The following is a 53,118-nucleotide window of genomic DNA, read 5'->3' on the forward strand; positions in this document are numbered from 1 at the left end:
CGAGGAGGCGTTCTACACCTGCTCCGACGTCGACTTCGGCGGCTCCAACACCCCGACGCCCACTCCCACTCCCACCCCGACGCCCACGCCGACCGAGACGCCGACCCCCACCCCCACGCCGACCGAGCAGCCGGGCGGCGCCTGGCAGGCAGGGACGTCCTACGCCGTCGGCGACCGGGTGACCTACGGCGGCGCGACCTACGAGTGCCGCCAGGCGCACACGGCGATCGCCGGCTGGGAACCGCCCAGCACGCCCGCGCTGTGGCTCCGGGTCTGAGCACGGCACCGTGAGGCGCAGCGTGTCGGCGTACGGAGCGCTGGCGCTGCTCGCCGCGTGCGGTCTGCTGCTGATCGCGCAGTGCGGGGCCGCCGGCCGGTCATCGTCCGGCGGCCCCGCCCCGGCGGCGCGCGGCGGGCCGGGGTTCAACGCCACCGACGTGATGTTCCTGCAGATGATGCTCCCGCATCAGGAGCAGGGCGTGAAGCTGGTCCGGCTCGCGAGGCGGCACCCCGTCCGCCCCGAGGTGCGGACGCTGGCCGCGGCGATCGAGACCACGGAGGCCGCCGAGGCGCGGCGGATGCGGGACCGGCTGCGCGGCTGGCGGCGGCCCCTGCGGGCGCATCCAGGCGAGCACGCGGCGCACGGCGGGATGCCGCGGACCACCGACGCCGAACTGGCGGCCCTCGCCGGGTCACCGCCGGGCCGGTTCGAGCGCGCGTTCCTCAATCTGCTGATCGCCCATCAGGACGACGCCGTCCAGATGGCGCGGCTGGAGGCCGGCAAGGGCGAGGACGCGTGGACGAGGCGCCTGGCGCAGCGCGTCGAGAAGTCCCGCTCCGCCGAGATCGACCAGATGCTGGCGCTCCTCGGCTCTCCCTGCCGGAACGCATCACCGTGAGGGGACGCCCCCGCAGACACCGGTTCACGTCGCGACGGCCTGAGCTGAGTCCCCCGGTCCCCCGATCCCGCCCCCGATCCCGGGGCCGGCGTCGTCGCCCCCGCTCGCGGCGCCGGCCCCGCTCCATTGTGAAAGAGCCCGCGCACCCTCGGCGCGCGGGCTCTGGCGCAGCTCCGTCACCAGCGGTCGAGATGCAGCACCTCGTCCAGCGGGACGCGCGGGGCGGGCCGGAACGCGTCGCCGGTGTAGTAGGCGGTCGGCAGCAGGGCGCCCTGCCGGACGTCCCCGGGCAGGCCGAGCAGCTCCGCGACCTCCCGCTCGTACACCAGGTGCAGGGACGTCCAGGCGGTGCCGAGCCCGCGGGCGCGCGCCGCGAGCGCGTAACTCCAGGCGGCCGGCAGCAGCGACCCCCACAGGCCGGCCTGGTTGCCGGCGGGCAGCTCGCCGCCCTCGACCCGCAGGCACGGGATCACCAGGACGGGCACCTCGCCCATGTGCTCGCCCAGGTAGGCGGCGCTCTCCCCGACGCGGCGCTGCACCTCGGCGCGGTCCGGGTCGTCCTTGTAGAGGTCGCCGGCCGACTGCTTCGAGGCGGCGTAGGCCGCGAACGCGCGCCGGTAGTACTCGCCGATCGCCGCCCGCTGGTCGGGGTCGGTCACGACGATCCACTGCCAGCCCTGCCGGTTGCTGCCGCTCGGCGCCTGCAGCGCGATCTCCAGGCACTCGCGGACGAGCCCGATGGGCACGGGGCGGCCGAGGTCGAGGCGCTTGCGCACCGCGCGGGTCGTGGTCAGCAGTTCGTCCGGGCTCAGCGGCAGTGTCGTCATGCGCCCATCGTGCACCGCGATCAGTCCACGTCGACCACCGGGTTCAGGAACACCTCCTTGGCCTCGGCGGGGGTGATGCCGGTGCGGCCGGTGAGGTCGTTGCGCGGGTCGGCGAACCGGAACCGGTAGCCGCGCGGCGGCAGGTGGCCGATCTCCCACCAGTTGCCGTCGAGGTCCTTGAGGTAGAACGAGTAGACGCCGTGCTGGCGGAGGGGCTTGTTCAGCTCCTTCACGCCGTACTCGTCGGCCACCTCCGCGATCCGGCGGTACGCCTCGTCGACCTCCTCGTCGCTGCCGACGTCGAGGCCGTTGTGGTAGAGGAGCGGCATGTCGGGGCGGTCCGGCTTGGACTCCACGCACACGTACGTGTGGTCGCCGCCGAGCCGGACGTAGAGCGCCGCCATCATCGGCTGGACGACTTCGAGCCCTAAGACCTCCTCGTAGAAACGGCGGGTCGCGGTCACATCGGTGATCTTGAGCGTGCCATGGGAAAGGAAGCGGGACTTGACAGCGGGTTCCTTCGTCGAGCGGTGCGTGATCGCGGGCATGGACCCTCCAATTCGACGTCCTCGCAAGGCGCCGCAACGGCAGCCGTTCCCATCTATTTCACGGCAATTAGCCGCTTTAGGGAACCCTTGGGGTCTTACGTTGCGCTTGAGCGGCGAGCGACTAGTCTGTCGGAATGGTTGCCACTTCCGGCGTTTCCTCCGCTCCGTCCAGGCTTGGCTGGCTTGACGCGCTGCGCGGCGGGGCGGCCCTGGCGGTGGCGCTGCACCACGCGAGCTACGTCTACCTCCCCTCACTACGGGTCTGGCTGAAGGAGTGGTTCGATCCCGGCCTGGCCGGCGTCCTCGTCTTCTTCCTCGTCAGCGGATACATCATCCCCGCGTCGCTGGAGCGCCGCGGCAGCGTGCGCGGCTTCTGGATCGGCCGGTTCTTCCGCATCTACCCGCTGTTCGCGGTGACCTGCCTGCTCGCGATCCTGCCGTTCCTGCTGGGCGTGCTCGGGCTGCGCGCCGGGCTGGAGCAGTACTCCCCGGCGACCGCCGTCCTGGCGCACCTGACGATGCTGCAGGACCTGCTGAACGTCCCGAACGCGATGAACGTGCTGTGGACGCTCTCCTACGAGATGGCCTTCTACCTGATGGTCGTCGCGCTGTTCGTGGTGGGCGGGCACCGCAGGTCCGCGCCCGCCGCCGTCGCCCTCACGGCCGCCGCGCTGGTCGCGGTCGCGCTGACGGCGACCGGCCTGCTGACCGGCGCCCGCGTCCCGGCCGCGCTGCTGTCCCGGGCGGCCGGGACGGGCCCGGTCGTCGCGGTGACGGCCGCCGCCCTGCTGCTGGCGATCGGGGCCGCGGTGTCCCGGCACGCCGCGGCCCGCGTCGCGGGCGGGCTCCTCGGCGGCCTCGTCGCCCTCGTCCTGGTCGCGGTGAACGGCCGCGTCGGCGCATGGGAGGGCCTGATCATGCTCGCGGTCATGTTCGCGGGCACCGCCGTCCACCGCGCCGAGCGCGGCCAGATCACACGGCGGGCCGGCGCCGCCGCGGGCGGCGTCGTCCTCGCCGGCGCCCTCGCCGCCGGCCTGTGGCACGCCGCCCCCTACGGCCTCAACGCCCAGGTGGTCTGGGCCGGTGCCGTCCTCTCCGCCGCCCTGGCCTTCACCGTCGGGTGGCGCCTGCGGCACCGCCGCTTCCCCGCCTGGGCCACCGGCCTCGGCACCATCAGCTTCTCCCTCTACCTGCTGCACCCGCTGCTGCTGATGGTCGCGGCCCAGTTCCTCGGCTCGTCCGGCCGCGACGACGCCGTGGGCCTGACCCTCTTCCTGCTGGTCCTGCTGGCGGCCGGCTGGGCGTCCCAACGCTGGATCGAGGCCCCCGCCCAACGCCTCGGCCGCCGCCTGACCCGCCCGCCCGCAGCGGATCCACGGCTGAAACCGCGCCCGGTCACAGCTTCTTCGCACAGATGACGTCACTGCTCAGCCATCCGCCCGGCCGATCGCCGACATATCGCGGTCAGGGATAGGACAATCCACCGCTTTCGGATTCGGCCGCTCGAATGGCGAGCGAGCCATATATCGTTCACGTCCGGTCGGTCTTCTGCCACTTTCGCCTTCCGCACCGTCACATGGCGGGCGGACCGGTTTCCCGGGGGTGGTCGTTTGGCTGTGATCGGCGTGTGATCCGGTGTGCCTACGGTTGACGGGTGACCCGGGACCACTACGCCGTCCTCGGTGTCGCGCGGGACGCGTCGCAGGACGACATCAGAGCCGCCCGCCGGGCCCGGCTGCGCGAGGCCCACCCGGACGCGAACCCGGACGACCCGACGGCGGCCGAGCGTTTCGCCCTCATCTACGAGGCCGCGGAGGTCCTCGGGGACCCCGAACGCCGCAGGGCCTACGACGCCTCGCTCCGCGCGGGCCCCGGCCGTCCCCGGACCTGCTACGACGTTCTGGAAGTCGCGCCGGACGCGTCCGCCGCGGAGATCACCGAGGCGTACCGGAACATCGTCCGCGCGGCGGGCAGGCCGATCCCGGAGAGGGCGGTGACGGCCTACCGGCGGATCGGCGACCCGCGCCGCCGCGCCGGATACGACCGCGAACTCGGCATCCCGACAAGGGGGCAGGCGGGCGACATCGTCGTCCAGGTGCCGCGGGACGCCGCCCGGGCGGGCGCCGCCTCGGTCGCCGTCCCCGACCGGGAACTGTGCCCGCACTGCGACGGCTTCGGCCGCATCCCGCTGCCCTGCGACGTCTGCGAAGGCCGCGGGTACTGGCGATGGGCCGGCTCGGGCACGCGGTGCGGGGCCTGCGGCGGCCGCGGCACCGACGAGCGCGCCTGCTACCGGTGCGTCCTGTCCGGCTGGGTCGGGACCACCCGGACCGTGGCCGTGCGGATTCCGGACGGCTTCCACGCGGGCACGCGCGTCACCGTCCGCGACGACCTTCTCGGGCTGGTCGCCTTCCGGCTCGTCCCCGCCGACGAGCATCCGATGGCGGACGAGGTCCAGTGACCCCGGAGCGGCGGTCGTGAGCGGCGGGCGCGGAGCGGGCAACCCGTGGGGGGCCGAAGTCATGGCCACCGGCATCGTCTCGGTGGGGCTGCACCTCGCGGGGTTCCTGTGGGCGGCGCGGGTGCTGCTGGGCCTCGCCGCGGCGCTGTGGGTCGCCCTCGCCGTGACGTTCTGCGCGCTGTTCGGCGGCGCGGGGCGGTGGCGGGAGGAGACGTCGGCCCCCGCCGCGCTGACGACCGTCGCCGGGACGGGGGTGCTCGGCGACGGCGTCGCGATGATCTCGCGGCCGGTGGCGGCCGCCGTGCTGCTCGCGCTCACCGCGGCGCTGTGGCTCGCCCTGCTGCCCCGCGTGCTCGGCAACCTGCGGTGGCCCGTCCCGGGCGCCGCGTACATGGTGACGGTCGCGACGCAGGCGGTCGCGGTGCTGGCGGCGACGCTGGCGGTGGAGCTGCCGGCGCGGTGGCTGCTGTGGCCGTCCGGGGCGATGCTCGTCCTCGGCCTCCTGCTGTACGTGCTGGTGCTGGCGCGTTTCGACTTCGGGGAGCTGGTCGGCGGGGCGGGCGACCACTGGGTGGTGGGCGGCAGCCTGTCGATATCGGCGCTGGCGTTCGCGAAGGTGACGCTCGCGACGGACGGTCCCGCGCCGCTCGCCTGGGGGACGCTGGCCGTCCTCGCGGTGGCGCTGACCTGGTACGCGGTGCTGGTGGTCTGCGAGGTGCTGCGCCCCCGGACGGCCTACGACGCCCGCCGCTGGTCGACGGTGTTCCCGCTCGGCATGACGGCCGTCGCGGCGATGACGGCGGGCCGGGCCTGCGGCGTCCCGTGGCTCGGGACGCTCGGCGAGGCCCTGCTGTGGCCCGCCGCCGTCGCCTGGGTCGTCGTCGCGGCCGGGGCGGTGCGTCACGCCGTCGCGTCCGCCTCGTCCTGACGGCGGGGGCGGGGCAGGAACGCGACGATGACCGTCCCGGCGGCGGTGATCGCGGCGGCGACGAGGAACGCGGCCGCGTAGCCGTCCGCGAGGTCGGAGCGCGCGGCGGCGGCCGTGCCGAGGACGGTGAGGCCGATGGCCCCGCCGATCATGCGGGACGTGTTGACGATGCCCGCCACCGCGCCGGCCGCGGACTCGTCCACGCCGCTCGTGGACGCCTCGACCAGCGGCGTCATCAGCAGGCCGAAGCCGAGGGCCATGGTCGCGCCCGGCCCGAGGATGGAGCCGAGGAAGGTCCCGCCGGCGTCCAGCACGGCGCTCTGCCAGGCGAACCCGGCCGCGGCCATGAGGCCCCCGGCGCCGGCGAGGAGGCGCGCGTCCATGCGGGCCATCATGGCGGGGGCGATCCGGGAGCCGATGATGATGCCGGCGGTGTGCGGGAGGAACGACAGCCCGGTCCGGACGGCGCTGTAGTGCAGGACGTTCTGCATGTACAGCGACAGGAAGTACCAGAGCGCGAAACCGGCCGTCATCAGGACCAGCGTGGCGATGTTGCCCACCGCCACGGTGCGCAGGCGGAACAGCCCGAGCCGGACGAGCGGGTGCGGGGTCCGCGCCTCGACGCCGACGAACACGGCCAGCAGCGCGAGCCCGGCGGTGAGCGGGATCAGGGACGTCCAGCCGTGGTCCTCGGTCTGCCCGATGCCGAAGGCGAGCAGCCCCACGCCGGCGGTGACGAGGACGGCGCCGGGCACGTCGAGCCGGACGCGCCCCGCGCCCCGGCCGTCGTCGCGGAGCCACCGGGCGGCGACCGCGGCGACCGCGACGCCGACCGGGACGTTGATCAGCAGCACCCAGCGCCAGCTCAGGTAGTCGGTCAGCAGCCCGCCGACGAGCCCGCCGGTCGCGCCGCCCGCGGTGCCGACGGCCGTCCACATGGCGATCGCCTTCGTCCGCGCGGGCCCGGCCGGGAACGTCGCGGTGACCAGCGACAGCGTGACGGGCGCGAGGATCGCGGCGCCGACCCCCTGCACCGCGCGGGCGCCGATCAGCATGGCGCCGTCCTGCGCGAAGCCGCCCGCGAGGCTGGCGGTGACGACCAGGCCGAGGCCCGCCAGGAAGACGCGCTTGCGCCCGTAGAGGTCGGCGGCGCGCCCGCCCAGCAGCAGGAACCCGGCGAACGCCACCGAGTAGGCGTTGACGACCCATTGCAGGCCGGTGGCGCCGAGCCCGACGCCTTCGCGGATGTGGGGCAGCGCGACGTTGACGACGGAGACGTCCAGGACGACGAGGAACTGGCCGATGGACGCGGCGAGCAGCGCGGCCCAGCCCGGCGTCCTCGCGGCCGTCCGCGCGGCTTCCTCGTCGGTGAGGTCGGTTGCGGTCATAGGGGACATGCTGCCTTTCACCCCGGCCTGCCCGCGTCGGGCAACGGGACCAGAGGACTACGTCCCATCGGCCTAGGTCCCCGCCCGCGTTTCGGCCGGCCCATGGACGGCATCAGTGTGCCGGGGGTATGGATGCGGACGAAACGGAAAGAACGGTCGCACGGCGGCGATGGCACGGAGGTTTCATGCGCGGCCCGGATGAGGACGACGATGACGGGCTCAGGTGGCCGGCGGGCGACGCCCGGACGGTCCGGCAGGTGTTCGACGCGGCCCCCGCCGCGATCGTCGGCCTGGACGGGCCGAACCACACCGTGGTCGCCGCGAACGCCGCCGGCCGCGGCCTGCTGGGCGCCGACCCCATCGGGCGGGAGATCCGCGACCTCGTCCCCGAGGCGGTCGGGCAGCAGCTCATCGGCGCGCTGGACCGCCCCTTCGCCACCGGCGTGCCCGAGCTGATCACCGAGTGGCGCGTCCAGCTCGGCGCGGGCGAGGGCCTCGCCCCCGATGACGTCTACATCGACGGCGCCGTGGTGCCCCGCCGCGCCCCGGACGGGACGGTGACGGGCCTCGTCGCGGTCGTCCGGGACGTCACCTCGCGGGTCCGGGACCGGCGGGCGCGGCGCCGCTCGCCCCGGCCGAGCACGGACGCCCGCGACGCCGTCGGCGTCCTGCAACGGCAGCTGCTGCCGCCCGGCCTGCCCGTCCTGCCGGGCCTCGCCATCGGCGGGAGCTACCTGCTCGGCCGCGCCGAGTCGTCCGCCGGCGGCGACTGGTTCGACGCCGTCCCGCTGCCGGACGGCCGCGCCGCCCTCGTCGTCGGCGACGTCGCCGGGCACGGCGTGGCCGCGTCCGCGGCGATGGGCCAGCTCCGCGCCGTGCTGCACGACCGCCTCGACCACACCGGCGACATCGCCGGGGCGCTCGCCGCCGCCGGACGGCTCGCCGGCCGGCTCCCCGCCGCCCGCGCCGCGACGGTCTGCGTCGCCGCCGTCGACCGGCTGACCGCGCAGACGCTCGAACTGCTCGTCCGCGCGACCGGCCACACCGACGACATCGCACTGCTCGCCGCCCAGCTCACCGACCCGCCGTCCCCCCTCCTGCTGGACATGCGCGCGGACCCGGCCGCGATCCCCGCCGCCCGCAAGGCCCTCGACGAGTGGCTGTACGACCTGGGCGCCCGCACGGAGGACGTCGCCTTCCTGCGGCACGGCGTCGGCGAGCTCGTCACCAACGCCGTCGAGCACGCCTACGGCTCGCCCCCCGGCAACGTCCGGCTGCGCGCCGCCCCCACGAGCCGCGGCACGGTCGAGGTCGAGGTGTCCGACCGGGGCCGCTGGCTGGAGCACCGCCACGACACCGACCGCGGCCGCGGCCTCGCCATGGCCAGCGACTTCGTCGACGAACTCGGCGTCGAGACGGCGCCGTCCGGGACGACGGCGACCGTCCGGCACCGCCTGCTCCGCCCCGCCCGGCTGCTGACCTCGCCCGACTTCACCCCGCCCGAGGCCCCGCCCGACTCCCCCGGACTCCTGCTGATCCTGGACCAGCCCTCCCCCGGCGCCCCGCGCATCCGGGTGGACGGCCCCGTCGACTCCGCCACCGCCGCCCAGCTGCGCGAGGAACTCCAGCTCCGCACCCGCGGCGGCACCCGCCCCCTCACCGTCGACCTGACCGGCGTCACCCACCTGGCCAGCGCCGGCGTGGCCGTCCTCCACGAGGCCGACACCCGCACCGCCGCCCTCGGCCACCCGCTCACCCTCTACGCCCCGGCCGGCAGCCCGGCCCACCACGTCCTCACCACGGCCGCCCTCCCCCACACCACCACCGACCCCGGCTGACCCGCCGGCACACCGACCGGACTCGGTCAGACGTGCCTCACCAGCCGTCCACGGGCCGGCGGCACCACGAGAATCAACGCATGGCAACACAACCGCCGACTCCCAAAGAAGGCGACATCCGGATCAACGACGATGACAAGGTGGAGTACTACGACGGAACCGGATGGGTTCTCCACGAGGAACTGCCGGACGACCTGGGGGAGGCGGACGTGATCATGCGTGCCGACCACCGCGGTGACGATCTGCAGATCTCGTGACCTCTCCGGCCGAAGCCGCCGCGCCCGATCCGGCCGTCCAGGCTCTGCACGCGTCGGTCGCGGACATGCGCGGCACCGCCCGGTGGATCACCGGGGCCGCCGCGGGGGTCGGCGGACTCGTCCTGGCCGGCGGGCCCCTGGCGGTGGTGAGCAAACTCGACGACTGCGGCGACGTGGTCGCGGCGGTCGGCGGGCTCCTGCTGGCACTCGCCGGAGCGGCCTGGACGGTCTGGCGGACCAGTGACGTCCTCGCGCCCAGGGTCAGCACCCTCGATGACCTCCAGAAACCGGAACTCTCCGGGCTCAGGGGACTGATCGCACGCGACCCCGCCGCCTTCTACGGGCCCTTCACACCCGATCCGGCCGCGCTGCAGCGGGAATGGAGACTGCGGAGCCGCATCAGCATCAACCTCGAGGCGCGGCTGGCCCGCGAGAGCGACCCCGAAAGGCGCCGGATCCTCGAACACGAGTCGGCGGCCGCGCGTTCCAACGCGCTCCTCGCCCAGCGGACCCGGCAGCGGCTGCTAGCCTGGATCCACGCCTGGCAGGTCCGGCAGGCGCTGCGCCGGACCCGGCGCGAGGCGCTTCTCGCCTCTCTCGCCGTCCTCGCTGGGGGATCACTGTTCTTCACCGCCCCCCTGGACAACAAGGAGACTCCCCCCGTGCTGCGCGTCTGCATCGTCACGCCGGCCCCGACCGGCGGGACGGCCACCATCCCGGCGGACGCGTGTGGCGGCTGATCCCGGACCGCCAGAAGCGTGGCGGCTGACAATCCGCGAGGACGGCGTATCGCTGCACGCCGGTAATGTCCTCGCCGTCCGGGGCCCCGGTGTGGCCGGCACATTCACGCTGCGCGAGATGCACCGCGCCCTGGAAAGGCTGCGGGACACCGCCGGAGGCGACCGCAAGACCTGGCCCGAGGCCGAGCGGCTGCTGCGACGCCTGGGCCGCGCGCTGGCCGCGGCCATCAGCCCGGACGCGGCCGGACGGCTCGCCGAGGCCGTTGCTCGTGCTGGACGGTCCGGCCGCAGGCTGACGCTGGGACTCGACATCGAAACGGGCGTCCTGGCCTCGCTGCCATGGGAGGCCATGCTCCTGCCCGGGACGGACTCGCCTCTCGCGATCCATGACGCGGTGCTTCCCTACCGCGGCGCGAACGCGATACGGCCCCCAGCCGGACCCGGGCGAGCGACGCTGCGGGTCGTGGCCCTGCTCGCAAGCCCGCAGTCCCGTTTCGGCAGGTCCAGCGCGGCTCTCCTCGATCTGGAGAGCGAGACCCGGCGGCTGGTCAGCGCTGCGTCGTCCTCAGACGGCTCACTGGATCTCAGAGTGCTCAGTACCGGAAGCCTGGACGCCCTCGCCGAGGCGGTGGAGACCGATCCGGCCGACGTCGTCCACATCGTGTGCCACGCCGAACCCGGCCGGCTGCTCCTTGAGGACGCAGCGGGCGAACGCCGGCCCGTCAGCGCGCGCGATCTCGCGGCGGCGTGGAGGAAGGCCCCTCCGACGGTCGTGGTGCTGGCCGGGTGCTCCACGGGAGCGCAGATCCGGTCGGCACCGGCTCCGGCTGGAGGAGCGCGGTATCTCAGCGGCCTGGCGCAGGATCTCGCGGATCTGGACGTCACCGCGGTGATCGCCATGACGGCTCCCGTGCGGGACGTCTACGCCGGTCACCTCATGGCCGCCGTCTACTCGCGGCTGGGCGCGGACGGCGACCTGCCTGCGGCTCTGCACACGGCTCGCGCCGACCGGGAGCGGGTCAGGCGGCAGGACAGGGACTGGCTTCCCGAGTGGCATGTCCCCGTCCTGTTCGCGGGGTCGCCGCGGGCTCGGTCCTCCCATCCGCGACCGGCGGCGCCCGCAGCCGTACCCGATGCGCCCCTGGCGCTTCCACTGGGCGCCTTCGTCGGACGGCGGGCCCTCCTCCGCGCCGCGGTACGCGCGTTGACCGAGCACGCCGGCCTCATCGTCCACGGGGTGGGCGGAGGAGGGAAGTCGGCCTTCCTCGGCGAGGTGCTGCGGGCGCGCGCCGCCGACGGCCCCGTCGCCGTCCTCGCCGGACCGGTCGACCCGGACGGGATCATGGACAAGGTCGCGGCCGTCCTCGCCGAGACGCCGCAGGCCCCGGTCCCGGTGGCCTTGGTCGATCCCGACCGCGACTGGCGCGACCGCCTCACGGCCCTGTCCGAACTCCGCGCCTCCGGCGAAGAGCGGCCACCGATCACGCTCGTCCTGGACGACTTCGAAGTGAACCTCGACGACCGTCAGGGATACACGGCCTTCAAGGACCGGGAACTCGCCGCCTTTCTGACGAGCTGGCTCCAGGACGTCCGGCACGCCGCACTGCTCGCCACCTCCCGGCATCCGCTGCCGCTGGGCCATGAGGGCTCCGGGCGGCTGACGCAGCTGGCGCTACCGCCGCTGACCGCCGCCGAGACCGATCTGCTCCGGCTCCGGCTGCCTGCCCTGCACCGGCTCCCGCAGCGGGTCTGGCGGGAGGTCCACGAAGTCATAGGCGGCCACCCCCGCACCTACGACTACCTCGACGCGCTCCTCCGGACCCAGCAGATTCCCGCAGGCGACGTCGCCCGGCGCTTGGAGCGCCTCGTGGAGGGCGGACTGGAGGCCGCGTGGGCGCGCACCGGTGGAATCTTGCGGCCGGCTTTGGACGAGGCCGTGCAGGCCACCGTCCGGGACACCCTGTTCGGCGAACTCCTAGCCGCGCTGGAGGAGTCCGGCCGACGCCTCCTGACCCGCGCAGCGGTGTTCCGCCTTCCCGTGCCGACCGAGGCGTTCGCGTCCGATGGCGGCGGCACGCGGGAGTCGATACGGCGGCTCGAACATCTCGGCCTCATCGCACCCGTCGCCGAGGAGTCCGGCGGCGTCCACTGGATCGTGCACCGCTGGACGGTCGACATGCTGGCGAGGCTGGAGCCGCGCGCGGTGAAGGAGGCGCACGGCCGCGCGGCCCGGTTCTGGCAGGACCGGTTCCTGCGGACCGACGTCCCGCGCGCCCAGCGAGTCATGGCCGCACAAGAGGCCATCCACCATTTCCTTGAGGTCGGCGATCCGGCGCAGGCGGCGGCCCAGGGTCGTCAGCTGTGCGGCGTTCTGCATTCGGCGGGCCACTGGTCCGCCGAACAGGTGCTGTGCGAGCGGATGCTCGCCTGGGTCGCGCCGGGCAGCGAACACGAGGCCCAGATCCACCGGCAACTCGGCCTCATCGCCCGCGACCGCGGAGAGGCGGCGCAGGCGCTCGCACACCTCGCGCGGGCGGAATCGGTGAGCAGGGCCGCCGGCGATCAGCTGGGGATCGCTTTCGCGGCACACCAGACCGGCTCGGTCCACCACAACATCGGCAGGTTCGCCGAGGCGGAGGCCGGGTACCGCACCGCCGCCGAGATTTTCGAGGCGCTCGGCCGGGAGCGGGACCTCGCCGCCTCGATGTACGAGATCTCGATGCTGGAAGAGGATCGCGGCCACCTTGAGGCGGCCCGCTCGGGGCTCCAGGCGGCGATGGAGACTTTCGAGCGCGTGGGGGATCAGGAGGCGCTGATCGCCTGTCACCGGCGCCTGGCGGCCCTGGCGGAACGCACCGGGGACCTCGAAACGGCCATGGCGCATTGCCGGCATGCGATGGCCATGTGCGAGAACACCGGTGACTGGGCGGCCGCGACATCGATCAGGAACCAGATCGGAACCCTGCATGTCCTCGCCGGCGACGACGAGGCCGCCTACCACGAGTTCGACACCGCACTACGCGAGGCGCAGAACCGTGGAATGCGCGAGGAGATCGCGCGTTCCCGGCAGCATCTCGGCGTCACCGCGCAACGCATGGGTGCACTGGACATCGCAGAGGAACACGTACGCGCCGCCCTGGAACTGAACCTGGAACTCGGGCGTGTCACGGACCAGGCCGGCTGCTGGGGGCTGCTGGCGTCCATCGCCGAACGTCAGGGCAAGCCGCTCCTCGGCCTCAGCCGTGCGCGCCACGCCCTCATGACGTTCCTGCGCACCGACGACATCCGGGGCAGGGCGCACACTTACCTCGCCGCCGGCAACTGCCTCCTCGCTCTCGGCCGCCGCGGCGCGGCGCGCTCCTTCTATGAGAAAGGCATCGCGGAAGCCGCCGAGGCCCAGGACACTTTCGTCGTCCTACAGATCCGCGAGAAGCTCGAAGCCATGCCGCCTGAGCGCTGAGCCGCCCCTCGTCAATCAGCGTACGCGCCACCGAACTCCAGAGCGAACCCCTCGTCGGACACCATTCCCTGGCCACCGGCGCCGATTGAGAATCCGGCGGTCGAAAGAGTCTTCACCCGGTTGACGACTTCTCGCATGAAGGGCCCAGAAAACTCACTCGAATCCTGGCCTTCATACCCATAATGGGGTGTCAGAACAGCCAGGCTCCCACCTGGAGAGCCGACGACACCCCACACCACCCGGTACATGCCCACACGACTGACGACGAGGCCGTTGGCCCGGACCTCGTGGTCCTGGCCGAGTACGGGAACCGCATCTACGATGGCCCGCACCGTCTGCCCCACGTCATTCGCGCCGCGAACCGTAACGGCGAATCCAGCAGCGTGGACCAACCCATGAAGAGTTTCCACCAAAGTTCCACGCCCTCGCTCACCGAGCGTCAGTTGAGTCAACACCGAACTCCCCCGCAGGACGATTCCCCATTGGACAGGCCAATACTGTAGCAAGAGACGAGTGATTTCTGGCCCTCGATTTCAGTCACCTAGAAAATGGCCAAGTATGGTCATTGATGTTTGTGACTCGCCATCCGCCGGTTGCATGCGCGGCCCTATCCGAGAAGCCCCATGGCCTGGGCCCGTTCAGCGCAAGCCGACGCCGGTCATCTCAGCCGCCACACGGTCGGCCAGGTTAGGCGCGGTGGATGCGGGCGAGGGCGTCTCGGACTGTCCGGAGCATCGGATCATCGCCACCGCGCAGGCGTTCCACATCAGCGGCCAAGTCCTCCAGGACATGGACGGCCGTCGGAGTGCGGCCGGCGCCGTGGAGGAGGAGGCCGAGTTGGCGGCGGTGGTCGAGGACCCTGTCGTCGTCCTTGCCGAACAGCCGGGTCTCGTCACCGATGAGATCTTTGAGCTGGGCGAGTGCCCGGTCCATGTCGCCGTCGAGCGCGCGGCTGCTGGCCTCCTGGAAACGCAGCCCGAGGGCGGTTTCCGATCCGGTGCCGTCGCGTCGTGCGGCGTCCTCGGCGAGCGCGTGGAAGGCGGACGCCGCCGCGGTGTAGTCGCCGGCCTTGAACAGCACGTCCGCCAGCTCGGTCCGGAGCGCGACGACCTCGGAGTGGTCGCCGCCGAGGACGCTTTCGGCGCGGGCCGACGTGCGGCTCAGCGCCCGTGCCGCCTCATCGAGGCGCGACTCGCGCATCAGGCGTTCCGCGTCGCGGCGGGCACGGGCGATATCGCCGAGGCTGAAGGAGTCCGCGGGCGGCGGCTTCGCGGCGGCCGGCGGAGGCCGGTGCGGCGCCGGGGCGGTGTAGGCGGTCAGAGTCCGGCCTGCGACGTCCGCGTACATGCGCAGCGCGCTGCGCCCGGCCCGGACCGCACCGGGCAGCTCCTGGAGGCCGGCAGTGTGCGGGTGCAGCGCGTCGAACACCTCGTCGGCGGACGCGGGTCGTGCCTCGGGAGCCTTCGCCAGGAGCCGCCGCACAAGGTTCTCCAGGTCGGGCGGAACATCGCCGCGCAAGCGGCGGAGCGGAACCGCTTCCTCATAGATGTGGGCGTGCATGAGGGAGACGTGGTCGGGCCCTTGGAAGGGGCCTTTGCCGCTGAGCATCTGGTACAGCACACAGCCCAGCGCGTACAGGTCGCTGGACGGGCTGTACTGCCCGCGGAACTGCTCTGGCGCCATGTAGGCGAGCGTGCCGAGCAACTGGTCGGTGCTGGTGAGGCGGGAGCGCTCGTCGGCGTCCAGGGCGACGGCGAGCCCGAAGTCGAGAACCTTGACGGCGCCGTCCTTGTCGACCATCAGGTTGCTGGGTTTGAGGTCGCGGTGGACGAAGGACTTGCCGTGCGCATAGCTGAGCACGGCGCAGACCTGCGCGGCGATCGCGGCGGCCCAGCCGACCGGCAGGGGATCATGCTCGGCGACCAGGTCCTCGACGTTGATGCCGTCGATCAGTTCCATGACGAGGTAGAGGCGCCCGTCGAACGGGCCGCCGCCGACCCGGTCGGCGTCGTAGAGGACCGGTACTCCCGGGTGCCGCATCCGTGCGGTGAGCTGCGACTCGCGGACGAACCTTTTGATCAGTTCGGGATCGTCGCCGAACCGGACGAACTTGACGGCGACGCGGCGGCGCAGCCGCGTGTCGGTGGCGCCCCAGACCTCTCCCATCCCGCCTTTGCCGATGTGGACGGGATCCAGCTCGTAGCGGCCGGCGATGGTCGTCACGCCGCCCATTCAACCGCCCGGGGCGAGGCCGCCGCCACCGAGACCCTCGATTCCGAGCGCGACGGTGTCGTCGCCGACGGCTGCCAGCTCGCGCAGCGCCGCGGACAGTTCCGTGAGACGGCGGTGGGCTGCCCCATAGGCGCGCTGCTCCTCAACCGGCAGGCGCGGGACCGCCGTCCGGCGGAGATCAGCTCGGGAGGAGGTGGACGATCCGCGGGCCATTCCCGCGGCCCGCAGGAAGCAGGCGAGAAAATGGGGGTCATAGCGGGTCGGGTCGGCCCGGAACACCTGGACCTGAGGCCCCGCCACGACGCCTGCGGCGTCGACTACCCGCGGGTGGACCCGGCGGCCAGCCTGCGCGACGGCGATGTCCCCCGGGCGGAGCATCAGGAGCCCGAGGGCGGAGACGGTCCGGCCGGACGGGTCTCGTTCGAGCTGGATGTCCTTGCCGGTCAGGACAGGGATGTCGCCCGCGCCGAGCTCCATCGTCATAGGCGGGTGCAGCACCTCCACCATGCCGTGCTGGATCAGTTCGGCCAGCGTCGTCGTGCTGTGCTCGCCCGCCTCGCCGAGGGGCACCAGTTCGCTGGCAAGGGCGTTGACGGTGGCGAGCCGGTCGCGGAACCGGGCGCGCGCGGCGTCGTATCCGGCACGGACGTCGTCGCTGCCGCGCAGATGGCGGGCGGGGGTCACGTCCACGGCGTCGTCCAGCAGATCGATCAGCGGGACGGCCCGGCCGCTGCCCGGATCACCGGTGCCGCGCAGGAACCTCGCGGTGTGGGCGATCACCGTCTCGGGCGGAGCGGACGCGTCGAGCATCAGCACGCGGCCGGGCGGCGGGTCGCCGTCCGCGGGCCGGCGTAGCAGCCATAGATGGGGCGCGGCGGCCGATCCCGCCGCCCCGGCGGGCAGTTCGAGCACCGCCCGGAGGGTGCCGGTGCGCAGCAGGGCCGCGCGGATCCGGCGTCCCGAGCGGCGGTCCGCGGCGGCCTGCGGCATCAGCACGGCCGCCTCACCGCCGGGTCGCAGATGCCAGAGCACATGCTGTACCCACGCCAGCTCCGGTTCTCCGCGCGGCGGGAGCCCGTAGACCCAGCGCGCGTCGCCCGCCAGATCGTCGTAGCCCCAGGCCCGGTCACCGAAGGGCGGGTCGCACAGCGCGGCGTCGAACCGGTCGCGGGCGAAGGCGTCGGCCGTGAGCGAGTCGCCGGGCCGGATGTCGATGTCGCCGTCCCCGTTGAGGTGAAGGCGGGTGCGGGCGATGTTGGTCCCGGAGGGTTCACGGTCCTGCCCGGCGACGCCGCCCGCGCCGTGCCGCTGGGCGGCGATCAGCAGGTTCCCGATTCCGCACGCCGGGTCGTACACCCGACCCCCGCCCACCTGGACGAGCCCTGCCATGAGCCAGGCCGTGTCCGGCGGCGTCGGGACGACCCGCCGCGCGTGGGCCTCGACGAGACGCCGCACGAGATACTCGAACGTCTGCGGTCCGCGTGTACGGCGCAGCCGACGCGCCGCGGACAGCAGTGCGGGCTCCACGCCGACACCGGATTCGCCCAGGTAGGCACCGCGCCCGAGGTCCCCGACGACCTCACCGAGGCGCAGATCGTCGGTGGCGGTGCGCAGCAGCTGCCAGAGCCGCTCCTCGGGGGTCAGCGTCAGGGGCTTGCCCTGGCCCGCCAGCCACTTCTCCACGTCCGCGAGAGCGAAGAGCGGGCTGTTGGCAGTTCCCCCGGCGGGCTGCGGGAAATCCTCGTAGCGCCGCCGCCAGTTCGACACCGCGGCACGCCCGAAGCCGGTCAGGCGGGCGATGTCCGCCGCGCTGACCAATGCCCCGGAAGCGACCGCGCCGGAGCCGGGCGCGCCGGTCGCGCCGGGGCCGGCGGCGGCCGCGCCGGCGGTCGGTGCGACCTCGGGGTCGCGTCCGGTCACAGGCGCTCCAGGATCCCGGCGGACCGCAGCGCGTCGAAGTGCTCGGCGGCGCGCTCAGGGGCCGTCCCGCCGCGGACGAGCAGCCCCGCCTCGATGTTCCCGTTCACCCCGGCCTGGGTGAGGTTCGCGCTGGAGACCAGCAGTTCGCGGCGGTCCGCAACCGCGATCTTCGCGTGCATCCGCCCATTGTCATCAGATCGCCGTGCGACGGGCCAGTGCCACAGCTCCAGGCGGAGTCCGCGGAAAGCGGCGGCGGGTTCCTCTCCGGAGAGCGCGCTGCCGGCTCCCTGGAGCGTCTCCACCACGATCCTCACGACGACCCCCCGCGCGAGGGCGGCGGCGAGGGCGTCCCGCAGGGGCTGGTACGGCTTGGCGGAGTACGTCATCAGCAGGAGTTCGTGCCGCGCGCGCGCCACGAGCTGCGACAGGACCCGGGCGGTCGACCGCACCGGCACCGCGTGGCTGGTCGGCCCGCTCCACACCGACTCCACCTGGGCGGACGCCAGCTCCTTCGCGGTCGCGACGCCGCGCAGATATGCCGCGACGGCCTGATAGGAAAGGTCTTCCTCCCGGGAGGCGGCGAGGAGCGAGTCGGCCTCGTCCTCGAAACCGGGTGCGCAGGCCCGGATGGCGGAGGCCGTCGGATACCGGTCGAACTTCTCGGCCATGGCACGAAGCCCGTCCGGACCGATCCGCACGACGGCTTCGCGGACGCCCCGTTCGAACCTGTCGAGGGGCGTCAGCCCGAGGTCCGGGTCGTCATCGTCATCGTCGGACCCGTTCACGGCAACTCCGGGTAGAGGGCGAGGCCGGCATCGCCGACAGGGACGACGAAGCGGCGGTCGAGGAACTTGTTGCCGCGCTCGCAGGTCGTCTCGGAGACGAACAGGCAGACGTGGCAGGCGGCGCCGTGCAGGAAGTCGGCCGGTGCCTGCGGGAGGCGTTCGGCGCAGAGCGGGTCGGACGAGCAGTGCCGTGCGTCGGCGAGGGCGCGGCGGGTCAGCCGGACGAGCTGGTCGGGCTCGGCGAGGGAGACGAGCCCGCCGAGCGTGCCTTCGGCGTCGGGGACCGCCGTGTAGATGAGGATGCCACTGCGGTGCGGGTCGTCGTCGGTGCCGGAGTAGATGCGTTCGGACAGGCTCGCCGAGCTGTAGCCGCATTCGAGGGAGATCGTGCGGATCAGCAGGTGCGACAGGGTGTGCAGGGCGATGAAGCGGGCACCGGGCCAGTGGGCCATGTCATCGAAGTCGGACATGGTGGCGATGCGGTCGGAGTAGCGGTTGCGGCGGTGCCGCGCGTACGCTTCCCGGTGCAGGCGCATCGCCTCGGACTTCTCGACGCGCTCCTCCCAGGCTTTCAGGAGGTCTTCGGGGACCTTGAGGAAGATGCCCTCGCCGCGCACCTCGCTGGCCGGAACCCAGGCTGGCTTCGACCTGGCGAGCGGGACGAGCTTGACGAGGTTCGGATCCTCGGGGTCGGGGGCGTCCAGGCGCGTGAAACCGATCAGCGCGCGGACCTCGCGGAGCCGCTCGGCCTGGACGACGTCGGCGTATATGCCCGTCAGTTCGTCGGGGACGGGCTGAAAGGCGCGGCGGAGGGTGAAGTCGGGGTTCGGGTCGGGCAGCCTGTCGGCGGAGAACACCTCCCATTCGGCGGTGCGCAGGTCGGGATTCTTGTCGGCCTGTTCGTCGCGCGCCCCCTCCAGCTTGGCGCGATGCCTGGCGACAGCCTCGGTGATCTCCTCGTCGCTCCATTGGTCGAGTTCCTTGAAGGCGGGCGCGTTCTCGCGGGCCCAGGCGTACATCGCCTCGGGTAGGTCCTTGATGGCGGCCCAGTTCTGCTCGACCTTGGCGTCCAGCGCACTGGCCCCCGACTGGGGGACGGCCAGGGCGGCGAGCCCCTTGGCGAACCACTGATTGGACGCGCCGACGACCAGGAGTTTCGGCGGCTGGTCGCAGCCCTGCGGGTCGAAGGTCGCCAGGTGAGGGTGGCGGCCCCGGCAGCGCGGGAGGTTCTCCTCGCCGCGCTTGCCCTGGGCGTCGCGGATGTTGCGCCGCTCCCCGCAGTTCACGCATTTGATCTCGACGTTGGCGCCGAGGTTCCCGCCGCGGTCCTCCATCCGCAGCCGCGGATGGCCGGCCTTGGCGCACGTCCCGCCGCGGTGGACGAAGTGCGCGTACGGGAAGTCGTCGAGATGGCCGTTGGTGCAGGTCAGTACGAACCGGGCCGCCACGGCGAGGGGTTTGCGCTTCTTGCACTTGTCGTGGAAGAAGCGCGCCTCGTGGGGCTTGCGCGGCTTGGTGTTCTCGAAACGGAAGATGCCCGAGTCGAGGCCGCCCAGCTCGTTGCAGTGGGTGCAGCGCAGCCAGCTGGGGAACGGGGCGACCGGCACGCCGATCCTGGACGCGGGACCTGCCGGGTCCCTGTCCAGGCCCTCCATCCAGGGGGCGGGCATCAGCTTCTGGACGCTCTTGCCGATGCTCTGCTGGACGGCCGCGAGCAGCCGCGGCTCGTTGATCGGCATCGCCTCGGGCAGGCCCTGGTGGCTCCAGTCGTCCAGGCCCTTCACCAGGACGGAGAAGTTCGGCAGGTCGACCAGCGCTCCGACGCCGCCGGTGAACATGAGGTGGCTCGGGCGGACGCTGCCGACGCGGCGGCGGAAGACGGCGGGCTCGGTCATCGGGTCTCCCATCCGTTCGCGGCGTCGAGGGCGGACTGCCCGAGCTCGTCGCCTTCGGGGTCGTCCTCGTCGGGGTCGGCCGGCGGGCCGAACGACCACTCCGGTTCGTTGTAGAGGGGCTGGTAGATGGCTTCGCCGCCGGGGAATAGCAGGTTGATCTCGTTCTCGGTCTCCCGCATGGACATGCCGGTGGTCATCGTCTCCCACCGGCCGCTGCCGGCCGGGCGCAGCAATCCCTTGATCGTCTGCTTGTTCCAGGTGCCGTCCTGGTAGCCGAGCCGGGCGCTGCCGCCGGTCTTCTTGTCCTCCCAGGCGTCGAGGACCACCTGGGCACGTTCGTTCAGGTAGTCGCGTCCGCGTGTCCCTGCGACGGCCTCGGCACGGGCCAGCATCCGGTCGACGATGCCCTGGACGCGCGGGTCGGAGCGGTCGACGTCGGATGCGTCGGGGTTGCGGGAGAACTCCTCGGTGGCGTGCCGGATCGCGGCGACCAGCGTCCCGGCCGTGCCCCTGTCCAGGGAGCGGCGCGTGTAGGGCGTGACGGAGAGGGCTTCGACCTGCCGGTAGAAGGTGGAGTGGTAGTGCTCGAAGTCCTCGTAGTGGGCGAGGTCGCGGGGACGGGACCAGTTGTAGAGCGTGACGACCAGGCCGGGGCGTTCGGCGTCGCGCCCGACGCGCGAGGACGCCTGGATGTACTCGGCGGTGTTCTTGGGCTGCCCGACCATGACCATCAGTCCGAAGCGGGACACGTCCACGCCGACCTGGAGCATGGAGGTGGCGAGCACCACGTCCACCGGCTGGAGTCCGTCGCGGATGCGGTCGAAGTAGCGGCGGGTGAGCGGGTGGGGCGGAGCGACCTTCCCCTTGGATTCCCGCTGCTCCTTCTTGTACCGGAACATGTCGGCCGCCGCCGCCTTGCGGCGGGTGCTCGTGTCGACGTCGGGATCGAAGCCGTGCTCGAGCCGTTTGAGAACGTCGCTGATGTCGCCGGACGAGATGCGGGACGTCAGCTCCTGGATGGTCAGCATTCCGCCGCGCTGCACGATCCGGTCGGACAGCCCCTTGGCCCTTCCGTGGCGGCGGACGCGCGTCGTCACGTCGTCGTCCAGGTACCGGCGCATTCCGGCCAGCTCCCGGGTGGCGTTGAAGTAGCCGACCATCGTCATGTACGGGTCGGCGGGTTCGCCGTACTTGTCGAAGAGCGTCTGCCCGGCGAGCAGCAGGATCTCGGCGAGCCGGATCTCGGCGGACTTGATACGGACGCCGTGCGCGCAGATGCCCAGGTAGCGCCGGCCCGGCGTCTTCTCCGTGATCGGTTCCCGCCGGGAAAAGAAGGTGTCGGCGACGTCGATGACCTGCGGTGGGAAGACGGCCAGCTCGCGGCCGAAGACGCCGCGGACCTGCTCGCGCGCCCGCTTGGTGGTCGCGGTCGATGCGACGATCTTCGGGCCGGTGCGGCGCCCCTGGTAGGGCCAGGACGACAGCTCCGCGACGGCGGCCTCGAACAGCCCGACGGTCGTGCCGAGCGCACCGGAGATGAGGTGCAGCTCGTCCTGGATGATCAGGTCCGGTGGGCGGAGCCGGACGACCGGCCGGGCGCCGACCGCGGGGAGCGCGCCCTTCTTGTTGTGCTTGCTCGCGCACCCGGTCTTGTCGTCCAGGTCGTCGTGGCGGAAGCCGTGCCGGTCGCAATGGCTGCGCGTCCGGCCGAACAGGATCCCGGCGTAGCCCTTCCAGGGCAGCTGGGCCAGCTTGTCGACGGTGGCGATGACGAGGCTCGGCGCGTAGCGGTAGATTTCCTCGTCGACGGTGAGGATCGGAAGGCCCTCGCCCGGCGCCGCTCTGCGGGAGAACGGGCAGGCGTCCCCTTCTCCGCGCGGGCAGTAGAGCAGAACGCGGCGCCGGTCATCGTCGATGTGGAGGTCGCGTTCGGCGCGCAGGCTCTCACCGCACCAGGGGCAGGCGAGCGTCTGCAGGACGTTGGCGCGATGGCCGCTTCCCTGGTCGCGTGCCTCGATGATCTGGTCTCTGGCCTCCTCGAACCAGTTGGGAGACACCCCGGCGCCGACCCACAGTCCGATGCGGAACCGCTCGTCCCCCCACGTGCTCGGGTCGCGGCGCCGGATGACCTCGGCGGCGCACACGAGGGCGGCGGCCCGCTGGAACTGCTGGGCGGTGAGCAGCCGCAGCGTGTACCGCATGAGGACGGCGACGCCCGCCATCCCGTCTCGCGCATCCTCGGCCGTGCCGAGTGTGCGCTGCAGCCGGCGGATCGCGAACGTGTAGGCGGTCAGGCCCAGGTACGCCTCGGTCTTGCCGCCGCCGGTCGGGAAGAACAGCAAATCGACGAGGGCCGCGTGGTCGGCCGCGCGCTCGGGATGTCCGGGATCGGTCAGCGAGGGCAGGTTGAGCAGGACGAACGCGAGCTGGAACGGGCGCCAACTCGCGGCTTTCTCTCCCTGCGCGTCGATTTCTCGAAGCGCCTCCTCATAGCTGCGGCCCTCCTCGCGGTGCGGGACGAGCGCGGTGTGGCGGCGCTGCAGGGCCATCGCCTCGTTGGCGAAGTGGAAGGCGGCCAGGGCCTCTTCGTGCCCGGGGCTGCTCTCGTCGGACAGCAGCCTGACGCCGGCCTCGATCCGTTCGGCCGCTCTTCTGGCGTCGTGGACGGCCCTGCGTGCGGCGTCCCTCAGCCCGCCCGGCAGGTCCGGGATCTCGGCTTCCCGCTCGTCCAGCCAGGCGTTGTAGCCGTCGACCAGGGGTCGGAGGCCGTGCTCGAGCTGCGCCGGGCCAGCCTGGGCGAGGGCATCCATGGAGAGCGTGACGTGTTCCAGCGGGGTGCCGGGCCCGGTGGGCGCGATGGTCGCGGGCACATTGTGGACCGGGAGCCAGGTGGTGGTCAGCCGGTGGGCGGTCCGGTGCCCCGCGGCGACGTCCGCGTGGACCGCGACGTTGCGCCCGGCGGCGTACCGGCGCTCGTTGCGGTAGAGCAGCCGCAGGTGCGACTCCTCCGCGTCGTCGCCGACGGCCTGGAGATCGTCGGCCGGGTCGTCCACGGGCAGGAAGACGGCCTTCGCGCCATCGAGAGCCGTCACGGTCAGCTCGGGCTGGAACAGCCACGCGGTGTCCTTGTTGCTGACCGGCTCCGCCTGCTGGTTGACAAGGGCGACCTCCACGACGCGCCTGCCGTCCCTCGGCCGCACGTTGACGCTGAGCAGCACGCCGGGGGCGTCCTCGTGCTCCCCGGTCAGCGGAATCTTGTACGACTCCTCCGCGTCGAGCCGCACCTCCTCCTCGTACGCGACCGGCTCGCGCGCCCAGACCCGGACCTTCTTGCCGTCCTCGCCTTCCTGCTCGTGCTGGGCGTAGCGCCCCCAGGCCGCCGTGACGACGACCGCGTCCACATCGCCGCCGACGCAGAAGGAGAGCCCCATGGAGGAAGCCCAGATCTTGCCGAGGGTCTGCGGGCTGACGACCTCGGGCAACCCGCTCTCCGCCGCGTCCCCGTCCACGCCGGTCTCGGTGTCGGGCAACTGGTCGGCGTTCTCGATCGTGGACGCCGGCGAGTGCCTCGGCCCGAGCATCCCGACCAGGTACCGTTCACGCGGCCCCATGGCCCGGGGCTTGAACTCCTCCCGCGGGCCGTCCCACGGCCCGAGCAGGTCGCGCCGAACGAGCTCCTCCAGCTCGTCCCGCACCTCGAACGCCGTGCCCTGCGCGAACGCCTGCGGCACGTCCAGCGGCGGCTTCATCCTGGCGGGCTCCCCCTTCAGCAGCGAGAGCTGCACGTCCCCCGGCTGCGGGAACAGCCCGCCGTCATCCTCGCTCACGCCGCGCCTCCGACCTCTCGGCTTCGTGTACACGCTACACAAGCACACCCTGCCGACACTCTCGCCGCGTCCGGCTCGCGAAGCGCCCGCGCGTCCGATGTCGGCCATCGCGAGACCGTCTGCGATCGAAATGTCAGAACGGCCGTTCCGCTGAGAATTCCGTGCCGTGATCTGCATCTCTACGGGAACCTGACGCACCCGAAGGCCCTCAGATTTTTGGACAGAAACTCCGAAAGCAGACAAGTTCCCGCCCGCCCGTTTGGGCAGGCACGGCAGCCGCGACGCAAACGACACCCGAGTTACGGACCGTGCAGTATGTCCGAAACCTTGCTAATTGTGACCTAAAGAAAGGCGAGTGTGCTCCGGCCGCGACCTTCCTCATGCGCGATGACCCTGGAAGATCCGCGATTAGCGTCCCATAATGGGGCCGGAATTAGGGACACGGGCGACCGCGGCAGATCGGGAAGGTGCACCGACATGGATCCCGCGCTGGCAGGGCTCGCCGGTGCGGTCGCGGCGGCCCTCGTCGAGGCCATGACGACCGATTTCTGGGGCACGGCGCGGACGCGGCTCGCACAGATCGTCGGCCGCGGCGCGCGGTCCGCCGAGTCGGAGCTGACCCGCGAACTCGAGGAGTCGGCGGGCAGGGTCGCCCGGAGCCGCCCGCCCGAACGGGCCGCCGCGGCGGCCGAGCAGGCGCGCTGGACGGCCCTGCTGACGGCCTTCCTCGCCGAGCACACGGACGCTTCGACCGAACTCCAGGACTTCGTCCAACACGTCCGAGAGTTATTGCCGGACGCGGACGGCGTCAACGTCGTGCAGAACATCACCACCGGGCGGAACGCATTCATCGCGGGCCGCGACCAGCACATATCCCTGACCCTGGACGACGATGGGTGAGGAGCTGGAACGCCCGGCTCCCACCCAGCAGGTGTGGGCGAGACGCGACGCGTTCGTCGCGGCCCGAGACATCTACGTCACCGCCGTGCTGGGCGGCGCATCGCAGCCATCCCCCGCCGCCGGAAGCGCCGTGAAACGCGAGCGGCCCGTCTTCGTCCAGTACACGAACCCGGAAATCATGGCGTGCTACGGCGTCGACGTCGGCGAAAGGCACGCGGCGCTCACGCTGACCCAGGCCCTGGACGCCACGCGGCTGGCCCTGCTGCTGACCGAGCGGCATCTGCTCATCCCCGCGTCCTACATTTTCGAGATCCCCTGGTACCCGATTTTCCTCGGGTGCATCGAGCCGCTGGTGCGGGCGGGCGCGCTCCGTTACGTCGCCCCGGTCCCCGACCTCGCCGACTACCGGGAAATGAAGGTCCACGAGTACCGGCGGGACCGGCACAACCCCTACCGTCACGCCGGGTTGCGGGGAATCTGCGCCAGTCCCGATTTCCTCTGGGCTCCTCGGCACGGCGGCGGAACGGCCGCCGGAATCGGCGAACTGTGGCGCGCTGCTTTGCAGCCCGGCGGAGAACTGCACCGCGTCGCGCGCGGGACCGCACGCAGATGGCACCGGCCACGAGGACGCACCGAACGGCTGCTCGCACGGACCCCCGAACGGCTGGAAGGCCAGGCGTTCATCGCGCGGTTCGTGGAACCCACCCTGCCCGTGCCTCTTTCACCCGCCGAACGAACTTCGCTCGCCTTCTTCCTTTCCCGCGCCTACCTGCGCAGCTACCTCCTCGACCTGGACGCCGCCATCCTCGCGGACCTGCCCGCGGGCGACCTGACCTGCGGGCTCAGCCGCAGGTCAGCGGGTATGGACGGCAGGCTCCCGTCGGCGCGGCGCCTCGACACGGTGCTGCACTGGCTCGGCATCGCGGAATTCGTCCACCGCATCGCCGAGTGGAACGAGCTGCTGCGGCTGCGCTCCCTGCCCTCGTTCGGGCTCGTCATCGACCGGGCCTTCAACGAGGCCTCACTCGACGCGCTGCGGATCGCCGTCCTTGCGGTACGCCGATCACGCGGATTCCGGCCCGCCCGCACCTATGCCGAGGCGAAGTCGAATGTGCAGGCCGTGGCCGGCACCATGGCCGATTTCACACTCAATGGCAGAACGACCTGGAGAGACGATCGATGACCATATCCATATACTGCTCCGGCTCCATCATGAAGGGCGCCTCGGACGAGAAGAAACTCTGCTGGTCCGATATCGAGCGGCTGGAGGTCACCAAAGGCGCCGCACCTCACGAAGTCGTCTTCCTGAACCCGGACGACCCCATCACCGACCCGTCCAACACGCTCGGGCAGTTCGGCCGCGACATGTACCAGGTGATGGTCGCCACAGCGGTCGTCGTGGACGCCCGGGAACGGCGCGGGATCGGCATCGGGGTGGAGATGTCGGCCGCCGCCCTCCTCGGCACCCCGATCATCGTCGTCGCCCCGCGCAACTCCAAGTACCGGGCGGACGAGCTGGAATACCGGGGCGTCCTCGTCCGCGACTACGTCCACCCGCACGTGGCCGCGCTGGCCTCCGCGGTCGTCGACGATTTCGTGGCCGCCGGGGAGATGCTGCCGGAGCTGGCACCGCAGAAAGCCCGCGATGTCCACCACATGCCCCGATGGCTTGAGGAAGCCATCACGGAATACCGCGACAACGTCCTGCCGGGCGATCCGCCCATGCTGGCCGCCCTCGAACACCTGCGTGAGCCTTCCATGGCCAGAGGACGCTGACAGTTGAACACCGAGCTGGAACGGAGCAGCGCGGAACTCGTCAGGGACGACCCACGGCTCTATATCGTCCACAACGACGCCCTTGAGGAACTGCTCTTCGACCGCAACCTCATGGGGACCGGATTCCGCGCGGCCTGCCTCCGTTCCAGCCGGTGTTTCATCGCCCATCTGGCCGACGAGTACCGGCCCGGGCAGACCGCCGAACTGGTGATTCTGAGCAAGGGGCTCATCTACCAGCTCGCGGAAGCCGTCTCGGCCGAGACGGGCCACAACCTGCCCATCAATCTGATCGCCACCTCGCGGACGTCGGTCGCTCATGACACCGCCCGCATCGAGGTCCCGTACTGCTGCTTCGAGGCGCCGGCCGAGACCCTGCTCATCGGCGACACCGTCGCCTCCGGCGAGACGATCATCACCGCGCTGCGGCACTTCCTGGCCGTCCACCCGCTCCGGCGGGTCTTCGTCATCTCCTACGCGGGCACACTCGTGGGCGCCACCAGAATCGCCGAGTTCTGCGCGAACCGGGGCATCGAGGCGACGTTCCTGTACGGCCTCGCGGCGTTCGGCCTGGGCGGCAACGGATTCGACCTGTCGTTCCTGCATCCCGACACGCTCACGCCGGCCCGCTACGTGGACCGGGCCCGCGAGCAGTTCTCCGGGCGCCCGGTGTCGGCGGTCGGGTGGGATTTCGGCTCCCAGGCCATGGCCCCGCGCAAGTACCGGCATCTGTCCTGGGTGGAATCGGAAGTGTGGGGCCTCACCGGCGAGGACTGCTTCAAGGTCGCCGAAGCACCCGATGACTGGTCAGACCTCGCACACGAACGAGCCGCCTACGAGCACGCCCTTCACCATCTCCGCATCCGAATGGACTCGTGAGCACTTGCACGTCCACATACGGACGTCACCAGGGCGTCGAGGGCGTCCCGCATCGCGCGGGTCAGCCGTCCGGCGTGCCGCGTCGGCGCACCAGCGGGAGGTACACCTCGTCGACGATCTCGACGAGCACCTCGTCAGGCGCGGTGGGGACGCCGCGCACCACGAACTCGTTGCGGAGCAGGACGATCGCCACGGTCGCAACGCGGGGGTGGAGTGCCTCCGGGGCGGCCTCCCCTCGCGCCACGGCGCGTCCGAGGATGGTCAGCCAGGGCGCGGCCACGGCGTCGGCCGACTGGTCCGGTAGCTGCGCCAGGAGTTCCGGCGCCCCGCCCGCCGCCGCGAGCAGATCGCGCAGGATCGCGCCGAGCGGCGAACTCCAGTGGCGGTTCGCCCGGCGGAGCTGCTCAAGGACGTCGTCGCGCAGATTGCCGGTGTCGGGCGGCTGGACGGTCCTGGCCAGCCGCCGGTAGGCGGCGATGCCGAGGGCCAGCCGGTTCGGCCAGCGGCGGTAGATCGCGTTCTTGTTGGTGCGGGCGCGCTCGGCGACCCGGTCCATGGTCAGCCCCGAGAACCCGGACTCGGTGAGCTCCGCGGCGGCGGCGTCGAGGATCGCCTCCTCCAGGACGGCGCCGCGGCGCCGCGTCTGCCCGCCACCTGGTCGCCTCTCCGGATCGCCCGCCATGCCCTCGTCCCCATGTCCGGTACCGCCCGTTCCTCGCCAAGGTTGGCGTCGCCGCCGCACGGGACGCAAATAGGGTACGATCCGTACCCTAGTTGGAAGAGAGGACCCTCCATGCGAGCCAAGGGCATCACCTACGACACCGGCTTCGTCCGCGACGGGCGGAACTCCCGCGAGCACTTCGACCCGGCGCTGGCCGAGCGCGAACTCCGCATCATCCGGGACGACCTGCACTGCAACGCCGTCCGCGTCAGCGGCGGCGACCCCGACCGGCTGGAACTGGCCGCGACGCTGGCCGCCGACCTGGGCCTCGAGGTCTGGTTCTCGCCCTATCCCCTGGAGCTGACCGGCGAGGAGATGCTGGCGCTCTTCGCCGACTGCGCCGAACGCGCCGAGCGGCTCCGGCGGCGGGGCGCGGAGGTCGTGTTCGTGACGGGCGCGGAACTGACCCTGATGAACAAGGGCTTCCTCCCCGGCGACTCCCTGGCCGAACGGGTCGGCCTCCTGAGCCGGCCGGAGCGCCCGCGCGGCCTGATCACCGAGGCCGGTCGCCGCGTGAACGCCTTCCTCGGCGACGCCGTGAAGCTCGTCCGGGAACGCTTCGGCGGCCGGATCACCTACGCGGCCGTCCAGCTCGACAACGTGGACTGGACGCTCTTCGACATCGTCTCCATGGACCTCTACCGGTCGGCCGGCATCGCCGACCGGTTCCGCGAAGGCGTCCGCACGCTCGTCGCGCAGGGCAAGCCGGTCGCGATCACCGAGTTCGGCTCCGCCTGCTTCCGCGGCGCGGGCGACATGGGCGCACGCGGCCTGGAGATCGTCGAGTACGACGAGGACACCGGCGCGCCCGTCCGGCTGAACGGCGAGTACGCCCGCGACGAAGCCGGCCAGGCCGCCTACCTGAGCGAAGTCCTGGACGTCTTCGAAGCCGAAGGCGTCGACAGCGCGTTCGTGTTCATCTTCGCCCTCTACGACCACCCGCACCGCCCCGGCGGAGATCCGCGCGACGACCTGGACCTGGCGAGCTACGGCATCGTCAAGGTCCTCGAAAACGGCCGCGGCGCCACCTACCCCGACATGCCCTGGGAACCGAAGGCCGCCTTCTTCGCCGTCGCCGACCACTACCGCTGACCCGCTGATCTAAAGGCCCGTCCCCTCGCGGACGTCGGGCCACGCTTCCTCAGCGCACCGAATCCGGGCGGTCAGGGGCCAAGGAGGCGACGTCTAGAAGAGCCCATCCGGCTGGTGGGAGCCACCAGTCGCGCCCCTTGTGCGTCTGACCTTTCTGGCTCCCTTGTCTTTCTTGTCATGAAGGCCAGCGGCGACCTCGGCCGCGTAGCGCTCATGGTTCAGTTCAAGGAGGCGATCCACAAGTTCCCGTTGGACGGCCCGGGGCACGGTGTAGCGCATTTCCCGTCCGGTGTCGTAGTGGCCGTGGTCGAGTTGCGGGACCAGGTCGTCCCATCCGTACGCCCGGCACACCGCCTCATCGATCATCTCGTGGATCTGCCGGAGCTCCACGATGTCCGTATCCATGCACTGCGGGTCGTTCACCAGGTTGTACGTCTTCGTGAGCCCAGTCTGCCTTGCCAGCATGAGATCGCGCCGGAACCGATCCAACCGGTCCCCTAGCACCCGCATCTCGGTCGTCATCCCCGGCAGCGGCAATGTCTCGAACACGTCCGATGCCGTGTAGCGAAGGTCCGCCTTCATTGAGGAGGCCCGCGACACCGACCACCAGTAGTGGGGCGAACTGCTGAGAAAAGCCAAGACCGCGGGATCCTCTGTCGCAAAGACGTTGAGCGCATGGGAGAAAACTCGCCCGGATGGCACCATAACGGGCATGACGGCTTTACTCACCTTCGTGAGCACTATTACACGCTCCAGCGGAGCTATAGCCCGATAAAGCGCATCGCGAGGACGTTCGAATAACCACCACTTTTCACGGATCGCCTTGTTCGAACTTCTCATCCGCACAGGGAGCACATGGCGCCGAACCACTTCGTAGCACTCGCGATAAGATTCAGCCTGCTCTCGTCTCCAGTCATGAAAATTGATGACGTAGCGACTGGCAGAGGAGTCGGGCCTGAAAACGATATCTTCGCCGTTCAAGTACGGGTAGAGCACTTCCTCATACTTTGGGTCGTCTCGCAGCAATCGACGAGCCCAGTCAGCCGACACGATGAAACCACTGCCTGTGACCTTCGTCCCCTCGAAGGCGAGGCCACTATTGCGAGCAAGACGCTCTGCCACCCCGTTGACACGCGTTATCGGGTCGAGAGCCGCGGTTATACCCGGAACAACTTCCCCATCCGCCACGCACTCGGCTGCCGTTCCGAGGGGAGCCTTTGACGTCCAGACCACGCAGTACTCAAGTGAAACCCTCTTCGAAGGCCACGGCTCACTCTTGATCGCTCTACGAATGCATGTCCCGGTCGCGCAGATCCGATCCAGACCCACCTCGCGCGTTCCACCCTGTGCAAGGGTGTTCGTGGCGACCAAACCGGTCTGTCCATCCGATCCCAAGATTTCGTGGGCACGGATCAGGAAGTAGGCGACCAGGTCCGCGTTGCCCCTGGCACCACCGGCGACCACCTGGACCAGAGCATCCCGGTAGGCGCCTCCCAACAAACCGCTGATCTTTGAGCCCCCTCGGAAGGGCGGGTTGCCGATGACGGCGTCGAAGCCGCCGCTCTCAAAGACCTCTGGGAAGACTAGCGGCCAGTGGAGGGGGCGGCGATCGATGGCTCCGTCCGGCAGATCCGCGCGGAGCCACAGCCCGCATCGACGGCGAACTGCGAGGATAGCGCTGTCATCGCCGGACATAGCTTCGCGCGCGGTCGCCACGGCCAGTTTCGAGGCGGTGTCGAGGCCGGTTCTGCCCCTGCCAGCATGGGCGAGGGCGGCTCCGGTGGTGAGGTCGGCGAGGAGCTGGGCCCATTCGGTGTCTCGCGCGACTCCGTCCAGGATCAGGCGCTTGTCATCCAGCTTGTTCAGGTCGGTACCTTCGATCTCGACCAACCGGCGACGCTCGATGGCGACGCGGCGAACGAGGGCGCGGATCTCCGAGGTCAGATCGAAGAGGGCGCCGTCGTCCTCATGGAGAGCGCGGCCTCGTTCCGCGTCCATGTGCATGACTTCGAGCTGGTCGAGGGACGTGATGCCCAGCAGGGAATCGCCGATCATAAGGCGGTCGTCCAGGAAGGCAAACGGACGGTCGGGGCAGACCAGCCATAGCGACAGCTTGGCGATGTCCACCGCCATATCGTTGATGTCAGCACCGTAGAGGCAATGCTCGATGATCTGGCGGCGGGCCTCGACAACCACCGAGTCGGCATCGGCGTCGAAGCTCGGGACCGTGGCTGCGGATTCGTAGTCGCGGACGCGTTCGTCGTTCTCACTGATCCATGCGCCGACCAGGTGATTGGCGAGATAGCGGCAGGCTGCCACCAGGAACGCCCCCGATCCCATCGCGATGTCGACGATCTTCAACGAAAGGATCTCGTCCGACGAGAGGGGGACCCATTCTTTACGGTCTGCGGTCTGCACTGGGCCTGGGAAGTAGACAAGTGGTTCCAGGGCGCTCTCAACGACCTTGGTCGCGAGCTCACTCGGCGTGTAGTGGGCACCCGTCCTCTGACGGAGGGACGACTCGGTCACGTACAGCGCGTCCGTCAGGATGACCATCGGCAGATCGCGTAGGTCCCGGCGGATGAGGCCAAAGAAGGGCAAGAGCCGTTCGGCCAGTTCATAGTCACCCCAAGTAACCGCTAGCAGCTTACGCTGCGCCTCTTTCTTCTCGGCCTGCGCAAGGGGTGCAAGACGTCTTTCGATAGCCTTTGGAGATCCGATACGGGAGTCTTTGTACTCCTCAGCGAGTCTGGCGGCCAAGGAGGAGACATCCGGGCAAGCACTCGCCATATCTTCGAGCGTGGCGAGAGCCACCTCCTCTTCGTGGCCCGGCCTTCCGATCAACCCGACATACGTTTCATCAGCATAGTAGGCGTCGTGCGAGAGGAGTCCTTCATAAACGTATCCAATTTCTTCTACAGCCAGGGTCCGGAAGGACAGCCTGCGCCGCTCACGCAACTTCCCCGCCCCGATCTGCACGTACTGCACCGCCTGCAGAATGTGCAAGACAGTACGGTCGTCGATCGTCTCCGGCAGCCATGGGTAGCGGTCAGCATCGAAGATGGAGCCGTCATGGGGCGGTATCGGCATGTCCGGATGGTCGATGCCTCGGTAGACCGCGCTGAACAGAGCAAGAAGACGGGACCATCCCGCATGGGTGTGTTCCAGGTCCTCCTCGCTGCCATCCCGGACGCGCTCCTCAAGTTCACTGCACAGAAGCCCGGCTGAATAGGACTTCCTGTAGAGCGGCCTGTCCGCGGGTAACAGTCCGCATTCTTCCGCGCAGAGGAGGAAAATGATGCGCATCAATACGGCGACGGCACCGCGGTACACCTCGCGAGCGGGAATGTCACCGATCCCGGTGCCGCCCCGGGCGATATCTGAGGTGTGGGCGCGTCCGATGGCCGCGACGAGCAGCTCCACGGCCTGGCGCACTTGGACGCCCAGCGCCTCGGTTATCTCCTCCTGGCTGTCCTTGCTCGCTTCCAAGAGGTGGGGCAGCGTCTCGTCGTCCGGGACGCCGAAGAATCGCGTCCGGGAGAGAATGGACACGAACGCGCGGACGACATCGCGTTCCGCCGCCTCCTGCCAGTTACCCGCGTCGAAGACGGCCGTTGTGGTGACGCCGCCGCGCGGAGCCCAGATCAGCGCCCACCAGCGTCCGTCGGTGGCGAGTCCGAGCGGGACGTTGTGGTGGCGGCAGAGCTGTGCGAGCCGATCCGCCGGTGTCGCCGGCCAGTCAGACTCCTTGATGCGCTGGTTCGGGTGCCCGGCACATATGAGGCCGAGAACACGGATGGACTTCGCGTCCGTCCCCGCGTCGGCCCCCGGCTCGCGCAGCGCGAAGGACGGCGCTACCGTCGTGTCATGCGTGGGGACGTCCATGGCAAGGTCGGCGATGTCGTCCTCGAACTGGACGAGTTCTCCCCAGCCAAGAAGTTCAGTCAGGACGAAGTCGATCCACGGTCGTCCAGGAAAAGCTTTGTGCTCCAGCCGGAGACGTTCACGGGTCTCCTTGCCCAGCGCGTCGAGTGCGGGCCAGGTGCGGCGGAGGACCGGGAGGCTGAGGAACGGACCGGTGATATCGATCAGACCGAGCCATCTCGTGTGGTCGAAGTCCTCCTGACGCCTGGCATATCGCGCCATTCATCGGCCCTCCCACTTCGGCCTGTATCCCATTACTAGGCCGCGACGGGTCCGTCCTCCTCTCCCTCCCGCATCAGGCGCACCTACGTCTTTTGCATGAGGCGGTGGGATCAACGGCCTTGTGTGCTGCGGCGGCCGGCGAATCGCTGGAAGTCGTCGTCCGGTGGGGAAGTCCGTCACGCACGTGGACTCGCCCACCACCGGGAGGGTGTTGGTCAGTCGTTCAGGAGGTTCCAGGCGGCCAAGGCGAGCCGGGCCCGGGTCAGGCCGGTTGGGGTTGTCAGGTCGGCGGCCAGGGTGCTGCCGATCTGGTCGAGGCGGCGGGCGACGCTGCTGTGGTGCCGGTGGAGGACGTCGGCGGCGCGGCGCAGGGAGCCGGTGGCGCAGTAGGCGTCCAGGGTCTCCAGGTCCTCCGCGGACAGGCGGGCGATCGCGGCGACGTCGGCGTTGTCGCGCATGGCGTCCGGAGGGATCCGGGCGAGCAGGGCCAGCGCGCCCAGGTCGTCGTAGTGGACGACGGGGCGCCGCGGCGCCGTGAAGCGGAGGGCGGTACGGGCCTGACGCCAGGACTGGTCGGGGCTCCCGGCCGCGCCGATGCCCGCCCGCACGTCCGGAGGGAAGCCGGACGTGTCGATGGCGGCGGCCATGATGACGCCCACGCCGTCGAGCGGTGCCGACTTGACCGGGCGGGACGCGCACACCAGCCCGGCGACCCGGTCGAGGGGCAGCGCCGACCGCACCGCGGCGACGCAGAGCGGCGCGGAGGCGGCGAAGCCCAGCAGGCGCAGCGCGCGGGCCCTGGCCGCCTGGTCGCCGTCGGCGCTGATGGCCAGTTCCACGAGGGCGGGGTCGGCCATGGTGGTGCGGGCGGGCCCGTACCGTTCGAGGACGGCCGCGGCGGCGATGGCGAGCCGGTCCAGCAGCACCTCGTCCAGCGGGACGGGCGGGCCGGGGCGTTCCAGCCACACCGCGCCGATCTCCTCCTCGTCGAGGACGATCGGCACCGTGCTGGACGCGGCCCCGGGCGGGCCGGACAGCGGCGTGCCGTCGGACGCGGCGCGGACGACCTGCCCCGTGCCGTGGATCCGGATGCCGGCCGGGCACTCGGCGAGACCCGCGGACGCCCGCGCGAGCGCCGGGAGGTCCACGCGCCGGCGCATCAGCGTGTCGTAGAAGACGACGACGCGGATCGCGCCCTCGGCGTACGAGTCCAGTCCCGACAGGCGGACGGCCAGAGCCTCCATGTCCGAAGGATAAGGCCACGGTCGTCGCGCGGCCCGGGGCGAATGCGCGACGCACGGCGGATGATCCCGGCGGCCGTCGTCATCAGGATGGACGTCATGGATCCCGAACTCGACGCGTTCCTCCCGTTCATCCCGAAGACCGACCTGAGCGATCCGATCGCCGCGCGCAAGCAGCTCGCCGAGCTGGCCGCCGCGGCGCCGAAGGAGGTCACCGCGGCGGCGGCCCCGGGCACCGAGGGCATGGAGGTCGAGGACCGCACGGTGCCCGCCGCCCCGGGCGTCCCGGGCGTCCCGGTGCGGATCTACCGTCCGAGCCCCGCCCACGGCGCCGTCGTCTGGCTGCGCGGCGGCGGATGGATCGTCGGCGACCTGGACACCGAGCACCCGACCGCCACCCGGCTCGCCGGGGCGTCCGGCGCGGTCGTGATCTCGGTGGACTACCGCCGGGCCCCCGAACACCGGTTCCCGGCCGCGCTGGACGACGTCTACGCCGTGCTGGAGTGGACGGCGGAGAACGCGTCCGACCTCGGCGTCCCCCCGGACCGGATCGCGGTCGGCGGCCACAGCGCCGGCGCGGGCCTCGCGGCCGGGGCGGCGTTGAGGGCGCGCGACGAGCAGGGGCCGCCGATCCGCTTCCAGCTCCTCAACCAGCCCACGCTGGACGACCGGCAGGAGACGTGGTCGCAGCGCAACTTCACCGACACCCCCTGGCAGGACCGCGACAGCCTCACCGCGGTGTGGCGGCACTACCTGGGCGACGCCCCCGCGACCCCGTACGCCGCCCCCGCCCGCGCCGACGACCTGTCCGGCCTGCCGCCGGCGTACGTGTCCGCCGCGGAGTTCGACCCGCTCCGCGACGAGGACATCGACTACGCGCTGCGCCTGCTCCAGGCGGGCGTCACGGTCGAACTGCACCAGTGGCCGGGGACGTTCCACGGCTCGCACGCGATCCTGTCCGCCGACGTGTCGCAGCGGCAGATCGCCGAACTCGGCGCCGTCCTGCGCCGCGCCCTGGCCGGGGAGGGCGACTGATGAGCGACATCCGGCCGGATCTGCGCCGCCCCCTGGGCGACTACGGCATCGACGGCGACTTCCGCGTGATCCCCCCACGCGGACACGCCGTGATCCTCGCCCTGATCGGCATCGCTCTGGTCACGCTGACGATCCGCAACGCCGTGACCGGCGCCGTCACCGCCGCCGTGGTGTTCGGCTTGTCAGCGCTCGCCTTCGCGCTGTTCGTGGGCTCGTACCTGCGGGCGTCCCGCGTCGGGAAGTTCGAGGTGTGGGCCCGCGTCCTCGGCGGCCTGCGGCTGCGCGGCGACGAGCACGTCCTGGACCTGGGCTGCGGACGCGGCGCCCTGCTCGTCTCCGCCGCCAAGCTGCTTCCCCACGGCCGCGCGGTCGGCCTCGACCTCTGGCGTGCGGACCAGTCCGGCAACAGCCCGGACGCCACCCGCCGCAACGCCGAACTCGAAGGCGTGGCCGACCGGGTCGACGTCGAGACCGGCGATATGCGGCGGCTGCCGTTCGTCGACGCGTCCTTCGACCTGGTCATCAGCAACCTGGCCGTGCACAACGTCCCGTCCCGTGAAGGTCGGCAGGCCGCCATCGACGAGGCCGTCCGCGTCCTGCGCCCCGGCGGACGCCTTGCCATCGGCGACCTGCTCCACACGAACCGATACCGCGGACGCCTGGAAGAGCTGGGCATGACCGACGTGGAACGCCGCAGCCTCGGCTGGCGAATGTGGCTGGGCGCCCCCTTCTTCCCAACGAGACTCGTGACGGCGACCAAACCCATCTAGTGTCTTGAGTAGCTAATTCATTGGCAGTATGCGGCGAGGGTTTCGAGGATCTCGTCGGCGGGCTTGGTCCACACGAACGGCTTGGGATCGGTGTTCCACTCGTTGACCCAGCCGCGGACGTCGCGCTCCAGTGCGACGACGCTGCGGTGGGCCGAGCGGCGCAGTTCGCGGTTGGTGACACGCCCGGAACGCCTTTCGTAGCGCGGTGGGCGGCCGGCCGTCCAGCACCCGGCACCGGCCCCCACCGCCGACCTGTTCTCGATCAACGGATCGGCCCGCCGACGCCCGAATGCCCGCTCCCCCCTGCAGAATGGTCGGCATGCGCAGGTCGGATCGTTGGGCGTTCGCCGTCCTGGGGGTCGGTGTCGCGGCGATCTTGGGCGGCATCCAACTGGCGGGCATGCTGGACGACCCGCCCGCGCCGCCGGCGTCCGAGTCCGAGTTCTGCCCTGAGCATCCCGGCGGCGGAGCACGGTCCGACACCCGTTACGTGGAGAGGGGCGAGCCCTACCGGGGCGACGGCCCGCACCCGGTGGCGCTCAACCTGCGGTATGCCCAGGTCGGGAGCATGGACATCCCTGACCAGTGGAAGCCGGGCCAGGACGGCTCTCCTCCCGGCCCCCAGCTGGTCGCCTGCGTCTACCAGGACACCGCCGGTCCCCGGAAGGAACTCCGCGAATGCCTGTACTGGCATTTCCTGGGCACTGCGATCGACCCTGAGCATGCGACGAAAGTCGCGCTGCTGAAGACCTCGTACATCGTCCAGCTGTACGAGGCCGAGACCGCCAAGCCGGTCGGCCGGATCAACGTGCCGGGCGCCGAATCGTGCCCGACGGCCTACAAGGTGGGCTCCGGCGACACCATCCGCCAGGAACCCGACGCCAAGAAGCTCCAGGCGGCCCTGCGCCCCCACATCGAGCGCTCCGTCGCGGCATGATCCCGCCCCACGGCAGTCGACTTGAACTCCGCTGAACTCCACCGGAAGGCGCCCGCAAGGACGCCGGTGACCCCGGAACGCCCCACATGTCACCCCATAGCCGAGGCACAGCCGGGGTCCGACCAGGTCGGGGACGCCGGAGCTTGTTCGAAGATCAGGTCGGACGATCAGCGGGTCGGGTGCTGCTTGACCTGCTCAATCAGGTTGGCGAACTCCGCAACGGACAAGGTGAGGTGTCCCCCATCCGGATCTTTGCTGTCCCGCACCCCGATCCCAACCCCGGACGAAAGACGTCCCAGCTCAACGCAGTGCTCGTCATCCGCTCCGCCACTGTGGGTGCTCTTTCGCCACTGCATGATCATTCGTAGCTCTCCAAGTACCGCTTGATGATCTCGCGCGAGTCCTCCAGGGAGGCCGCCTTCGCGCCGATACGATCGAACTTAACCGACAATTCACGAACCTCGCCAGGCGTTTCGATCAAGCGGCCACCGTTCTGGGCACCCGAATAGGCGATGTCGCGGCTCTCCAAGCTGAGAATCTGGAGCGATCCGTCAACACCAAGATGAGCGCCTGACTTGAACGGGACGATACGTAGGCTGACCTGCGGCAGGTCAGCCATGCGGAGCAGGTGCTCCAACTGCGCCTTGTGCACCTCCGGGCTGCCGACCTCACGTGCCAGCACGCTCTCATCGATCGTTGCCCACATCTCGACCTCAGTCCCCCGCTCGAAGAAGGACTTCTTTCGAGCAACGCGCCTCTCCATCGCGGCCTCGAAGTTCTTCGGCGTGCCGGACTGGACGTACGCCCAGGTGTATTCGTCGGTCTGGAGGGCGAGCGGGATGACCTGGCCGTGGTAGGCCTTGATCAGGGTCGCCTCCTGCTCGTACTTGACGAGTTGCTTTCCCCAGTTGGGGTCATGCGCCATTCGGGCAAACCAGAGCAAGAGCTGAAATAGCAGACCCGTCCCAAAGTGCTGATCAAGCGCCCGAACATGATCGTCTTGCAGGCGCCGCCGCCCCGCCTCGAAGTTGGATACAGTGCCCCGCGTTACTCCCATGATCTCTCCGCACTGGGTCAGCGATAGCCCCATCTTCTCTCGCCAAAACCGCAGGTAGAAGGCCAGGAAGTACCACATCGACACCTTCGGGTCGAGGGGTTCGCGAACGATCGGCATTGCGCCCTCCCTGTATTCATCTTCGATGACTACAGGCAAAACGTAGAACAGTGCGGTGATCCTTGTCACAGGAAATCGGAATCTCGGGCAAGGACGGGACGATGGCGATGACGGCGACCGTAGAGCCGATCATGCCCCTTACGGGCACACCTTCCGCAGTGGGACTGGCGCGCGCTTTCGTGGACGCACAAATCCGCAAATGGGACTACTCACACATTCTCGACAGCGCGCTTCTCATCGTCTCGGAACTCGTCACCAACGCGGCCCGCCAGACGCCGGACAAGGAGATCCGTCTCCAGCTCAGCCGGGACGCCTACGGGATCACCATCGCCGTCTGGGATGCCGACCACGAGCTACCCAAGGCCACGCCGATGACCGAACTCACCCTCGAAGACCTCGACTTGTCCGAGGGGGCGTTCGATGACAACGGCGGCTGGGGTCTTCACATCGTCCGGGCCCTGTCCGCCAAGTGCGGTGTCACCGCCGACCCGGCCGGCGGCAAGTGGGTGTGGTCGCGCATGCACCCGTAGCGGCTCCGAGCCCGCCGTCACGACCAGAGCACCGGCCCCCAGACGGCCCGAGGAGCACGCCCGCACCAGCAGTCCAGCCATGCCCCCGACGCGAGGTAGCACGAAGATGACCACCATTGACGATCAGACGGCCATGCCGATACCGGGGCGGCGTCTGTTCCTGGCCACTCTCGATGAGGCCGTCCGCGAGCGCGGCGGGATGTCGTGCGGCATCGTCCAGCGCAGCGGCACACCCGTCCTGTACGTGATCAACGCCGAGTCACCCGGCAGATTCACCGAGGTCGGCGCCGACTACATCGGCGGCGCCTGGGTGTTCACCTGGGCCGGCACCGGCGCCGCGATCAGCGCGGCCGAGGCCCCGACCACCGCAGCCGCCACGATCGCCCGAGCAGTCGGAGCCCGTCCGTGAGGGGAGCCGACTTCGCTCAACTCGCACGGCTGTTCCTCCTCTTCGGAGCGGTCTGCCTCCTGTTCGGAGCCATGGCGGGTTACGTGCTGGGGCCGGGCCTGGTGCACCGAACCCGCCGCCTGATCCGGAGGCTGCGCCATTGAGTTCCTCCCCGGCCTAAAGGCGGGGGATTCCAACCGTCGCCGGTTGGTCTTCCTGCTTCGAGCCCGACACCGCCGCCCAGCTCATCGTCGGCGAGGTCGACAACCTGCTGGACCTGGTGGCCCAGGCCGCGTCCGTGCTGATCCGGCCGTCCGAGCAGGTCAGGGCCGTCCAGCTGCCTCGTCGGCCGGACCGAACGGCGTGCGGGCCGGGCTCGACGGCTTCTACGCCAGCGAACGGCGCAAGCTGCTGGTGGTCTTCGAGATCCCGGCGATTCCCGCGCTGGGACTGGCCGAGGTGGCGACGCTGGAGCCCACCTGGGTGGAGCTTCCCGCGCTCAAGGAGCACACCGTGACCGTCCCCGTGCACGTGAACGTGGGTGCCGGGGGACGAGGCGGCGGGTCGCGTCCCAGATCCGGTGGTGCGCACGGAGGTCGCCTACTTGCGGACGCAGCAGGCCAAGCGGCGGGCGTCCGCTCATCTATCGAAGGGCGACACCAAGTCCGCGCTCCGCGAGATCGGTGACGCCCGGTTCGCCGGCCTCAGGCTCTGCGCTTCTGCTCGATCCAGACTCTTCCTCCCAGGACGAAGGTCATGATCCCTACGCCCACGAACGGATAGAGGTAGCGAACGTCCACGACCAGCGGCACAGCCACCATCACCACGGCGACCAGCGCGATCATGGCGAAACGCTTCGCTTGAACCTTCATGTCGTCGTTCCCGGGCGACCTGCTCATCACGGCATGCACGACCAGGGCCACGACGGTGGCAAGGCCCAGCATCCCCGGGATCGCGAACCAGAAGAAGGTGTCGCTGATGATGGTGAGCACCAGCGCGTAGGAGACGGCGAAGCCCCCCGCCAACACGGCGACCTTCCGCAGCGGACCCCGCTCCTTCGCGCCGGTCTTCCCGGGTGAAACCGAGGGCTCCTGCAACGTCCCCTCCCGGCCGCCACGGCCAATGATCATCGTGATCGTCCAAGGTAGGGGCGTCGGGCCCGGGATGGCCACACCCGACCACCGGCCCGCCTCGCCGAGCAACGAACCCCGTCCTCCGAGCCGCGGCATCCCGGCCATCTCATGGACGGGCATGTGTCGATCAGGGCGGTACGACCGGCCTCGAACATCGCTTTGGTCTACTAAAACCACGGTCGCCCGACGAAAATAATGAACCACGGGGGCTGTAGCAATCAGTACGCGTAGCCCTACAGTGCGGAGCCATGGCACATCCTCCCCCATACGGCCATAGCCCCCACAATCCTCCTCCTTACTATCAAGAGCCCCATAATCCTCCGCCGTACGGCGGAGCAGACCCCGTATCAGCGTCATCCCGGCGCCCAGCGTCGCCGTGACGGTGCCAGGACCGTGGCCAACGTGGTTCACGTGGTCACCGGCATCATCGTGTCGATCTTCCTGCTGCACATCGTCTTCGTGATCTTCGGCGCGAACCAGGGCAACGGCTTCGTCCACGGCATCTACAACGTGGCCAAGGCCCTTGTGCTCGGCCTGGGCGACGTCTTCACCCCCGACGACGCCACACTCGGGGTCGTCTTGAACTACGGGTTCGCGGCGCTGCTCTACCTCGTCATCGGCCAGCTCATCGTCCGCGCGCTGAACCGCCCCTGACCGCACCAGAGCAACGGCGACGAGCTCGCACTAGGCCTGCCCGCGGTCCAGGACCTCGTCCCATTCCTTGATCGTCCAGCTGGACACGACACCGTGGCGGACGAACGGATCGCGGCGGATGAACTCCTCCGCCGCTTCCTGGGTCGTGAAGACGGCCATCGAACCGTCCGCCTGCGGGTCGGCAAAGGTGCCGATCATCAGCAGGCTGCCGTCCGCGACGTACGTTTCGTAGTGCGCGACGTGCTCGGCGAAGAACGCGGGCGCCTTGGCCGCGACATCCTCGGCCGACTCGTAGAAGACGACGTACTTCATGAGCAATGACCTCCGATGCCCGCCGATCGCCGTCCTTCCCCTGCAACCCTTATCCGCAGCCTATGCACGCCACCTGACCGGGGCATCACGCCGCTGAGGACGGCCGGCGTCGCCCGCCGGGTCCGGCCCCGCCGGCACCGCGCGCACGCGTGTGCTCCCCGCACCGCCATCGCGCCGGAGAAGGATTTCGTAATCCCTTCGTCTCACGAGGTAGTCATCGATCTGGCTGCCCAGCTGCGTTGGCCCGGCCGGGCGGACGTATCGCGACCCTGTTCTCTGCCGGGTTCGGGTGTGACGCCGTTCTGCGCCTGGACGTCCTCAACGATGGGACGGCCGTGGGCACATTCGCCGGATCGGCCGACTACATGGTGATGCGTGCTCAGCGCCTCGCCCACGGGTCGGCCCGATCATGGGTGCAAGCCGTCCAGAGGGACGTCGAGTAAGCCGCACGGGCCTGGACCCCCGCTCACTCCCCTACGGCCCGCCGAGCGTCGACCCTGCCGTGGCCGTCCTGTGCCGGGCGTGGTCTCAAGGTTCTACTCCGACGCCACCGGAGCGATCCTGTGGGTCCTGGACCGCGAATCCCACCATGGCTCGTGGGCCTCAGTCGACTACGAGCCCGGCCTACCCGACTACGAGGTTCAACAGGCAGGCGACCGCTCCCTCTAGGACGAGACCGAAGCCGCCTACCTGCAATGGCTCAAGTGAGGACGCCCCGACATCACCCGCTCCGGCATCACCGTCACACCCGACAAGCAAACGATCTGGCTGGACGCTCTAGCCAATCCCGTCTGACGCACAACAACCGGCGCCCTGCCCCGATCACCCAGCCGGGGCAGGTTTTCCAGTGCCGCCACTCATCGGTGTCCCCGATGGGGTACGGGTGGACGCGCTGATGTGCGGTTGCAAGGCCCGGACGCAGTGCCGTCGATACGATCGGAAGGCGTTGGTTCCCCGGCTCGCATGGCGTCCGGATGTGGACCTGTTCCCATGCCTTGCCTTGTCTCGTTACCCGGTTACGTTGGTCAGGAGTTCCCATGGCGTCACAGCAGTTCGACCCCCCTTCGGGCACCCGCGACTTCCTCGCCGGTGCGCTGCGCACCCGCGAGCACGTCTTCGCGCAAATCCGCGAGGTGTTCGAGCGGTACGGGTTCGAGCCCCTGCAGACGCCGGCGTTCGAGCGCCTGGAGACCCTGACCGGCAAATACGGTGACGAGGGCGACAAGCTGATCTTCAAGATCCTGCGCCGCGGGGAGCACGAGGCCACCGGCGAAGCGGACCTCGCCCTCCGCTACGACATGACAGTCCCGTTGGCCCGGGTCGTCGCGAGCTACGGCTCACAGCTACCGACACCGTACAAGCGCTATGCGATGGGGCTGGTGTGGCGGGCCGACCGTCCAGGCAAGGGACGGTTCCGCGAGTTCGCACAATGCGACGTGGACGTGGTCGGTTCGGCGTCGCCGCTGGCCGACGCCGAAGTAGTGTGCGCGCTCACCGACGCGCTTGACGCCGTCGGCGTGCGCGACTACCGGGTGCTGGTGAACTCGCGGCAGGCACTGTCGGGTCTGCTGGAGGTTTATGGCGTTCCCGCCGAGCTCGGCGGCGGCGTGCTCATAACCTTGGACAAGCTCGACAAGCTCTCACCCGACAAGGTCGCGGCCGAGTTGGTGGACTCCCGGTCGCTGGCACCTGACATCGCCAATGCGCTAGTGGGTGACCTGACGGCCGCCGATGCCGTAGAGCGCATGCAGACAACGCTGAAGGACAGCGAGGCCGGACGTGCGGGTCTGGAGGAGATCGGCCGCCTATTGCGATTGGCGTCCCCGAAGGTGGGCGATGACCGGATCTCGTTCACTCCGAGTCTGGTCAGGGGCTTGGACTACTACACCGGTGTGATCTTCGAGGTGGTCGCCGAAGGCATGCCGGGCTCGATCGCCAGCGGCGGCCGCTACGACCGGCTGATCTCCGCACTCGGGGGCCCGGACGTGCCGGCCTGCGGCGGCTCTCTCGGTGTCGAACGGATCATCGGCCTGCTCGGCGACGACGAGGGCGACGCGCACCGGATCGACGTCGCGGCAACGGTGATCGCCGAGGACACCGCACCTGAGGTCATGGGTTTCGCCGCACGACTCCGCGACGCCGGCCTGCGTACGGAGGTGTACCTGGGCGCCAGCCGCAAACTCGCCAAGCAACTGAAATGGGCCGCTGACCGCAAGGCGCGGTTCGCGCTGATCTATGGGGCCTCCGACAAGGAGGCGGGGGTGGTCACGGTGCGGGACATGGATTCCGGAGAGCAGGCCCAAGTCTCACCCGCCGAGCTTGCCGCGTATCTCACCGGGAGGTGCGCGCCGCCGAGGTAACTCCACGATTGGAGCGATGGATGGGTGTGCAAGGGGATCGCATCTTCGCCGCGATCGAACAGAGGGGGTTCCCCGACCCTTGGTCAGCCTTCGGGGAGTGCCTGTCATGGGAATCGGCCTACGCGGTGCAACTCAAGCAGGCCATCGACCAGGCACGTAAGGGCACCAACGCCCAACTCGGACGGGACATATCCGTCCTCTTCCAGAGGAAGACCGCCAATCTAGCCGACGCCCGCAAACTCCTCGACGACGTGCTCATCGAGTACGACCGGAACGGAACCTGGCAGATGTTGGACGAGCGTGTCGCCCGTCTGGACATCGACGATGTCTCCGAACGCTGGGCCAAGGGCCTCGTCGAGCATCCCTTCCCCATCGCCCTGCTGTCTCTCCAGTTCAACTGGCGCCACATGAAGGAGCACGGCGTCCGCGCGTTCTACGAGATGACCGCGCGCTACGTCGATGACCTCATCGCAAACACGGACCGCTGGGAACGAGCATGGGCAGCCGAGGAAGCAACCGGCGCCATCGACCGTGTCACCACGGTGGAATGCGACCTGGCCTCCGAGGAAGCCCCCATGCACTGCGACATCTGCAAGAAAACCATCACCGCACTGCTCTACCTGGACGAGTAACCATCCGAGCCGGGCCCTTCCTCTTCTCCAGCGGAAGGGCCCGGCACCATAGTGCTGCATGCGAGCGGTCAGCCGCGTCCAAGGGTTGGCGGTTCGTCACGGGTCTCATCACGTCCGAACTTGTCACAACCGGCTCGCCAGACGCCGCACCGGGGAACCACCGGGAAACTGGCCTATTGTCATAGATGCACGCGGCCGGCCGGCGGGCCAACGCCCCACCCGGTCCTGCCCGTCAGCGGCGGGCCGGTCGATCACCATCACCTCGACGCGGCGCCGCTTGTTTCAGTGAGATCGTTCCATGACCCGGGAGGCGGACCGAGGACCATCCGAGTCAACTTGATCACACACCAGCCGAACGCACTTTTCCCAACTCCACCGACAGCGACTCCGATGAGGCAGGGACCAGCGTGCCGAGGACGAGCGCACCTTGCTTCGTCCCCCGCTTCGTTACAAATCGCGGGTCGAGGATGTTGTTCACCTTGCTGATCATCGACATCCGGATCGTCTGAACAACCTTCTTTGTCCGTGTGGGGCCGTGCGACCGATCAGCGGTTCCATGGTCACAGTTCCCAAAAAAGTCTTCTACAAGAGCGACTAGCATCAGAAGTGTGCGTCGCTCGATATCTTCAGGATCAAGCCCGTGTATTCCGGCCACTGACAGCGCGTACAGCACCGAGGCTTCGAAGGAGGCGGGCAAGTCGACCACGGCGGCTTGCATCGCCGTATTCGCCCCGGCCGCTGCTGCACCTTGAGTCGCTCCAGCGATTACAGCAGCGCCGAAGGAGAATTTGTCCATGTAAGCGATAAGCTCTGCGAGAGTCTTGTCATGGTGAACCCGCCGCAGACGTTTGACGTTCGCGACCGCCAACGACAGTTGACTCTCAAGCGCCCCATTGAGGCGCGTCTTGAGAAAAGCAACAGGGTCGAACTCATTTAGCGCCGAGCCGCTGGTTGTATTGGCGGCTGGGCGTGAACGGGTGGTCAACGTGCCGGGTCGCCGCTGAAGCCGTCTATCCGGGGCAGCTTCGCCTCGATCGCGTAGTGGATTTCGACGTCGCGGTAGGTGACGTGCTCTTCGACCTCGTCCGGCAGGTTGGTCCGGGTGCTGCCGGACGTGGACTCCACAGCGGCGTCACCGGTGAACACCACCCGGTTTTCGGGAGCGGTGTTGAAGCGGAGTTCGTCGGCTTTCACCTTCGCCGAGAAGCGGATCTCTATCGGCTGTTCGGTTCCGGACCGCTCGTCGCGACTCATTTGGACGACCCGGCGTAGTTCGAGAGCACGCGGAGGAGCGCCTTTCCCAGGTCCCGCACGGACTCCTCGGCCTCGCGGAACGCGTCCCGAGGAGCCGTGACCTCCGTTTGCTCTGTGTCAGAGGCGTTCTGCTCGTCCTCGTCGCCGGTGTCCTTGGTCTCCTCCGCCGGGCTCTCGGACTTTCCGGCCTCCTCGCCACCGGCGCCCTCGGTTGGCCCGGGGCTCTCGTCCTTCCTGGCCTCCTCGCCGCCGGTGCTCTCGGTCTCTCCCGCCTCCTCGCCGCCAGCGCCCTCGGTTGGCCTGGGCTTCTCGGGCTTCTCGGCGTCCTCGTCGTCGGTGTGCTTCGGCTGGTCCGCATCCTTGGGCTGCTCGGAGTCCTTGTCCGGCTTGGCGTCTTCGGGGGGTTCGGCGGTCTTGTCGTCCGTGGCGCCTCCGGTGGTGGCGGCGACCGTGTCTCCGGCTTCCTTGCCCAGGTCTTCGGCTGCCGCGCCGGCGCCTGAGCCGACGTCCTCGACCGCGCCTCCAGCCCCGGAGCCCACGTCCTTCACCGCGCCGCCGGCACCCGAGCCGACGTCCTTCACCGCGCCCCCGGCTCCTGAGCCCACGTCGCGGACGGCGCTTCCGGCGCCCTCGCCTACGCTGTCGACGGCTCCGCCAGCGCCGCGGCCCACGTCCTCGACGGCGCCGCGCGCGCCTCGGCCCACCTGGTCCACCGCGGTTCCCGTTCCGGCGCCGACGTCGCGGACCGCCGACTCCACGCCGCGTCCGATGTGCTGGAGGATCTCCGGGTTGCGGTCTAGCGTGGTGAGCACCCGGTCGACGATCACGACCACGTTGTCCAGTCGGACGTCGAGGAGCGCCTGAGCCTCGACCCCCTTGATCCCCAGCTCGACCTTGCCGAGGACGACGTCCGCGCCCACGTTCAGCCGCAGCAGGTCGAGGACCTCCGCGGACAGCGAGACCCGCGCCCGCAGGTCCTCGACCTCCAGCGTGATCTCGTCCACCTTGAGCTGCGGGACGTCCAGGTGGACGTCCGGCCCCTCACTGCCCATCGGTACCCCCGCACCTCTGGTCGGGCGTCACTGTGCAATCGTCTCGCTCCCCGAGCAGGGCGGGCGAAAACGTCGCCGCGACGCCGGGTCAGGCGTCGGCGCTCGCCGGTTCACGGTCCTTTGACTCATCCTGGGACTGGTCATGTGACTCGTCCTGGGGCTGGTCCTTCGACTCGTCCTCCGCCTCTTCCTGTGGCTGGTCCTGTGACTCTTCCTTGAGGGCGTCCTCGTGCGTCTTGACGACCTCCCCGTCGCGGATCTCACCGCGCCAGCCCTCGGTCTCCTCCTGGTTCAGGAGCGTCCGGGTCATCATGTGCCGCTTGATGTTCTTGAAGTCGAGTCGGAGGCGGCGTCCCTGGGCGCGCCACAGGTTCGCGGTCTTCTCGAAGAAGCCGTCCGGGTGGTATTCGGCCACGAGCAGGACGCGCGTCATGGTGGGGGCGAGTTCGTGGAAGGTCACGGCCCCGTCGACGAAGCCCTTGGCGCCCTTGGACTTCCAGACGATCCGCTCGTCCGGGACCTGCTCGGTGATCGTCGACTCCCAGCTGCGGTGGGACAGGAAGATCTGCGCCCGCCAGTTGATCTTCTCGTCGGACTCCTGCTCGACGCTCTCGACCTTCTTGGTGAAGCTCGGGAAGTCCGCGAACTGCGTCCACTGGTCGTAGGCGACGCGCCGGGGCAGGCCGACATCGAACTCCTCGACGATGTTGACCACCTTGGCGTTGTCGGCGCCCTTGCTCTTGCCGTCACCGCCGCCGCCCACGGCCTTCTTCACCTTCTCCTTCACGCCGGTCATGCCCGCGCCGACGCCGGCCTTGAGCGGCGAGTCGCCTTGAGCGATCTTCTTCGCCCCCGTGGCCGCCATCTTCGCGCCGGTCCCTCCACCGGCGTCCGCGGCGTCGTTCAGCCGCTGGGTCAGGCCGTCCACGCGGCCGCTGGCCTTCTCCAGCGTCTTCACCATGAGCGCCTGGCCGAGCCCCCGGACGGCGTCCTTGAGCTGCTCGACCGGGAGTTCCGTGGGTTTGGCGCTGCCGTTGTCTCCGGTGTCCGTCCCGGTCACGGTCACCACTTCGCTTCCTTGTTGACGTCTCTCTGCCTCGGACCCCCCATAGCCCAAGAAGCCCGGACGAAACGAACAAAACGACCACTGACCAGGGAAAAGGAAAGATCTACCCGCCGCATACGCGGAGCAGGCCGTCAGAAGGTGATGGCGACCTTGCCCCGGGCGTGGCCGGGCTCGATGTAGCGCAGTGCGTCGGGGATGTCGGTGAACGGGAACGTCCGGTCGATGACGGGCGTGACCTGTTCCTTCTCCATGAGTTCCGCCAGGTATTGGAGGTCCGCGGAGTTGGGCTTCCAGCTGACGCTGCCGATTCGCTGGCTGACGAACGGGGAGGTCAGGGCGCCGCGGAGTTGCTGCGCGGCGGGGCCGAGGAGCCGGCCGCGGGCCGCGGCGATGCCGCCGACGAGCACGAGCGTTCCATGCGGTGTCAGGGGACGGCGGAGCCGCGCCAGCGACCGGTTGCCCACGATGTCCATGAGCAGGTCGTATCGCCCAGTCCGTTCGGTGAAGTCCTCGCGGGTGTAGTCGATGACGTCGTCCGCGCCCAGGGAGGCGACGAGTTCGACGTTGCGGGTGCTGCACACGCCGGTGACCTCGGCCCCGAGCGCCTTGGCCAGCTGGACGGCGAACGTGCCGATCCCGCCCGACGCCCCGTTGATGAGGACGCGCTGCCCGGCGGAGATCCGTCCTTCGTCCCGCAGCCCTTGCAGCGCGGTGTGCGCGGCCATCGACACCGAGGCCGCCTGTTCGAACGTGAGGTTGGCGGGCTTGGCGGCCAGCCTGTCCTGCGGGACGGCGACGGCCTCGGCGAACGAACCGAGCCGGACCTCCCCGAAGACCTCGTCCCCCGGCTGGAAGCCCGTCACGCCGTCGCCGACCCGCTCGACGACGCCGGCGAGATCGGCGCCGAGGATCAGGCCGCGCTTCGGGCGGCGCAGGCCGTTCGCGAGCCTCGCCAGCGCCGGGTCGGCCCGCACGTGGCGCCAGTCGTAGGGGTTGACGGACGCCGCCCGCACCCTCACGAGCACCTCGTTCCGGGCGATGCCGGGTTCGGGGACGTCCTGGAGGGTCATGACGTCGGGCGGGCCGTAGCGGTCCCAGGTCCAGGCCCTCATGGTCGCCGCCCCCCGGTGTCTGTCGTACGCCGTAAGGTTGTCATACGTCGTAAGGTAATCGTACGGCGTAAGGCGGTCAAGGGCGGCGGCGGAGAAGAACGCGAAGGGGACCGGCGGGCTCAGGAACCGGCGGCGCGGCGCCGCTCCAGCCCTTCCAGGATCAGGTCGAGCGCGAACTCGAACTCGAACTGGTCGTCGCAGAAGCCGAGCGTGCCGTCGGGGTCATCGTGGACGGCGACCTCCAGCATCCCGACGATGTTCGGGAACTGGTCGCCCATCTGCTCCATCATCGCGGCGGCCTCGGCGGTCGAGATCCCGGCGGCGTCCGGCCGGAACAACTCCTGGGTGAACCCGAGAGCGCGGCTGCCCAGGACGTGCAGCGCCCGGTGGGCCAGGTCGAACGAGAACCCGCCCGCCCGCAGGATGCCGACGACGCGGTCGTAATAGGCGATGACCAACGGGCTGGTGGTGCTGCGGGACTCGAGTACCTGCGGCGCCCACGGGTGGCGCAGGAGGACCTCCCGGGCGGCGAGAATCCGTGCCCGCAGCGCCGCCCGCCAGTCCTCTTCCGGGGCCGGGGCATCGACCTTCTCCACCGCCGCCGCGATCTCCCCGAGGACGACCTCGACGACCCCGTCGAAGACGGCGTCCTTGTTGGCGACGTGGTGGTACAGCGACATCGCCTCGACCCCGACCTCCTGCGCAAGCCGACGCATGGTCAGCGCGTCGAGGCCCTCCCGGTCGGCGAGCCCCACGGCGGCCCGGAGCACCCGCCGCCGGCTCAGCGGAATGCGCGGCTGCTCTGCCGACTCGTCGGCGTCGCCGCCAGGGATCATCGATCGTCCTCCCGCCCATCGCACCCGTACACAGTAAGTCTCTCGCCTACCTGCGCCATGGGCGGGACCGGAGAAGCCGTCAGCTCAGAAGATCTTCGGCCTTGTCGATGACGGCGGCTCGCTGGACCCAGCGCTCGAGCTGGTCGGTGTCCGTGCAGTTCTCGACACGCTCACGAACCTCGTTGGGAACGGCGATCCCACGGGCCTTCAAAACCAGCAGAACCGACTTGGCCTCCCCCTGAACCTTGCCCCTGGCGATGTGGTTCTTGGCGAAGTCCGATTCCCACTCGTAGTCGGCGATCTTCACTGTCTCCTCCAGGAGCTTGCGGGCGGTGTCGGAGAATCGGGCCCTCAGATAGTCATGGTATAGCTCGCCAGTGTCCCCGGAGAGGCGGTCGATGGCGGCTGCCACGCTGGTCAAGACCGCTTCGGCGTGTGGTCCGTCGGCGTGGGCGGGGGCGCTGAGCACGGCGAGTTCAGGCAGTCGGCGGGCCTGGGCGGGGTCGGTGACGGGAGGCAGCATCCCGGGGTGGAAGGTCAACGGCCTGAGCACCCATTCGGGGTGGCCCATGTCGATCGGTTCGGCGCAGCGCCGAGCGCCCGCCTCATTGCGGCAGAAGACCAGCAGGGTCGCTCCGCACCGGTGGCGGAGCCGGAACAGCGCCACGTAGGCGGGCCAGCTGAAGTGCTTCTCCTCATCGAACTTGAGCTGGGACTCCACGATGATGCCGTGGCTGGGCTTCTTGGGGTCGTCCAGGAGGACGGTGGCGTCGCAGCGCAGCTCGGCCGGGTTCAGGACGGACCGTTTTCCCTGGTCGGAAGGGGTGGGGCGCCACGTCTGGTTTGCCGGGTGGCTGCGACTTAGTGGGGCTAGATCTCCAGGGCGCCGCGGGGGTGGCCGTGCTCGCGGCCGCAGGCGGTGAGGGCGAGGACGCCGTGGCCCCGGACTTCCGTCTGGCGGCCCACGGAGGACGGGTCCACCGAGGCGCGGGCGGCGAAAGTCGTGGCGTGGCACGGGTCGGGGATGCCCAGTTCGGCCTTCAGCCGGTTGTAGCGGGCTCCGAACGCCTCGCTGTCGCCGATGTCGATGCCGTCGAAGGCGTCGTCAGGGAACGGGTCGATGTGCGGGAGGATGTAGCCCTCCTCGGCGGGGTGGGGCCCGCCGATCTGATCGTCCTCTTCGTAGATGTCGTAGTAGCGGACGATCTCGCCCTTCTCGGCGACGCACCAGGCCGTCCAGTCGTCGCCGCAGCTCGCGCCGTACCAGTGCGCCTCGCCGAAGCGGGTGCTCAGGGTGCGGCAGTGGTCCATGAACTGGTCCTGCTCGAAGCTCTCGGCGGAGTGGAAGGGGTTGCCGAAGACGAGTGTCCAGCCGTCCAGGCACGGGGACACGTACAGGCGGCGGCAGGCGTGGTGGGCGGAGTCCCAGCCGTGGTGGTCGCCGTTCCAGGCGGACGCGCCGAGCCGCATCGTTACGGGTTCGGGGTCGGTGAGGTCGAACGCCTCCAGGACGGCCTTCTGGTCGCCGGTCGGGAGGGCGAACCAGGTGCCGCACAGGTGCATCGGCTCGGGGACCTCGGCCGCCTGCTTGACGCGGATCAGGCGGCGGACGGCGGCCAGGTCGCGGTCGTCCAGCCCGGCTGGGCCGGCGACCTCGGCGAGCGCCGTGAGCGCGGGCCGGCGCAGGCGTCCCGCCGTGGAGGAGCGGCGGATGTCACGGAGGAGCGGCACCACTCCGGGGCCGAGCTCCGGGAGGGCCCAGATGGCGCGCTGCCTGACGTCTGGGTCCGGGTCGTTGAGGAGGGCGATCAGGTCTGGAGCGTGCGGGAGGGCCGTTTCGCCTTTCAGTTGGAGCGTGTAGGCGCTGTTCGCGCGGACCCGCGGGCTGGGATGCCGCAGGCCGGGGACGAAAGCTGAGATGTCGTCTATTTCAAGGCCGCTGTGAGCCCAGCCGCAGCGGCGCGCCACCTCGGCGGTCGGAGCCGTGGCCATGGCCTCGATCAGCGGGTCCAGGGCGGGGCGTCCGATGCGGCGCAGCACGGTGGCGCTGGTGGCCCAGTCGACCGGGGAGTCCTCGTCGCAGAGGACGTCCAGGACGGGACGCACCGCTTGGGCGCCGAGGGCCACCAGGGCATCGCTCGCGGCGCGGTGCCCTGGGCCGGCCAGCCGCTTCACCAAGGTTTCGATCTTCACGGCTGGATGATGGCATCACCCGGTGACATGCAGGATTCCGTGTGCGCCGGATTCGCCGTGGCGCATGTCGTGGTCGACGAACGGGTAATGACCGGGCTCGGGGACGACGGTTTCGACGAAGCCGCCCTGACCCGGAGCCAGATCCAGGATCTGCGCGCCGCCCGCATCGCCCTTGCGCAGCAGATACGCGCCCTCCTTGTAGACGGTGTCGAACTGCGCGCCGACAATATGGAACGCCGCGGGCGTGGACGGGCCGGCGTCCACCACCCACACCCGCACCCGATCCCCGGTCCGCGCGGTCAGCGGCGCGTGATCGTAGCCGGCGGCGGTGCCGTTGAACATCCAGGCGTCCGGGCGGCCCTCACGCATCTTGGCCACCTGCCCGGCCGAGCCGGGCTGCCCCAGATACAGCTCCCCCTGCACCAGCACATACTCCCGATCCACCCGCGGCAGACCCGGCGGATCGATGATCACCGCGCCGTACATGCCGTTGGCGATGTGCTGCAGCATCGGCATCGTCGAGCAGTGATACAGCCACGCCCCCGCCCGCTCGGCGGTGAACCGGTAGGTCAGCCGCTCCCCCGGCCCGATCGTGCGCATCGGCACATCCGGCGCCAGCGACCCGGCATGAAAATCGATGCCATGCCCCATCGCGGTGTCATTGACCAGCGTGATGGTGAACACATCCCCGACCTTGCCGCGCAGCACCGGCCCGGGCACGCTGCCGCCGAACGTCCACATCGTCTGCCGCACCCCGGGCGCGACCTCCAGCACCCGGTCGGTGGCGTGCAACTCCAGCCGATGCTCCTTACCGCCGGGCGCGGGCTTGAGCGCAGCATCGAACGGCTTCCAGCCGGGCGAGGGATCGGCCGCCATGTCCAGTTGGCCGGTGCCCATCGCCTCATGACCCATCGTGGAGGGGG

Annotated in this window: 48 protein-coding genes (1 of these 48 cut by a window edge); 22 read left to right on the top strand and 26 right to left on the bottom strand. The window is 70.1% G+C overall.

Annotated elements, in window-relative coordinates:
- On the top strand, window positions 1–277 hold the final stretch of the coding sequence (locus ABTW95_RS24550; protein WP_500227476.1) for a lytic polysaccharide monooxygenase auxiliary activity family 9 protein. 593 nt of this gene lie to the left of the window's left edge; 277 of the gene's 870 nt are visible here — the last part of the coding sequence; the start codon falls outside the window, past its left edge; its stop codon occupies window positions 275–277.
- Window positions 278–299: 22 nt separating this feature from the next.
- Window positions 300–899: a DUF305 domain-containing protein gene (locus tag ABTW95_RS24555; RefSeq protein WP_500227477.1), complete on the top strand. Its 600-nt coding sequence runs from the start codon at window positions 300–302 to the stop codon at window positions 897–899.
- A gap of 176 nt (window positions 900–1,075) precedes the next feature.
- On the opposite strand, the gene ABTW95_RS24560 is transcribed toward ABTW95_RS24555, so the two are convergent.
- Together ABTW95_RS24560 and ABTW95_RS24565 are read right to left on the bottom strand one after the other, a co-directional pair.
- Window positions 1,076–1,726, bottom strand: a complete 651-nt coding sequence (locus tag ABTW95_RS24560; protein ID WP_500227478.1) for a nitroreductase family protein — start codon at window positions 1,724–1,726, stop codon at window positions 1,076–1,078.
- 20 nt (window positions 1,727–1,746) lie between these two features.
- The gene (locus tag ABTW95_RS24565) at window positions 1,747–2,274 is read right to left on the bottom strand and encodes a VOC family protein (RefSeq protein ID WP_500227479.1); all 528 of its coding nucleotides are present in this window, start codon (window positions 2,272–2,274) and stop codon (window positions 1,747–1,749) included.
- Window positions 2,275–2,408: 134 nt separating this feature from the next.
- On the opposite strand from ABTW95_RS24565, the gene ABTW95_RS24570 reads away from it, so the two are divergent.
- The 3 genes from ABTW95_RS24570 to ABTW95_RS24580 all read left to right on the top strand — a co-directional run bounded on the left by ABTW95_RS24570 (window position 2,409) and on the right by ABTW95_RS24580 (window position 5,663).
- Window positions 2,409–3,692 carry an acyltransferase family protein gene (locus ABTW95_RS24570; protein WP_500227480.1) on the top strand — a complete coding sequence of 428 codons (1,284 nt, stop codon included), beginning with the start codon at window positions 2,409–2,411 and terminating at the stop codon, window positions 3,690–3,692.
- Window positions 3,693–3,928: 236 nt separating this feature from the next.
- Complete coding sequence (locus ABTW95_RS24575; protein WP_500227481.1) at window positions 3,929–4,735, top strand: DnaJ domain-containing protein; 807 nt, start codon at window positions 3,929–3,931, stop codon at window positions 4,733–4,735.
- 61 nt (window positions 4,736–4,796) lie between these two features.
- Window positions 4,797–5,663, top strand: a complete 867-nt coding sequence (locus ABTW95_RS24580) for an SLAC1 family transporter (RefSeq protein ID WP_500227482.1) — start codon at window positions 4,797–4,799, stop codon at window positions 5,661–5,663.
- Here the strand turns inward: ABTW95_RS24580 and ABTW95_RS24585 are convergent.
- Window positions 5,636–7,051 carry a DHA2 family efflux MFS transporter permease subunit gene (locus ABTW95_RS24585; protein ID WP_500227483.1) on the bottom strand — a complete coding sequence of 472 codons (1,416 nt, stop codon included), beginning with the start codon at window positions 7,049–7,051 and terminating at the stop codon, window positions 5,636–5,638. The genes ABTW95_RS24580 and ABTW95_RS24585 overlap by 28 nt on opposite strands.
- 185 nt (window positions 7,052–7,236) lie before the next feature.
- Between ABTW95_RS24585 and ABTW95_RS24590 the strand changes: the two genes are divergently transcribed.
- The 4 genes from ABTW95_RS24590 to ABTW95_RS24605 all read left to right on the top strand — a co-directional run bounded on the left by ABTW95_RS24590 (window position 7,237) and on the right by ABTW95_RS24605 (window position 13,346).
- Window positions 7,237–8,889, top strand: coding sequence for an ATP-binding protein (locus tag ABTW95_RS24590; RefSeq protein ID WP_500227484.1), 1,653 nt, complete (start codon window positions 7,237–7,239; stop codon window positions 8,887–8,889).
- An 80-nt stretch (window positions 8,890–8,969) separates the two neighbouring features.
- A complete protein-coding gene (locus ABTW95_RS24595; RefSeq protein ID WP_500227485.1) occupies window positions 8,970–9,146 on the top strand; it encodes a hypothetical protein in 177 nt (58 codons plus the stop codon).
- Window positions 9,143–9,886 (top strand): hypothetical protein, encoded by a 744-nt coding sequence (locus ABTW95_RS24600; RefSeq protein ID WP_500227486.1) that lies wholly within the window; start codon window positions 9,143–9,145, stop codon window positions 9,884–9,886. Before ABTW95_RS24595 ends, ABTW95_RS24600 begins: the two co-directional genes overlap by 4 nt.
- A 91-nt stretch (window positions 9,887–9,977) precedes the next feature.
- Window positions 9,978–13,346: a CHAT domain-containing protein gene (locus ABTW95_RS24605; RefSeq protein WP_500227487.1), complete on the top strand. Its 3,369-nt coding sequence runs from the start codon at window positions 9,978–9,980 to the stop codon at window positions 13,344–13,346.
- Window positions 13,347–13,357: 11 nt separating this feature from the next.
- Here the strand turns inward: ABTW95_RS24605 and ABTW95_RS24610 are convergent, their stop codons facing one another.
- From ABTW95_RS24610 to drmA, 6 genes are all read right to left on the bottom strand, one after another.
- Window positions 13,358–13,798 carry a hypothetical protein gene (locus tag ABTW95_RS24610; protein ID WP_500227488.1) on the bottom strand — a complete coding sequence of 147 codons (441 nt, stop codon included), beginning with the start codon at window positions 13,796–13,798 and terminating at the stop codon, window positions 13,358–13,360.
- 235 nt (window positions 13,799–14,033) lie between these two features.
- The gene (locus ABTW95_RS24615; RefSeq protein ID WP_500227489.1) at window positions 14,034–15,569 is read right to left on the bottom strand and encodes a serine/threonine-protein kinase; all 1,536 of its coding nucleotides are present in this window, start codon (window positions 15,567–15,569) and stop codon (window positions 14,034–14,036) included.
- Between the two features lie 9 nt (window positions 15,570–15,578).
- Window positions 15,579–17,498, bottom strand: coding sequence for an N-6 DNA methylase (locus tag ABTW95_RS24620; RefSeq protein ID WP_500227490.1), 1,920 nt, complete (start codon window positions 17,496–17,498; stop codon window positions 15,579–15,581).
- Entirely contained in the window at window positions 17,495–18,283 is a 789-nt protein-coding gene (gene drmC, locus ABTW95_RS24625; RefSeq protein WP_500227491.1) for a DISARM system phospholipase D-like protein DrmC, read from the bottom strand. Before drmC ends, ABTW95_RS24620 begins: the two co-directional genes overlap by 4 nt.
- Window positions 18,280–20,178, bottom strand: coding sequence for a DrmB family protein (drmB, locus tag ABTW95_RS24630; RefSeq protein ID WP_500227492.1), 1,899 nt, complete (start codon window positions 20,176–20,178; stop codon window positions 18,280–18,282). The genes drmC and drmB overlap by 4 nt, the downstream gene beginning before the upstream one ends.
- Window positions 20,175–24,005 carry a DISARM system helicase DrmA gene (gene drmA / locus ABTW95_RS24635; RefSeq protein ID WP_500227493.1) on the bottom strand — a complete coding sequence of 1,277 codons (3,831 nt, stop codon included), beginning with the start codon at window positions 24,003–24,005 and terminating at the stop codon, window positions 20,175–20,177. Before drmA ends, drmB begins: the two co-directional genes overlap by 4 nt.
- 477 nt (window positions 24,006–24,482) lie before the next feature.
- Here drmA and ABTW95_RS24640 point away from each other — a divergent pair, with 477 nt between their 5' ends.
- Genes ABTW95_RS24640 through ABTW95_RS24655 form a run of 4 tightly spaced genes read left to right on the top strand, consistent with a single transcriptional unit; the run spans window position 24,483 to window position 27,557 of the window.
- Window positions 24,483–24,905 carry a hypothetical protein gene (locus tag ABTW95_RS24640; RefSeq protein ID WP_396452908.1) on the top strand — a complete coding sequence of 141 codons (423 nt, stop codon included), beginning with the start codon at window positions 24,483–24,485 and terminating at the stop codon, window positions 24,903–24,905.
- Window positions 24,898–26,088, top strand: a complete 1,191-nt coding sequence (locus ABTW95_RS24645) for a hypothetical protein (protein ID WP_500227494.1) — start codon at window positions 24,898–24,900, stop codon at window positions 26,086–26,088. Before ABTW95_RS24640 ends, ABTW95_RS24645 begins: the two co-directional genes overlap by 8 nt.
- Window positions 26,085–26,681 carry a hypothetical protein gene (locus tag ABTW95_RS24650; protein WP_396452906.1) on the top strand — a complete coding sequence of 199 codons (597 nt, stop codon included), beginning with the start codon at window positions 26,085–26,087 and terminating at the stop codon, window positions 26,679–26,681. The genes ABTW95_RS24645 and ABTW95_RS24650 overlap by 4 nt, the downstream gene beginning before the upstream one ends.
- A 3-nt stretch (window positions 26,682–26,684) precedes the next feature.
- Entirely contained in the window at window positions 26,685–27,557 is an 873-nt protein-coding gene (locus tag ABTW95_RS24655) for a hypothetical protein (protein WP_500227495.1), read from the top strand.
- A gap of 61 nt (window positions 27,558–27,618) precedes the next feature.
- On the opposite strand, the gene ABTW95_RS24660 is transcribed toward ABTW95_RS24655, so the two are convergent.
- A complete protein-coding gene (locus tag ABTW95_RS24660) occupies window positions 27,619–28,239 on the bottom strand; it encodes a TetR/AcrR family transcriptional regulator (protein WP_396452903.1) in 621 nt (206 codons plus the stop codon).
- Window positions 28,240–28,350: 111 nt separating this feature from the next.
- Here ABTW95_RS24660 and ABTW95_RS24665 point away from each other — a divergent pair, with 111 nt between their 5' ends.
- Window positions 28,351–29,370 (top strand): glycoside hydrolase family 113 protein, encoded by a 1,020-nt coding sequence (locus ABTW95_RS24665; protein WP_500227496.1) that lies wholly within the window; start codon window positions 28,351–28,353, stop codon window positions 29,368–29,370.
- Between the two features lie 93 nt (window positions 29,371–29,463).
- Here ABTW95_RS24665 and ABTW95_RS24670 read toward each other — a convergent pair whose 3' ends face one another.
- Together ABTW95_RS24670 and ABTW95_RS24675 are read right to left on the bottom strand one after the other, a co-directional pair.
- Window positions 29,464–33,516: an Eco57I restriction-modification methylase domain-containing protein gene (locus ABTW95_RS24670; RefSeq protein ID WP_500227497.1), complete on the bottom strand. Its 4,053-nt coding sequence runs from the start codon at window positions 33,514–33,516 to the stop codon at window positions 29,464–29,466.
- Between the two features lie 215 nt (window positions 33,517–33,731).
- The gene (locus ABTW95_RS24675; protein ID WP_500227498.1) at window positions 33,732–34,760 is read right to left on the bottom strand and encodes a PucR family transcriptional regulator; all 1,029 of its coding nucleotides are present in this window, start codon (window positions 34,758–34,760) and stop codon (window positions 33,732–33,734) included.
- Window positions 34,761–34,802: 42 nt separating this feature from the next.
- Here ABTW95_RS24675 and ABTW95_RS24680 point away from each other — a divergent pair, with 42 nt between their 5' ends.
- Both ABTW95_RS24680 and ABTW95_RS24685 read left to right on the top strand, forming a co-directional pair.
- On the top strand, window positions 34,803–35,792 hold the full coding sequence (locus tag ABTW95_RS24680) for an alpha/beta hydrolase (protein WP_500227499.1): 990 nt from the start codon (window positions 34,803–34,805) through the stop codon (window positions 35,790–35,792).
- Entirely contained in the window at window positions 35,792–36,562 is a 771-nt protein-coding gene (locus ABTW95_RS24685; protein WP_500227500.1) for a class I SAM-dependent methyltransferase, read from the top strand. Before ABTW95_RS24680 ends, ABTW95_RS24685 begins: the two co-directional genes overlap by 1 nt.
- Before the next feature lie 17 nt (window positions 36,563–36,579).
- On the opposite strand, the gene ABTW95_RS24690 is transcribed toward ABTW95_RS24685, so the two are convergent.
- Window positions 36,580–36,828 (bottom strand): hypothetical protein, encoded by a 249-nt coding sequence (locus ABTW95_RS24690; RefSeq protein ID WP_500227501.1) that lies wholly within the window; start codon window positions 36,826–36,828, stop codon window positions 36,580–36,582.
- 53 nt (window positions 36,829–36,881) lie between these two features.
- Between ABTW95_RS24690 and ABTW95_RS24695 the strand changes: the two genes are divergently transcribed.
- On the top strand, window positions 36,882–37,499 hold the full coding sequence (locus ABTW95_RS24695; RefSeq protein WP_500227502.1) for a hypothetical protein: 618 nt from the start codon (window positions 36,882–36,884) through the stop codon (window positions 37,497–37,499).
- A gap of 167 nt (window positions 37,500–37,666) precedes the next feature.
- On the opposite strand, the gene ABTW95_RS24700 is transcribed toward ABTW95_RS24695, so the two are convergent.
- Window positions 37,667–37,861 (bottom strand): DUF397 domain-containing protein, encoded by a 195-nt coding sequence (locus tag ABTW95_RS24700; RefSeq protein ID WP_500227503.1) that lies wholly within the window; start codon window positions 37,859–37,861, stop codon window positions 37,667–37,669.
- Window positions 37,858–38,742 (bottom strand): helix-turn-helix domain-containing protein, encoded by an 885-nt coding sequence (locus ABTW95_RS24705; protein WP_500227504.1) that lies wholly within the window; start codon window positions 38,740–38,742, stop codon window positions 37,858–37,860. Before ABTW95_RS24705 ends, ABTW95_RS24700 begins: the two co-directional genes overlap by 4 nt.
- 32 nt (window positions 38,743–38,774) lie before the next feature.
- On the opposite strand from ABTW95_RS24705, the gene ABTW95_RS24710 reads away from it, so the two are divergent.
- Both ABTW95_RS24710 and ABTW95_RS24715 read left to right on the top strand, forming a co-directional pair.
- Window positions 38,775–39,203, top strand: a complete 429-nt coding sequence (locus ABTW95_RS24710; protein WP_500227505.1) for an ATP-binding protein — start codon at window positions 38,775–38,777, stop codon at window positions 39,201–39,203.
- Between the two features lie 106 nt (window positions 39,204–39,309).
- On the top strand, window positions 39,310–39,612 hold the full coding sequence (locus tag ABTW95_RS24715) for a hypothetical protein (protein WP_500227506.1): 303 nt from the start codon (window positions 39,310–39,312) through the stop codon (window positions 39,610–39,612).
- Window positions 39,613–40,295: 683 nt separating this feature from the next.
- Here the strand turns inward: ABTW95_RS24715 and ABTW95_RS24720 are convergent.
- Entirely contained in the window at window positions 40,296–40,721 is a 426-nt protein-coding gene (locus tag ABTW95_RS24720; RefSeq protein WP_500227507.1) for a hypothetical protein, read from the bottom strand.
- A gap of 396 nt (window positions 40,722–41,117) precedes the next feature.
- Here ABTW95_RS24720 and ABTW95_RS24725 point away from each other — a divergent pair, with 396 nt between their 5' ends.
- Complete coding sequence (locus ABTW95_RS24725) at window positions 41,118–41,378, top strand: hypothetical protein (RefSeq protein ID WP_396452823.1); 261 nt, start codon at window positions 41,118–41,120, stop codon at window positions 41,376–41,378.
- Window positions 41,379–41,408: 30 nt separating this feature from the next.
- Here ABTW95_RS24725 and ABTW95_RS24730 read toward each other — a convergent pair whose 3' ends face one another.
- The gene (locus ABTW95_RS24730; RefSeq protein ID WP_396452824.1) at window positions 41,409–41,690 is read right to left on the bottom strand and encodes a YciI family protein; all 282 of its coding nucleotides are present in this window, start codon (window positions 41,688–41,690) and stop codon (window positions 41,409–41,411) included.
- Between the two features lie 1,037 nt (window positions 41,691–42,727).
- Between ABTW95_RS24730 and hisS the strand changes: the two genes are divergently transcribed.
- Both hisS and ABTW95_RS24740 read left to right on the top strand, forming a co-directional pair.
- Entirely contained in the window at window positions 42,728–44,050 is a 1,323-nt protein-coding gene (gene hisS / locus ABTW95_RS24735; protein ID WP_396452828.1) for a histidine--tRNA ligase, read from the top strand.
- Window positions 44,032–44,682 (top strand): hypothetical protein, encoded by a 651-nt coding sequence (locus ABTW95_RS24740; RefSeq protein WP_500227508.1) that lies wholly within the window; start codon window positions 44,032–44,034, stop codon window positions 44,680–44,682. The genes hisS and ABTW95_RS24740 overlap by 19 nt, the downstream gene beginning before the upstream one ends.
- A 340-nt stretch (window positions 44,683–45,022) precedes the next feature.
- Here the strand turns inward: ABTW95_RS24740 and ABTW95_RS24745 are convergent, their stop codons facing one another.
- The 9 genes from ABTW95_RS24745 to ABTW95_RS24785 form a co-directional block, all read right to left on the bottom strand.
- Window positions 45,023–45,667, bottom strand: a complete 645-nt coding sequence (locus tag ABTW95_RS24745) for a hypothetical protein (RefSeq protein WP_500227509.1) — start codon at window positions 45,665–45,667, stop codon at window positions 45,023–45,025.
- A complete protein-coding gene (locus ABTW95_RS24750; RefSeq protein ID WP_396452956.1) occupies window positions 45,664–45,936 on the bottom strand; it encodes a hypothetical protein in 273 nt (90 codons plus the stop codon). The genes ABTW95_RS24745 and ABTW95_RS24750 overlap by 4 nt, the downstream gene beginning before the upstream one ends.
- Window positions 45,933–46,988, bottom strand: coding sequence for an ICP22 family protein (locus ABTW95_RS24755; protein WP_396452958.1), 1,056 nt, complete (start codon window positions 46,986–46,988; stop codon window positions 45,933–45,935). Before ABTW95_RS24755 ends, ABTW95_RS24750 begins: the two co-directional genes overlap by 4 nt.
- An 88-nt stretch (window positions 46,989–47,076) precedes the next feature.
- The gene (locus tag ABTW95_RS24760; RefSeq protein WP_500227510.1) at window positions 47,077–48,057 is read right to left on the bottom strand and encodes an SRPBCC family protein; all 981 of its coding nucleotides are present in this window, start codon (window positions 48,055–48,057) and stop codon (window positions 47,077–47,079) included.
- A 128-nt stretch (window positions 48,058–48,185) separates the two neighbouring features.
- A complete protein-coding gene (locus ABTW95_RS24765; protein WP_500227511.1) occupies window positions 48,186–49,166 on the bottom strand; it encodes an NAD(P)-dependent alcohol dehydrogenase in 981 nt (326 codons plus the stop codon).
- Between the two features lie 119 nt (window positions 49,167–49,285).
- Entirely contained in the window at window positions 49,286–50,002 is a 717-nt protein-coding gene (locus ABTW95_RS24770; protein ID WP_500227512.1) for a TetR/AcrR family transcriptional regulator, read from the bottom strand.
- A 79-nt stretch (window positions 50,003–50,081) separates the two neighbouring features.
- Complete coding sequence (locus ABTW95_RS24775) at window positions 50,082–50,723, bottom strand: hypothetical protein (RefSeq protein ID WP_500227513.1); 642 nt, start codon at window positions 50,721–50,723, stop codon at window positions 50,082–50,084.
- Between the two features lie 149 nt (window positions 50,724–50,872).
- Window positions 50,873–52,195, bottom strand: a complete 1,323-nt coding sequence (locus ABTW95_RS24780) for a HEAT repeat domain-containing protein (protein WP_500227514.1) — start codon at window positions 52,193–52,195, stop codon at window positions 50,873–50,875.
- 15 nt (window positions 52,196–52,210) lie between these two features.
- The coding region (locus ABTW95_RS24785) for a multicopper oxidase domain-containing protein (protein WP_500227515.1) at window positions 52,211–53,118 on the bottom strand (908 nt) is incomplete at its 5' end.

The organism is Spirillospora sp. NPDC127506 (assembly GCF_040302145.1).
GTDB lineage: Bacteria > Actinomycetota > Actinomycetes > Streptosporangiales > Streptosporangiaceae > Spirillospora.

Excerpts from the sequence above, each read along its gene's own strand:
- ABTW95_RS24700 (WP_500227503.1), bottom strand. The coding sequence starts at position 37,861 with ATGATCATGCAGTGGCGAAAGAGCACCCACAGTGGCGGAGCGGATGAC.
- ABTW95_RS24645 (WP_500227494.1), top strand. The coding sequence starts at position 24,898 with ATGGGTGAGGAGCTGGAACGCCCGGCTCCCACCCAGCAGGTGTGGGCG.
- ABTW95_RS24590 (WP_500227484.1), top strand. The coding sequence starts at position 7,237 with ATGCGCGGCCCGGATGAGGACGACGATGACGGGCTCAGGTGGCCGGCG.
- ABTW95_RS24565 (WP_500227479.1), bottom strand. The coding sequence starts at position 2,274 with ATGCCCGCGATCACGCACCGCTCGACGAAGGAACCCGCTGTCAAGTCC.
- ABTW95_RS24720 (WP_500227507.1), bottom strand. The coding sequence starts at position 40,721 with ATGATCATTGGCCGTGGCGGCCGGGAGGGGACGTTGCAGGAGCCCTCG.
- ABTW95_RS24710 (WP_500227505.1), top strand. The coding sequence starts at position 38,775 with ATGGCGATGACGGCGACCGTAGAGCCGATCATGCCCCTTACGGGCACA.
- ABTW95_RS24595 (WP_500227485.1), top strand. The coding sequence starts at position 8,970 with ATGGCAACACAACCGCCGACTCCCAAAGAAGGCGACATCCGGATCAAC.
- ABTW95_RS24770 (WP_500227512.1), bottom strand. The coding sequence starts at position 50,002 with ATGATCCCTGGCGGCGACGCCGACGAGTCGGCAGAGCAGCCGCGCATT.
- ABTW95_RS24560 (WP_500227478.1), bottom strand. The coding sequence starts at position 1,726 with ATGACGACACTGCCGCTGAGCCCGGACGAACTGCTGACCACGACCCGC.
- ABTW95_RS24715 (WP_500227506.1), top strand. The coding sequence starts at position 39,310 with ATGACCACCATTGACGATCAGACGGCCATGCCGATACCGGGGCGGCGT.
- ABTW95_RS24665 (WP_500227496.1), top strand. The coding sequence starts at position 28,351 with ATGCGAGCCAAGGGCATCACCTACGACACCGGCTTCGTCCGCGACGGG.
- ABTW95_RS24755 (WP_396452958.1), bottom strand. The coding sequence starts at position 46,988 with ATGGGCAGTGAGGGGCCGGACGTCCACCTGGACGTCCCGCAGCTCAAG.
- ABTW95_RS24765 (WP_500227511.1), bottom strand. The coding sequence starts at position 49,166 with ATGAGGGCCTGGACCTGGGACCGCTACGGCCCGCCCGACGTCATGACC.
- ABTW95_RS24730 (WP_396452824.1), bottom strand. The coding sequence starts at position 41,690 with ATGAAGTACGTCGTCTTCTACGAGTCGGCCGAGGATGTCGCGGCCAAG.
- ABTW95_RS24585 (WP_500227483.1), bottom strand. The coding sequence starts at position 7,051 with ATGACCGCAACCGACCTCACCGACGAGGAAGCCGCGCGGACGGCCGCG.
- ABTW95_RS24640 (WP_396452908.1), top strand. The coding sequence starts at position 24,483 with ATGGATCCCGCGCTGGCAGGGCTCGCCGGTGCGGTCGCGGCGGCCCTC.
- hisS (WP_396452828.1), top strand. The coding sequence starts at position 42,728 with ATGGCGTCACAGCAGTTCGACCCCCCTTCGGGCACCCGCGACTTCCTC.
- drmB (WP_500227492.1), bottom strand. The coding sequence starts at position 20,178 with ATGACCGAGCCCGCCGTCTTCCGCCGCCGCGTCGGCAGCGTCCGCCCG.
- ABTW95_RS24660 (WP_396452903.1), bottom strand. The coding sequence starts at position 28,239 with ATGGCGGGCGATCCGGAGAGGCGACCAGGTGGCGGGCAGACGCGGCGC.
- ABTW95_RS24680 (WP_500227499.1), top strand. The coding sequence starts at position 34,803 with ATGCGCGACGCACGGCGGATGATCCCGGCGGCCGTCGTCATCAGGATG.
- ABTW95_RS24750 (WP_396452956.1), bottom strand. The coding sequence starts at position 45,936 with ATGAGTCGCGACGAGCGGTCCGGAACCGAACAGCCGATAGAGATCCGC.
- ABTW95_RS24650 (WP_396452906.1), top strand. The coding sequence starts at position 26,085 with ATGACCATATCCATATACTGCTCCGGCTCCATCATGAAGGGCGCCTCG.
- ABTW95_RS24570 (WP_500227480.1), top strand. The coding sequence starts at position 2,409 with ATGGTTGCCACTTCCGGCGTTTCCTCCGCTCCGTCCAGGCTTGGCTGG.
- ABTW95_RS24670 (WP_500227497.1), bottom strand. The coding sequence starts at position 33,516 with ATGGCGCGATATGCCAGGCGTCAGGAGGACTTCGACCACACGAGATGG.
- ABTW95_RS24695 (WP_500227502.1), top strand. The coding sequence starts at position 36,882 with ATGCGCAGGTCGGATCGTTGGGCGTTCGCCGTCCTGGGGGTCGGTGTC.
- ABTW95_RS24675 (WP_500227498.1), bottom strand. The coding sequence starts at position 34,760 with ATGGAGGCTCTGGCCGTCCGCCTGTCGGGACTGGACTCGTACGCCGAG.
- ABTW95_RS24685 (WP_500227500.1), top strand. The coding sequence starts at position 35,792 with ATGAGCGACATCCGGCCGGATCTGCGCCGCCCCCTGGGCGACTACGGC.
- ABTW95_RS24580 (WP_500227482.1), top strand. The coding sequence starts at position 4,797 with ATGGCCACCGGCATCGTCTCGGTGGGGCTGCACCTCGCGGGGTTCCTG.